At 72.5% G+C, this 57389-nt stretch carries 45 protein-coding genes (2 of these 45 cut by a window edge); 13 read left to right on the forward strand and 32 right to left on the reverse strand.

All coding sequences use genetic code 11. From position 1 onward, the window contains the following. The 8 genes from ACZ3IG_RS22005 to rimP form a co-directional block, all read right to left on the reverse strand. Positions 1–948, reverse strand: the beginning of a protein-coding gene (locus ACZ3IG_RS22005) for a trypsin-like peptidase domain-containing protein (protein WP_467434136.1). The gene continues 2964 nt to the left of window position 1, outside the view; the window shows 948 of its 3912 coding nt (coding positions 1–948); its start codon is at positions 946–948; the stop codon falls past the left edge of the window. A 416-nt stretch (positions 949–1364) separates the two neighbouring features. Further along, entirely contained in the window at positions 1365–2270 is a 906-nt protein-coding gene (truB, locus tag ACZ3IG_RS22010; protein ID WP_467434138.1) for a tRNA pseudouridine(55) synthase TruB, read from the reverse strand. Further along, a complete protein-coding gene (rbfA, locus tag ACZ3IG_RS22015; protein WP_467434139.1) occupies positions 2267–2740 on the reverse strand; it encodes a 30S ribosome-binding factor RbfA in 474 nt (157 codons plus the stop codon). Before rbfA ends, truB begins: the two co-directional genes overlap by 4 nt. A 43-nt stretch (positions 2741–2783) precedes the next feature. Continuing rightward, complete coding sequence (locus ACZ3IG_RS22020) at positions 2784–3077, reverse strand: DUF503 domain-containing protein (RefSeq protein WP_467434357.1); 294 nt, start codon at positions 3075–3077, stop codon at positions 2784–2786. 153 nt (positions 3078–3230) lie between these two features. After that, positions 3231–6359, reverse strand: coding sequence for a translation initiation factor IF-2 (infB, locus tag ACZ3IG_RS22025; RefSeq protein WP_467434140.1), 3129 nt, complete (start codon positions 6357–6359; stop codon positions 3231–3233). Between the two features lie 179 nt (positions 6360–6538). Further along, positions 6539–6820, reverse strand: a complete 282-nt coding sequence (locus ACZ3IG_RS22030; protein ID WP_467434142.1) for a YlxR family protein — start codon at positions 6818–6820, stop codon at positions 6539–6541. A 112-nt stretch (positions 6821–6932) separates the two neighbouring features. Continuing rightward, positions 6933–7922: a transcription termination factor NusA gene (gene nusA, locus ACZ3IG_RS22035; protein WP_403544356.1), complete on the reverse strand. Its 990-nt coding sequence runs from the start codon at positions 7920–7922 to the stop codon at positions 6933–6935. A 2-nt stretch (positions 7923–7924) separates the two neighbouring features. After that, positions 7925–8491 carry a ribosome maturation factor RimP gene (rimP, locus tag ACZ3IG_RS22040; protein WP_467434143.1) on the reverse strand — a complete coding sequence of 189 codons (567 nt, stop codon included), beginning with the start codon at positions 8489–8491 and terminating at the stop codon, positions 7925–7927. A gap of 215 nt (positions 8492–8706) precedes the next feature. Here rimP and ACZ3IG_RS22045 point away from each other — a divergent pair, with 215 nt between their 5' ends. Genes ACZ3IG_RS22045 through ACZ3IG_RS22055 form a run of 3 tightly spaced genes read left to right on the forward strand, consistent with a single transcriptional unit; the run spans position 8707 to position 10663 of the window. Then, positions 8707–9246, forward strand: a complete 540-nt coding sequence (locus ACZ3IG_RS22045) for a hypothetical protein (RefSeq protein ID WP_467434145.1) — start codon at positions 8707–8709, stop codon at positions 9244–9246. Then, a complete protein-coding gene (locus tag ACZ3IG_RS22050; RefSeq protein WP_467434146.1) occupies positions 9243–9722 on the forward strand; it encodes a ferritin-like domain-containing protein in 480 nt (159 codons plus the stop codon). The genes ACZ3IG_RS22045 and ACZ3IG_RS22050 overlap by 4 nt, the downstream gene beginning before the upstream one ends. A 41-nt stretch (positions 9723–9763) precedes the next feature. Beyond that, positions 9764–10663 carry an aminoglycoside phosphotransferase family protein gene (locus ACZ3IG_RS22055; protein WP_467434147.1) on the forward strand — a complete coding sequence of 300 codons (900 nt, stop codon included), beginning with the start codon at positions 9764–9766 and terminating at the stop codon, positions 10661–10663. A 299-nt stretch (positions 10664–10962) separates the two neighbouring features. On the opposite strand, the gene ACZ3IG_RS22060 is transcribed toward ACZ3IG_RS22055, so the two are convergent. The 7 genes from ACZ3IG_RS22060 to ACZ3IG_RS22090 all read right to left on the reverse strand — a co-directional run bounded on the left by ACZ3IG_RS22060 (position 10963) and on the right by ACZ3IG_RS22090 (position 20285). After that, entirely contained in the window at positions 10963–12666 is a 1704-nt protein-coding gene (locus tag ACZ3IG_RS22060) for a proline--tRNA ligase (protein ID WP_467434148.1), read from the reverse strand. Between the two features lie 75 nt (positions 12667–12741). Continuing rightward, entirely contained in the window at positions 12742–13275 is a 534-nt protein-coding gene (locus tag ACZ3IG_RS22065) for a GNAT family N-acetyltransferase (RefSeq protein ID WP_467434149.1), read from the reverse strand. 33 nt (positions 13276–13308) lie between these two features. Next, positions 13309–14157 carry a GNAT family N-acetyltransferase gene (locus tag ACZ3IG_RS22070; RefSeq protein ID WP_467434151.1) on the reverse strand — a complete coding sequence of 283 codons (849 nt, stop codon included), beginning with the start codon at positions 14155–14157 and terminating at the stop codon, positions 13309–13311. A gap of 208 nt (positions 14158–14365) precedes the next feature. Then, positions 14366–15523 (reverse strand): flavodoxin-dependent (E)-4-hydroxy-3-methylbut-2-enyl-diphosphate synthase, encoded by a 1158-nt coding sequence (gene ispG / locus ACZ3IG_RS22075; RefSeq protein ID WP_467434152.1) that lies wholly within the window; start codon positions 15521–15523, stop codon positions 14366–14368. Positions 15524–15693: 170 nt separating this feature from the next. Beyond that, complete coding sequence (locus ACZ3IG_RS22080) at positions 15694–16986, reverse strand: M50 family metallopeptidase (protein ID WP_467434358.1); 1293 nt, start codon at positions 16984–16986, stop codon at positions 15694–15696. 8 nt (positions 16987–16994) lie between these two features. Continuing rightward, positions 16995–18251 carry a 1-deoxy-D-xylulose-5-phosphate reductoisomerase gene (dxr, locus tag ACZ3IG_RS22085; RefSeq protein ID WP_467434154.1) on the reverse strand — a complete coding sequence of 419 codons (1257 nt, stop codon included), beginning with the start codon at positions 18249–18251 and terminating at the stop codon, positions 16995–16997. Between the two features lie 93 nt (positions 18252–18344). Further along, on the reverse strand, positions 18345–20285 hold the full coding sequence (locus ACZ3IG_RS22090) for an acyl-CoA dehydrogenase family protein (RefSeq protein ID WP_467434155.1): 1941 nt from the start codon (positions 20283–20285) through the stop codon (positions 18345–18347). A gap of 311 nt (positions 20286–20596) precedes the next feature. On the opposite strand from ACZ3IG_RS22090, the gene ACZ3IG_RS22095 reads away from it, so the two are divergent. Continuing rightward, on the forward strand, positions 20597–21616 hold the full coding sequence (locus ACZ3IG_RS22095; protein ID WP_467434156.1) for a LacI family DNA-binding transcriptional regulator: 1020 nt from the start codon (positions 20597–20599) through the stop codon (positions 21614–21616). A 16-nt stretch (positions 21617–21632) separates the two neighbouring features. Here ACZ3IG_RS22095 and ACZ3IG_RS22100 read toward each other — a convergent pair whose 3' ends face one another. The 6 genes from ACZ3IG_RS22100 to ACZ3IG_RS22125 are packed head-to-tail and all read right to left on the reverse strand — an operon-like array spanning position 21633 to position 30230. Continuing rightward, positions 21633–22346, reverse strand: coding sequence for a glycoside hydrolase family 12 protein (locus ACZ3IG_RS22100; RefSeq protein WP_467434158.1), 714 nt, complete (start codon positions 22344–22346; stop codon positions 21633–21635). 37 nt (positions 22347–22383) lie between these two features. Next, positions 22384–24573: a glycosyl hydrolase family 95 catalytic domain-containing protein gene (locus ACZ3IG_RS22105; protein ID WP_467434159.1), complete on the reverse strand. Its 2190-nt coding sequence runs from the start codon at positions 24571–24573 to the stop codon at positions 22384–22386. Continuing rightward, complete coding sequence (locus ACZ3IG_RS22110) at positions 24570–26543, reverse strand: beta-galactosidase (RefSeq protein ID WP_467434160.1); 1974 nt, start codon at positions 26541–26543, stop codon at positions 24570–24572. Before ACZ3IG_RS22110 ends, ACZ3IG_RS22105 begins: the two co-directional genes overlap by 4 nt. Then, a complete protein-coding gene (locus ACZ3IG_RS22115) occupies positions 26540–27472 on the reverse strand; it encodes a carbohydrate ABC transporter permease (RefSeq protein WP_467434161.1) in 933 nt (310 codons plus the stop codon). The genes ACZ3IG_RS22110 and ACZ3IG_RS22115 overlap by 4 nt, the downstream gene beginning before the upstream one ends. An 8-nt stretch (positions 27473–27480) precedes the next feature. Then, a complete protein-coding gene (locus tag ACZ3IG_RS22120) occupies positions 27481–28506 on the reverse strand; it encodes an ABC transporter permease (protein WP_467434163.1) in 1026 nt (341 codons plus the stop codon). A 29-nt stretch (positions 28507–28535) separates the two neighbouring features. Next, complete coding sequence (locus ACZ3IG_RS22125; RefSeq protein WP_467434164.1) at positions 28536–30230, reverse strand: extracellular solute-binding protein; 1695 nt, start codon at positions 30228–30230, stop codon at positions 28536–28538. Positions 30231–30597: 367 nt separating this feature from the next. Here ACZ3IG_RS22125 and ACZ3IG_RS22130 point away from each other — a divergent pair, with 367 nt between their 5' ends. Next, positions 30598–33423 carry a glycoside hydrolase family 3 C-terminal domain-containing protein gene (locus tag ACZ3IG_RS22130; RefSeq protein WP_467434165.1) on the forward strand — a complete coding sequence of 942 codons (2826 nt, stop codon included), beginning with the start codon at positions 30598–30600 and terminating at the stop codon, positions 33421–33423. A 77-nt stretch (positions 33424–33500) separates the two neighbouring features. Here ACZ3IG_RS22130 and ACZ3IG_RS22135 read toward each other — a convergent pair whose 3' ends face one another. The 3 genes from ACZ3IG_RS22135 to ACZ3IG_RS22145 all read right to left on the reverse strand — a co-directional run bounded on the left by ACZ3IG_RS22135 (position 33501) and on the right by ACZ3IG_RS22145 (position 39409). Further along, the gene (locus ACZ3IG_RS22135) at positions 33501–34946 is read right to left on the reverse strand and encodes an aldehyde dehydrogenase family protein (RefSeq protein ID WP_467434167.1); all 1446 of its coding nucleotides are present in this window, start codon (positions 34944–34946) and stop codon (positions 33501–33503) included. A gap of 238 nt (positions 34947–35184) precedes the next feature. Continuing rightward, positions 35185–36771: a PucR family transcriptional regulator gene (locus ACZ3IG_RS22140; protein WP_467434168.1), complete on the reverse strand. Its 1587-nt coding sequence runs from the start codon at positions 36769–36771 to the stop codon at positions 35185–35187. 115 nt (positions 36772–36886) lie between these two features. Next, entirely contained in the window at positions 36887–39409 is a 2523-nt protein-coding gene (locus tag ACZ3IG_RS22145) for an ATP/GTP-binding protein (RefSeq protein ID WP_467434169.1), read from the reverse strand. A 237-nt stretch (positions 39410–39646) separates the two neighbouring features. Here ACZ3IG_RS22145 and gabT point away from each other — a divergent pair, with 237 nt between their 5' ends. Beyond that, positions 39647–40981, forward strand: coding sequence for a 4-aminobutyrate--2-oxoglutarate transaminase (gene gabT / locus ACZ3IG_RS22150; RefSeq protein ID WP_467434171.1), 1335 nt, complete (start codon positions 39647–39649; stop codon positions 40979–40981). 475 nt (positions 40982–41456) lie between these two features. After that, positions 41457–41984: a phosphatase PAP2 family protein gene (locus ACZ3IG_RS22155; RefSeq protein WP_467434172.1), complete on the forward strand. Its 528-nt coding sequence runs from the start codon at positions 41457–41459 to the stop codon at positions 41982–41984. A gap of 7 nt (positions 41985–41991) precedes the next feature. On the opposite strand, the gene ACZ3IG_RS22160 is transcribed toward ACZ3IG_RS22155, so the two are convergent. From ACZ3IG_RS22160 to ACZ3IG_RS22185, 6 genes are read right to left on the reverse strand one after another with little or no spacing between them, the layout of a single operon-like run. After that, entirely contained in the window at positions 41992–43410 is a 1419-nt protein-coding gene (locus tag ACZ3IG_RS22160) for an NAD(P)/FAD-dependent oxidoreductase (protein ID WP_467434173.1), read from the reverse strand. A 20-nt stretch (positions 43411–43430) separates the two neighbouring features. Continuing rightward, entirely contained in the window at positions 43431–44234 is an 804-nt protein-coding gene (locus tag ACZ3IG_RS22165) for an ABC transporter permease (RefSeq protein WP_467434174.1), read from the reverse strand. After that, a complete protein-coding gene (locus tag ACZ3IG_RS22170; RefSeq protein ID WP_467434175.1) occupies positions 44234–45157 on the reverse strand; it encodes an ABC transporter permease in 924 nt (307 codons plus the stop codon). Before ACZ3IG_RS22170 ends, ACZ3IG_RS22165 begins: the two co-directional genes overlap by 1 nt. Continuing rightward, entirely contained in the window at positions 45154–46311 is a 1158-nt protein-coding gene (locus tag ACZ3IG_RS22175; protein WP_467434359.1) for an ABC transporter ATP-binding protein, read from the reverse strand. The genes ACZ3IG_RS22170 and ACZ3IG_RS22175 overlap by 4 nt, the downstream gene beginning before the upstream one ends. Before the next feature lie 5 nt (positions 46312–46316). Beyond that, entirely contained in the window at positions 46317–47564 is a 1248-nt protein-coding gene (locus ACZ3IG_RS22180) for a polyamine ABC transporter substrate-binding protein (RefSeq protein WP_467434176.1), read from the reverse strand. A gap of 45 nt (positions 47565–47609) precedes the next feature. Then, positions 47610–49109, reverse strand: a complete 1500-nt coding sequence (locus ACZ3IG_RS22185) for a gamma-aminobutyraldehyde dehydrogenase (protein ID WP_467434177.1) — start codon at positions 49107–49109, stop codon at positions 47610–47612. A 212-nt stretch (positions 49110–49321) separates the two neighbouring features. On the opposite strand from ACZ3IG_RS22185, the gene ACZ3IG_RS22190 reads away from it, so the two are divergent. Continuing rightward, positions 49322–49900 carry an NADAR family protein gene (locus tag ACZ3IG_RS22190; RefSeq protein WP_467434178.1) on the forward strand — a complete coding sequence of 193 codons (579 nt, stop codon included), beginning with the start codon at positions 49322–49324 and terminating at the stop codon, positions 49898–49900. Positions 49901–50402: 502 nt separating this feature from the next. Here ACZ3IG_RS22190 and ACZ3IG_RS22195 read toward each other — a convergent pair. Then, complete coding sequence (locus ACZ3IG_RS22195) at positions 50403–51272, reverse strand: DUF4190 domain-containing protein (protein ID WP_467434180.1); 870 nt, start codon at positions 51270–51272, stop codon at positions 50403–50405. Positions 51273–51541: 269 nt separating this feature from the next. Here ACZ3IG_RS22195 and ACZ3IG_RS22200 point away from each other — a divergent pair, with 269 nt between their 5' ends. The 3 genes from ACZ3IG_RS22200 (at position 51542) to ACZ3IG_RS22210 (ending at position 53833) form a co-directional block, all read left to right on the forward strand. Next, positions 51542–52567 carry an adenosine deaminase gene (locus tag ACZ3IG_RS22200; protein WP_467434361.1) on the forward strand — a complete coding sequence of 342 codons (1026 nt, stop codon included), beginning with the start codon at positions 51542–51544 and terminating at the stop codon, positions 52565–52567. A gap of 31 nt (positions 52568–52598) precedes the next feature. Continuing rightward, positions 52599–53315: a glycerophosphodiester phosphodiesterase gene (locus tag ACZ3IG_RS22205; RefSeq protein WP_467434181.1), complete on the forward strand. Its 717-nt coding sequence runs from the start codon at positions 52599–52601 to the stop codon at positions 53313–53315. Positions 53316–53467: 152 nt separating this feature from the next. Beyond that, positions 53468–53833 carry a hypothetical protein gene (locus ACZ3IG_RS22210; protein ID WP_467434182.1) on the forward strand — a complete coding sequence of 122 codons (366 nt, stop codon included), beginning with the start codon at positions 53468–53470 and terminating at the stop codon, positions 53831–53833. Positions 53834–53929: 96 nt separating this feature from the next. Here ACZ3IG_RS22210 and ACZ3IG_RS22215 read toward each other — a convergent pair whose 3' ends face one another. Next, on the reverse strand, positions 53930–55369 hold the full coding sequence (locus ACZ3IG_RS22215; RefSeq protein ID WP_467434183.1) for a gamma-aminobutyraldehyde dehydrogenase: 1440 nt from the start codon (positions 55367–55369) through the stop codon (positions 53930–53932). A gap of 166 nt (positions 55370–55535) precedes the next feature. Between ACZ3IG_RS22215 and ACZ3IG_RS22220 the strand changes: the two genes are divergently transcribed. After that, entirely contained in the window at positions 55536–56051 is a 516-nt protein-coding gene (locus ACZ3IG_RS22220; RefSeq protein ID WP_215164511.1) for an Lrp/AsnC family transcriptional regulator, read from the forward strand. A gap of 2 nt (positions 56052–56053) precedes the next feature. Beyond that, positions 56054–57389 carry the 5' portion of an aspartate aminotransferase family protein gene (locus ACZ3IG_RS22225; protein ID WP_467434184.1) on the forward strand. 38 nt of this gene lie beyond the right edge of the window, so only the first 1336 of its 1374 coding nucleotides appear in the window; its start codon is at positions 56054–56056; its stop codon lies off the right edge, out of view.

The raw sequence follows: 57389 nt of genomic DNA on the forward strand, positions 1-57389 counted from the left end.
CAGCCACAGGGTCGGGGCGGGCCGCGTACCCCGGCCGCGGCGGTCGGCGAGGGCCGCCAGCTCCGTCGTACGGCCGCTGCCGGGGGCACCGACGAGGGCGAGGACGTACGCCGGACTCTCGACGAAGGCGGCGAACTCCCGTACCGAGGACGCCCGCTCGACCGGCGGCGGCGCGAGGACAGTACCGGTCCGGCCCACCGGGAGACCTGCCGGGCGGTCCTGGCCGGCCGAGGTCGCCGTCAGTTCCAGCACGCCGGCCAGATTGAGGTCGGTGCCGTACGCCGGGACAGTCGCCGCGTTCTCGGTGAGCAGTTCGGCGAGCGGGCCGGGGACGCGGCCGGGACGCAGCGGCACGGCGAAGCCGAGGTCGCTGTGGCCGGAGCGCAGCGCGGTGCCGAGGACACCGACCACGGCCCCGGTCGTGGCGTCGAGCACCGGCCCCCCGGCCGACCCGCCGCCCAGCCGCAGCGCGTCCCGGCCGAGGGTGCCGACGGCCAGTTCCAGCGCGTCGCCGATGAAGTGGAAGCCCTCGGTGGACGTGTACGTCACGGCGGCGGTGCCGAGCACGCGTGCCTCGCGCCAGCCGTCGGCGGCGATCCGCACATAGCTCCCTACGGCGGGGCCGTCCCCCGCGGTGAGGGGCAGCGGGGCGAGACCGAGGCCCTCGGTGCGGACGAGGGCGAGGTCCAGACCGGGGAGCGGGATGACCGCGTCGGCGGTCACGGTGCAGCGCCGGTCACGGGCGCCGTGGAGGACCAGTCGGGGCAGGCCGTCGACGGCCTCGTGGCTGGTGACGACCGTGCCGTGGTGGTCGGCGACGAATCCCGTGCCGCGGGGGCGGCCGGCCAGGTCGTGGATCCGGACCAGGGCGGGTCCGGTCGGCGCCGGGGGCGGGCCGCCGGCACCCGGCGGTGCCTGCCGCACCGCGACCTCGCCCGGCGACGGCACCGCGCCACCCCTGCTCCGGTCACTGCCCGGGTCCCCGCTCCGGTCCCTCTCCCTGCCCCGGTCCCCGTCCCTGTCCCCCGACGTCACCGTCGTCAGGTCCCGCGCCGCCCTCGTCCTCCGGTGCCGCGACGTCATCGTCGAACCTCCCCCGCCGTACGCCGTGCTCTGCGTCCGACGGTAGGCGGACGATGATCAGCGGGACAGATCGCGTGGGGAACGCGCCCCCTTGTGCTCCCCCGGTTCACTCCGAGCGCCTGCCCGGACGGGTGAACACAGGGGCCCTCCTGGATAGACCCTAGGGGGTGGGGGAACCGAGGGGGGACCGTGGAGCGGCGGCGAGGACGACCCCGTGTCCGCCGCTCCACGGGCAACCGCCCTCAGCCCCCTCCTCGGCCGCATACGGCCAGGCTCTTCCCTCAGCCGAAGACGGCCAGGCTCTTCGCCTTGCCCCGCTGCTCCTCGACCAGCGCGAGCAGCCCGCCCCCGGGGCCGAAGACGGCCACCGCGCCGGCGCCGGCGTAGACCTCGGGCATCTCCAGCCGCACCCCGTTGGCGAGCAGCCGGGCGCGCCGCTCGTCCACGTCCCAGCGCGGGAAGGCGGCCCCGGCGGCCTCGGCGACCGGCATGACCTCCAGCTCCTGCTGGAGCTGGTCCAGCGTCCGCGCGGCGTCCAGCTTGTACGGCCCGACCCGGGTGCGGCGCAGCGCGGTCAGGTGACCGCCGACGCCCAGACCGGCGCCCAGGTCGCGGGCGAGCGCCCGGATGTACGTACCGGAGGAGCAGACCACCGACACCACCAGGTCCAGGACCGGGGTGCCGTCCTCGGCGACCGCGTCCCGGACGTCGTACACCTGGAAGGAGGAGACGGTGACCGGACGGGCCGGGATGTCGAACTCCTCGCCCTCGCGCGCCCGCTTGTAGGAGCGCACGCCGTTGATCTTGATGGCGCTGACCTTCGACGGCACCTGCATGATGGCGCCGGTCAGCTCGGCGATCCCCGCGTCGATGGCGTCGCGGGTGACCTTCGAGGCGTCGACCGACCCCGTGATCTCGCCCTCGGCGTCGTCGGTCAGGGTGGTCTGGCCGAGCCGGACGGTCCCCACGTACTCCTTCTCGGTGAGGGCGAGGTGCCCCAGGAGCTTGGTGGCCCGCTCCACGCCGAGGACCAGGACGCCCGTCGCCATCGGGTCGAGCGTGCCGGCGTGCCCGACGCGCCGCGTGCGGGCGATGCCGCGCATCTTGGCGACGACGTCGTGCGAAGTGAAGCCCGACGGCTTGTCGACGATGACAAGGCCGTCGGGCGTGGTGTGCTTGTCGGTCATTGAGCGGTGTCGTCCGTCCCGTCGGCCTCGTCGGCCGCGTCGTCGTCCTCGCCCGGCTTGCGGTACGGGTCCGCCTCGCCGGCGTAGCGGGCGCCCGCGGACGCCTCGCGCACCTTGGCGTCGGACTGCCGCGCCTTGTCGAGGAGGTCCTCGATGTTCTTGGCGGTGTCCGGGAGGGCGTCCATGACGAAGGCGAGGGTCGGGGTGAACTTCACCCCGGCCGCCTTGCCGACCTCGGAGCGCAGGATGCCCTTGGCGCTCTCCAGGCCCGCCGCGGCGGCCTGCCGCTCCTCGTCGTCGCCGTAGACCGTGTAGAAGACGGTCGCCTCCCGGAGGTCACCCGTGACCCGGGTGTCCGTGATGGTGACGTGGGTGCCGAGCCGCGGGTCCTTGATCCCGCGCTGCAGCTTCTGGGCCACCACTTCCCGGATGAGGTCCGCCAGCCTCTTGGCCCGCGCGTTGTCGGCCACTGGTCCGTCTCCCGTTCTTTCCTGATCAATCTCGTTCTTGGGGTCAGTCGTCGTCGCCGTGGAAGCGCCGTCGGACGGACAGCAGCTCCACCTCGGGACGGCCGGCGACCAGCCGCTCGCACCGGTCGAGCACGTCACTGAGGTGCCCCGCGTCGCCGGACACCAGGGCCAGACCGATGACGGCCCGGCGATGGAGGTTCATGTGATCCACCTCCGCCGCGCTCACCGCGTACTTCCGCTGGAGTTCGGCGACGATCGGGCGGACGACGGACCGCTTCTCCTTCAGCGAATGTACGTCGCCGAGGAGGAGGTCGAAGGACAGCGTCCCCACATACATGTGCAACCGGTTCACCCGCCGGTCCGGGATCGATGGCCCCGCCATCCGTGTGGCGGGGACATCAGAACCGTACAACGAACGGCCGGGGCCGATCGACGGATATTGCTTCCGCCGACCGGCCCCGGACCGCGCCGTCTGGAGAAGACGGGGCTGTTACACCCGCGGCTTCTCGCGCATCTCGTACGTCGCGATGACGTCGTCGACCTTGATGTCGTTGAAGTTTCCGAGGTTGATACCGCCCTCGAAGCCTTCGCGGATCTCGGTGACGTCGTCCTTGAAGCGACGCAGACCCTCGATGTTGAGGTTCTCCGCGATGACCTTGCCGTCGCGGATGAGGCGCGCCTTGGTGTTGCGCTTGACCTCGCCGGAGCGGATGAGGACACCCGCGATGTTGCCCAGCTTGGACGAGCGGAAGACCTCGCGGATCTCCGCCGTACCCAGCTCGACCTCTTCGTACTCCGGCTTGAGCATGCCCTTGAGGGCCGCCTCGATCTCCTCGATCGCCTGGTAGATGACCGAGTAGTACCGGACGTCCACACCCTCGCGCTCGGCCATCTGCGCGGCACGCCCGGCGGCGCGCACGTTGAAGCCGATCACGATGGCGTCGGAGCCCATCGCCAGGTCGATGTCGGACTCCGTGACCGCACCGACGCCGCGGTGCAGGACGCGGATGTCGACCTCTTCGCCGACGTCCAGCTGGAGCAGCGAGGACTCCAGGGCCTCGACGGAACCAGAAGCGTCACCCTTGATGATCAGGTTGAGCTGCTGGACCTCGCCGGCCTTGAGCACCTTGTCCAGGTCCTCCAGCGACACGCGGCGCGTGCGCTTGGCGAACGCGGCGTTGCGCTCACGTGCGGCGCGCTTCTCCGCGATCTGGCGGGCCGTACGGTCCTCCTCGACCACGATGAAGTTGTCGCCGGCACCCGGGACGTTGGTCAGGCCGAGGACCTGGACCGGCGTCGACGGGCCCGCCTCGGGCACGTTGTTGCCGTTGTCGTCGAGCATGGCGCGGACGCGGCCGTAGGCGTCGCCCACCACCATCGTGTCGCCGACCCGCAGCGTGCCTCGCTGCACGAGGACCGTCGCCACGGCACCGCGGCCGCGGTCGAGACGGGACTCGATCGAGATGCCCTGCGCGTCCTGGTTCGGGTTGGCCCGCAGGTCGAGCGAGGCGTCGGCCGTGAGGATCACGGCCTCCAGCAGCGAGTCGATGTGCAGACCCTGCTTGGCGGAGATGTCGACGAACATGGTGTCGCCGCCGTACTCCTCGGCCACCAGGCCGTACTCGGTCAGCTGACCGCGCACCTTGGTCGGGTCGGCACCCTCGACGTCGATCTTGTTGACCGCGACGACGATCGGGACGTCGGCCGCCTTGGCGTGGTTGAGCGCCTCGACCGTCTGCGGCATGACGCCGTCGTTGGCCGCGACGACCAGGATCGCGATGTCCGTCGACCGCGCACCACGGGCACGCATGGCGGTGAACGCCTCGTGACCCGGGGTGTCGATGAAGGTGATCTTGCGCTCTTCGTCGTTGACCTCGGTCGCGACCTGGTAGGCACCGATGTGCTGGGTGATGCCGCCGGCCTCGCCCGCGATGACGTTCGTCTTGCGGATGGCGTCGAGCAGTCGGGTCTTTCCGTGGTCGACGTGACCCATGACGGTCACGACCGGCGGACGGACGACCAGGTCCTCGTCGGACCCCTCGTCCTCGCCGAACTCCAGGTCGAAGGACTCGAGCAGCTCGCGGTCCTCCTCCTCCGGGCTGACGATCTGAACCGTGTAGTTCATCTCGTCGGCGAGGAGCTGGAGCGTCTCGTCGGAGACGGACTGCGTGGCCGTGACCATCTCGCCGAGGTTCATCATGACCGCGACGAGCGACGCCGGGTTGGCGTTGATCTTCTCCGCGAAGTCGGTGAGCGACGCACCGCGCGACAGGCGAATGGTCTCGCCGTTGCCGCGAGGCAGCATCACGCCGCCGACCGACGGGGCCTGCATGGCCTCGTACTCCTGGCGCCTCTGCCGCTTCGACTTGCGACCGCGACGCGCGGGACCGCCGGGACGGCCGAAGGCGCCCTGCGTGCCACCACGGCCACCGGGACCGCCGGGACGGCCGCCGAAGCCGGGACGGCCACCGCCGCCGCCGAAGCCGCCGCCACCACCGGGACGACCGGCGAAACCGCCGCCGCCACCACCGGGACGACCGGCACCGCCGCCGCCACCACCGGGACGGCCGGCGAAGCCGCCGCCGCCCGGACGACCGCCGCCGCCGGGACGACCGGCACCGCCGGGACCGCGACCGCCGCCGCCGGGGCCCGGACGCGGGCCGGCAGCGGGACGCTGCGGCATCATGCCGGGGTTCGGACGCGGACCGCCGCCGGGACGCGGACCCGCGGCGCCGCCCTGCGGACGGGGCATCGAGCCCGGGGTCGGACGGTTGCCGCCCGGAGCCTGGGGACGCGGACCGCCGCCCTGGCCGCCGGGGGCCTGCGGACGCGGACCGCCGCCGGCGGGACCGCCGGGGCCGGGACGCGGGCCGCCGCCCTGCGGGCGCGGGGACTGCGGACGGGCCATACCGGCGTTGCCGCCGGAGGTGAAGGGGTTGTTGCCCGGACGCGGGCCGGACGGACGGGCGCCGGGACGCGCCGCCGGGGAACCGGGACGCGGACCGCCGGAACGGCCCTGACCGCCACCCTGCTGGCCCTGGCCCTGACCGGGGCCGGAGGTCCGGCCGCCGGGACGGGGAGCGCCGGGACGCGCGCCGCCGGGCTTGGGGCCGGACGGGGCGGGTGCGGAGGGAGCCGCCGCCGCGGGCGGCGCGGTGAACTCGGGCGCGGCCGGGGCCGGACGCGGCGCGGGCTTGGGACCCGGCGTCGGACGCGGGCCCGGGGCCGACGGCGCGGGGGCCGAGGGCGCCGCGGGAGCCGAGGAGGCCGCGGGGGCCGACGGCTGCTGGGCGGCCGCGGGCTTGGGTGCGGCCGGCCGCGGGGCGGCCGGACGGTCTCCGGCCGGCTTGGCGGCGCGGGGGGTGCCACCAGGGGCTGCCTGCGCCGGCGAGGGCGCGGCGGGCCTGGGGGCGGCCTTGCGGGGCGCACCGGGCTTGCCGGCGGACCGGCCGTTCCCGCTGCCCTGCTGGAAGGCGTCTGTCAGTTTGCGTACGACGGGCGCTTCGATCGTCGAAGACGCCGAACGGACGAATTCACCGAGTTCCTGGAGCTTGGCCATGACGACCTTGCTCTCGACACCGAACTCCTTGGCGAGTTCGTAGACCCGGACCTTAGCCACTTCGCTCCTTTGAGGTCCGGGTTGCGTCCGGACCGTCGCTAGTTCATGGGCGTACTCATCGCGTACTCATCGAGTGCTCATCGCAATCTCGACCTGCTTTCGACTCGCGAGGTACCAAGCCGTACGGGGTTCCGTACGGCACGTCTTACTTGCCGTGGTTGCCCGACCAGCAATCCTGGTCAGCAACCCTCCGTCTGCTCGACGTACTGGCGCAACGCCTTTACGTCGAGCGGTCCCGGGACGCGCAGTGCCCTCGGGAACGCCCGGCGGCGTACCGCCTGGTCGAGACAGACCTGGGTGGGGTGAACGTACGCACCCCGGCCGGGCAGCGTACCGCGAGGATCGGGGGCGCAGTCGCCCTCGACCGCCACGATGCGCAGCAGTCCGGTCTTGGCCGCTCGCTCCCGGCACCCCACACAGGTGCGTTCAGGGCATGCACGAGCACGCGTCCGGCCAGACACTCCTAAGTCTACCTCCCCGCGGCGACCTCACCCCTTCGGGGCAAGAATCGAACACATACCGCCTCGGAAGCTGTCGATGATCTCAGCGTTCCGGCGGCTCGGATCTATTCCCTCACTCGGACGGCTGCTGCTCGGTGTCCGGGCGGATGTCGATGCGCCAGCCGGTGAGCCGGGCCGCGAGGCGGGCGTTCTGGCCCTCCTTGCCGATGGCCAGCGACAGCTGGTAGTCGGGCACGGTCACCCGCGCGGAGCGGGCCGCCAGGTCGACGACCTCCACCTTGGTGACACGGGCCGGCGAGAGCGCGTTGGCCACCATGTCGGCCGGGTCGTCCGACCAGTCGACGATGTCGATCTTCTCGCCGTTCAGCTCGCCCATCACATTGCGGACCCGGCCGCCCATGGGGCCGATGCAGGCGCCCTTGGCGTTGAGTCCGGAGCGGGTGGAGCGGACGGCGATCTTGGTGCGGTGGCCGGCCTCGCGGGCGATCGCGGCGATCTCGACGCTGCCGTCGGCGATCTCCGGGACCTCCAGGGCGAAGAGCTTCTTCACCAGGTTCGGGTGGGTACGGGAGAGGGTCACGGACGGGCCGCGGACGCCCTTGGCGACCCGGACGACGTACGACCGCAGGCGGGTGCCGTGCGGGTAGGTCTCGCCGGGCACCTGCTCCTGCACCGGCAGGATGGCCTCCAGCTTGCCGATGTCGACCAGCACGTTCTTCGGGTCGCGGCCCTGCTGGACCACTCCGGTGACGATGTCGCCCTCGCGGCCGGCGTACTCGCCGAGCGTGGCGTCGTCCTCGGCGTCCCGCAGCCGCTGCAGGATGACCTGCTTGGCGGTGGTGGCGGCGATCCGGCCGAAGTCCGACGGGGTGTCGTCGAACTCGCGCGCCTCCTGCCCCTCCTCCAGGTCGTCCGGGTCCTCCTTCGCCCACACGGTCACATGGCCGGTCTCCCGGTCGAGCTTCACGCGCGCGTGGCGGCGGCTTCCCTCGGTGCGGTGGTAGGCGATGAGGAGGGCCGACTCGATCGCCTCGACCAGCAGGTCGAAGGAGATCTCCTTCTCCCGCACCAAGCCCCGCAGGGCACTCATGTCGATGTCCACGGCTACGCCTCCTCCTCTTCTTCCTTCATGTCGTTCTCGTCACGCTGGTCATGCTCGTCACGCTTGTCGTGCTTGTCGCGCTTGTCGTGCTGCTCTTTGCGGTTGAACTCGACCTGGACCCGCGCCTTGGCGATCTCGTCGAAGGCGAGGGTGCGGGCGGTGGCCTTGCGGCCCTTCACGCCGGGTACTTCGAGGTCGAGTCCTTCGTCGTGCACGCCGAGGATCCGGGCGACCAGTTCGCCGCCCTCGGTGAGCTGGAACCTCACCAGGCGGTCGACGGCCCGTACGTAGTGCCGGTGTTCCGTCAGCTCGCGCTCCGCGCCCGGGGTGCCGACCTCCAGGGTGTACTCCCCCGCGCCCATCGCGTCCGTCTCGTCGAGCTTCGCCGAGAGCGCGCGGCTCACATCGGCGATCGCGTCCAGGTCCGCACCGGTGTCGGAGTCGACGACGACGCGCAGCACCCGCTTGCGTCCGACCGAGTCCACCGCGATCTCTTCCAGATCCAGACCCTGGGAGGCGACCAGCGGTTCCAGCAGTTCTCGCAGCCTCTCGCTCTGGGTGGTGCTCATCCGGGTGACTCCTCGGCCGCGTGTGCTGTTGTGGGACGGTGCGCGTGTCAGGTCAAAGGGTATCCGGTCGCGGGGGGTGTTGCCGTCCACCCGGGCTCGACGGTGCCGCTGAGTGGCGCCGGGCGGCCTGCCGGGTACGGTGATCACGGCGTGCCGCCCCGGGCGCCCGCCACCCTTCCCCCGCCTTCCGTACGAGCCTGCCGAGGACGTCTGCCGTGTCGTCGTTGCCCTCATCGTCACGCCCGCCCTCGCGACCGCGCAGAAGGAGTCTGCTCGCCACCGCCGCCGGGGCCGTGCTGCTGGCCGGCTGTACCGGTTCCTCCGGTTCCGGCGCGGACGCCGCCTCCAGGGCCGCCGACCGGGCACGCGCGCGTGCCGCGCGGGACAGCGCGGAGCTGGCGGGGCGGTACGCCGCGGTGATCGCCGCGCATCCCGGGCTGGCGGAGCGGCTGGACCCGCTGCGCGCGGAGGTGCTCCGGCACGCGGCGGCGTTCGGCGGGGCCCGCGCCGCGTCCCCGTCGGTCTCGCCCTCCGGTTCGGCACGGGCCGCGGGGCCGGACGACGGTTCCACCGCCGACGCCGTACCGGCCGCCGAAGAGGAGGCGCTCGCCCTGCTGGCCGCGGCCGAGCGGAAGCTGGCCGACCGGCGGACGGCGGCGCTGGCGGACGTGCCGGGCGAGCTGGCCCGGCTGCTGGCCTCGGTGGCGGCGGCCGGGGCGGGACACGTGTATCTGCTGACGGAGGGCGACCGGTGAGCGACGAGTCCGGGAAGAGCGAGAAGAAGCAGGAGCTGAAGGCGCTCCAGGCGGTCCTGGCGGCCGAGCACGCGGCGGTCTACGGCTACGGCGTCGTCGGCGCCCGGGTGGGCGAGGACCGGCGTACGGAAGCGCGCACGGCGTACGACGCGCACCGGGCCCGGCGGGACGCGCTGGGGCGCGAGGTGCGCGACCTCGGGGCGACGCCGGTCGCCGCCCGGGCCGGGTACGCGCTGCCCTTCCCGGTGTCCGACGCGGCCTCGGCGGTGCGGCTGGCGGCGGAGCTGGAGGAACGGGTGGCCGGGGTCTACTCGGACCTGGTGCGGGCGGCCGGCGGCGAGCGCCGGAAGGCGGCGGCCGAGGCGCTGCGGGAGGCTGCGGTCCGCGCGGTGCGCTGGCGCGGCGGGAGCGTAGCCTTCCCAGGGCTCGCCGAGCGGGCCGGTACGGCGCCGGCCTCGGCGGCACCGACCGCGTGACACGTACGGGAGCGCCCGTACGGGAAGGGAACGGCTCGCGCATGGCTTTCGAACCGCCGCGGCGTCTGGTCAGGGCGCTCGGTGAGACGGCACCGGACGGTGACGACTGGCTGGCGAGTCTGCCCGAGGCGGCTCGTCGGGCCGTCGGTCTACGCGGGTTGAGCGTCGAGCGGACGGTGGTGCCCGGCGGGCGCGGCAGCCTGGTGGTGCTGGTGCGCACCGCCGACGGGACGCCCGCGGTGCTGAAGCTGGCCCCGCCCCGGGCGCGGCCGGAGAGCGAGCGGGCGGCGCTGGCGCACTGGGACGGCCGGGGTGCCGTGCGGTTGCTGGAGCCTTCCGTGGCCGAGGGCGTCCTGCTGCTGGAGCGGCTGCACCCGGAGGTGTCGGTGCGGTCGCTGCCGGAGGCGCGGGCGCTGCTGGAGGCGGCGGGGACGCTGCGGCGGCTGTGGGTGGCGCCGCCCGCGGAGCATCCCTTCGAGACGGTGGCCGAGCGGACCGGGCGGCAGGCGGCGGCGATGCGCGCGGGGGCCGAGGCCGACCCGGCGGTGGCGCCGCTGGTGGACGCGGCCCTGGCAGTGCGCGCGGAACTGCTGGCCGGGCCCGCTCAGGAGCGGCTGCTGCACGGCACGTTCCGGCAGAGCAAGGTGCTCGCCGGGGACCGGATGCCGTGGCTGGCCGTGGGTCCCGACCCGGTGGTGGGCGAGCCGGCCTTCGACCTGGCCCGGCTGGTACGGGACCGGGTGGAGGACCTGATCGCCCAGCCGTCCGGCGCCTCCACGGTCCGGCGCCGGATCAAGCGGCTCGCGGAGTCCCTGGAGGTCGACCGGGAGCGGCTGCGCGGCTGGACCCTGTTCCGGGCCGTGGAGTCGGGCGTACGGGCGTCGCGGGTCGGCCGCCCCCAGGACGCGGAGTTGCTGCTGGAGTTCTCGGGCTGGCTGTGAGGGGGTGCCTCCGGCGGCGGTGGGCGGGCGGGATGCCTGCGGCGGCCCGTGGCCGGCCGGTGGGGGTGCGCGTAGCGCCCAGGGTGCGGTGCGTGGTCGGGGCCGGGGTGGGGGGTGTCCGTCCTCGGAACGGCGCGGAATCGGTCTCCTACGGGGGTGCGGCGGGTTGACGCGTCAGCCGCTGCGGGCGGACACCCCCCACCCCGTTTCCCCTTTCCGCCGTACGCGGCTGTCCGCCCGCGGCCGACGTCCGTCCGTGGCCGCGCCGGGGAGCTGTGGCGCCCCGGCGCGGTCGGCGGTCAGCCGGTGAGGCGGGTGAGGGCCTCTTCCACCGTTACTTCCTCGCGCTCGCCCGTGCGGCGGTCCTTGAGTTCGACGACGCCCTCGGCGGAGCGCCGGCCCGCGACCAGGATCTGCGGTACGCCGATCAGCTCCGCGTCGGTGAACTTCACGCCCGGGGAGACCCCGGCCCGGTCGTCGACCAGGACGCGGACGCCGGCGGCGGCGAGCTTCTCCGAGATGTCCAGGGCCAGCTCGGTCTGGAGGGCCTTGCCGGCGGCGACCACGTGCACGTCGGCCGGTGCGACCTCCTTGGACCAGATCAGGCCCTTGTCGTCGGCGTGCTGCTCGGCGAGGGCGGCCACCGCGCGGGAGACGCCGATGCCGTAGGAGCCCATGGTGACGCGGACGGGCTTGCCGTTCTGGCCGAGGACGTCGAGCTTGAGGGCGTCGGCGTACTTGCGGCCCAGCTGGAAGATGTGGCCGATCTCGATGGCGCGGTCCAGCTTGAGGCCGGTGCCGCACTTCGGGCAGGGGTCGCCCTCCTGCACGACGACGACGTCGACGTACGCGTCGACCTCGAAGTCACGGCCGGCGACGACGTTCCTGGCGTGGGTGTGCTCCTTGTTGGCGCCCGTGATCCACGCGGTGCCCGGCGCCACGCGGGGGTCGGCGATGTACGTCACCTTCTCGCCCAGGCCCTGCGGGCCGACGTAGCCGCGGACCAGGTCGGGGCGGCCCACGAAGTCCTCGGCGGTGACCAGTTCGACGGCGGCGGGCGCGAAGTGCGCCTCGACCTTGTCCAGGTCGACCTCGCGGTCACCGGGCACGCCCACGGCGACGATCTCACCGTCCACCTTGACCAGCAGGTTCTTCAGGGTGGCGGAGGCCGGGACGCCGAGGGAGGCGGCGAGGGTCTCGATGGTGGGGGTGTCGGGGGTGGGGATCTCCTCCAGGGCGGGCACCCCCGCGGCGTCGGCCGGCTTCAGCTCGAAGGTGATCGCCTCGGTGTTGGCGGCGTAGTCGCAGTTCGGGCAGTCGGCGAAGGTGTCCTCGCCGGCCTCGGCGGGGGCCAGGAACTCCTCCGACTTGGAGCCGCCCATCGCGCCGGCGGTGGCGGCGCAGATGCGGTAGTCCAGGCCCAGGCGCTCGAAGATGCGCTGGTAGGCGGCGCGGTGCAGGGCGTAGGACTCGGCGAGGCCCTCGTCGGCGGTGTCGAAGGAGTAGGAGTCCTTCATCAGGAACTCGCGGCCGCGCAGGATGCCGGCCCGGGGGCGGGCCTCGTCACGGTACTTGTTGGCGATCTGGTAGAGGATGACGGGCAGGTCCTTGTAGGAGGACGCCTGGTCCTTCACCAGCAGGGTGAAGATCTCCTCGTGGGTGGGGCCGAGCAGGTAGTCGCCGCCCTTGCGGTCCTGGAGGCGGAAGAGTTCGGGGCCGTACTCCTCCCAGCGGCCGGTGGCCTCGTAGGGCTCGCGGGGCAGCAGTGAGGGGAGGGTCACCTCCTGGGCGCCGATGGCGTCCATCTCCTCGCGGACGACGCGCTCCACGTTGGCCAGGACCTTCTTGCCGAGCGGCAGCCAGCTCCACAGGCCGGCGGCGGTGCGGCGGACGTAGCCGGCGCGGACCAGCAGCTTGTGGCTGAGGACCTCGGCGTCGGCCGGGTCGTCGCGCAGCGTCTTCGCCAATACCTTCGACATGCGCTGGACCGGTGCGTTCGCCATGGTTCTCGTGTCTCCTGCGAAGTAAGGGTGATGACGAACGAGGTTAGCCGGGCGGTCCGGGGTGGTGGAAATCGGTTATCGCCGCAGCAACGGGAGGGGGGCGCCCATCACGGCGTACGGCTTGGGGGCGCTGGGGAAGAGGACCTGGCGGGCGAGGTCCCGGTAGCCGAGGGAGCGGTACAGGCCGCGGGCGGGGCTCTCGGTGTCGATCGCGGAGAGGATCGAGCGGGGTTCGGCGGCGCCGTCGGTGATGGCGGTGATCAGGGCGCGGCCCACACCGAGGTTCTGGTGCGCGGGGTGCACGTGGAGTTCGGTGATGACGAAGGAGTCGTCCAGCCAGGCGTCGTTGCCCTGGGCGCGCAGGTACGGCTCGACGATCGTGGACCACCAGTGGGCGCGGTCGTTGGGCATGCCGTAGACGAAGCCGGCCAGGCGCCCTTCGGGGGTGGTCGCGCCGAGGGCGCGGGCCCCGGGGTGGGTCATGTGGCGCAGGACGATCTGGCGGCGGACGGCCACCTCGTCGGGGCCCAGGCCGAAGGCGGCGGCTTGGACCGCGAGGGCTTCGTCGACGTGGGCGGCGAGGTCCAGGGGGCCGATCACTGCGTCCATGCGCGGAGCCTACAGGGGGCCTCGGGACGCGTTTCAGAACAGGACGCTCATGAAGGCGCCGACCTCTTCGAAGCCGACGCGGCGGTACGTCCTTCTGGCCGCCGTGTTGAAGTCGTTGACGTAGAGGCTGGCGACCGGGGCGATGTCCGCCAGGGCGTAGCGCAGGACCGCGGCCATGCCGGGGGCGGCGAGGCCCCGGCCGCGGTGTTCGGGGGCCACCCAGACGCCCTGGATCTGGCAGGCGCGGTCGGTGGCGGCGCCGATCTCGGCCTTGAAGACGACCTTGCCTTCGGTGTCGAAGCGGGCGAAGGAGCGGCCGGCGCCGACGAGTTCGGCGACTCTGGCCTGGTAGAGCAGGCCGCCGTCGCCGGCCAGCGGGGAGATGCCGACCTCCTCGGTGAACATCGCCACGCAGGCCGGCATGAGGGCGTCCATCTCGTCCTTGCGGACGCGGCGGACGTGCGGGTCGGGGGCGATGCGGGCGGGCATGCGGTCGGTGACCATGAGGGGCTGGCGGCGCCGGACCTCGCGGGCCGGGCCCCAGGTGGGTTCGAGCAGCCGCCACAGCTGGGTGGTGGGGTCGGCGGGGCCGACGATGGAGGAGCAGCGGCGGCCGGCCCGGCGGGCGCGGTCGGCGAAGGCGCGGACGGCGCGCGGGGTGGCGCAGATGGGGACGAGGTTGGCGCCCGCGTAGCACAGGGACGTCAGCATGCCGTCCTCGTACCAGCCCCACATCTCGCCGCCGAGCCGCCACGGGTCGAGGCCGGCGACCCGTACCCGGGACGTCACGAAGGCGTTCGCGACCGGCTCGCGGTCGAGGACGGCGAGCGCGGCGTTCAGGTCGCTCGGTTCGAGGACCCGGGAGGTGGTCTGCGTCAACACGTGCGGGGCCCTCACCCTTGGGTCTGCTGATCTCCGCACTGTACCCGCGGAGGCTTGGTGGCGTCGCCCCGTGTTCCCATTGCCGTTGCCCTGCCGGTGGCTGCCGGCTGCCGGGCCGTGCGGGGGCCGCCGCCCCCGCGCCCCCGCGGCCGGCCCTGAACGGGCCTCGTCCTCGATCGCCGGACGGGCCGTTCACGGCCGGCCAGCGTCAACCGGCGACCGCCACCGACGGCTCGCCCGACTCGACGCCGTCCGCCTGCATCTGCTCGGCGATCTTCAGCGCTTCCTCGATGAGGGTCTCGACGATCTTGGACTCGGGGACGGTCTTGATGACCTCGCCCTTGACGAAGATCTGCCCCTTGCCGTTGCCGGAGGCGACGCCGAGGTCGGCCTCGCGGGCCTCGCCGGGGCCGTTGACCACGCAGCCCATGACGGCGACGCGCAGCGGGACCTCCATGCCCTCCAGACCGGCGGTGACCTCCTCGGCCAGCTTGTAGACGTCGACCTGGGCGCGGCCGCAGGACGGGCAGGAGACGATCTCCAGGCCGCGCTGGCGGAGGTTGAGCGACTCCAGGATCTGGATGCCGACCTTGATCTCCTCGACCGGCGGGGCGGACAGGGAGACCCGGATCGTGTCGCCGATGCCCTGGGAGAGCAGGGCGCCGAAGGCCACGGCCGACTTGATCGTGCCCTGGAAGGCGGGGCCGGCCTCGGTGACACCGAGGTGCAGCGGGTAGTCGCACTGGGCGGCGAGCTGCCGGTAGGCCTCGACCATGACGACCGGGTCGTTGTGCTTGACGGAGATCTTGATGTCCCGGAAGCCGTGCTCCTCGAAGAGCGACGCCTCCCACAGCGCGGACTCGGCGAGCGCCTCGGGCGTCGCCTTGCCGTACTTCTGGAGCAGGCGGCGGTCCAGGGAGCCCGCGTTGACACCGATGCGGATCGGGGTGCCGTGGTCCCTGGCGGCCTGGGCGATCTCCTTGACCTTGTCGTCGAACTGCTTGATGTTGCCCGGGTTGACCCGGACCGCGGCGCAGCCGGCCTCGATGGCGGCGAAGACGTACTTGGGCTGGAAGTGGATGTCGGCGATGACCGGGATCTGCGACTTGCGCGCGATGACGGGCAGCGCGTCGGCGTCGTCCTGCGTCGGGCAGGCCACCCGCACGATCTGGCAGCCGGACGCGGTCAGCTCGGCGATCTGCTGGAGGGTGGCGCCGATGTCCGAGGTGCGCGTCGTGGTCATCGACTGCACCGACACGGGCGCGTCGCCGCCCACGGCCACCGAGCCGACCTGGATCTGCCGGCTCTTCCGGCGCTCGGCGAGCCTGGTCGGAACGGACGGCATGCCGAGAGAAATCGCAGTCATCTGCTGTGCAACCCCAAGTCGTGGATCAAGGTCCGGTCCCGTCAGCGGCGGGCTCCGATCCCCGAGATTACGGCACCGGGCTGGGGCCGGGCACATCCTGCCGTCGTAAACGCACTCGAAGGAAGGCGGCCCGGCACACGCGTGCCGGGCCGCCTTCGAAGCGGGAGTGACTAGGAGATTCTCACGGGGTTGACGACGTCCGCGATGAGTACGAGGAGCGTGAAGCAGACGAAGACGCCCGCCACCACGTAGGCCACCGGCATGAGCTTCGCCACGTCGAACGGGCCGGGGTCGGGGCGGCGCAGGACCTTGGCGAGGTTGCGGCGCAGGGACTCCCACAGGGCGCCCGCGATGTGGCCGCCGTCGAGCGGCAGCAGCGGGAGCATGTTGAACAGGAAGAGGGAGAGGTTGAAGCCGGCCACCAGCATCACGGCCATCGCCAGTTGCTGGGTGGGCGGGATGTCCAGGGTGAAGATCTCGCCGCCGACCCGGGCGGCGCCGACCACGCCCATCGGGGAGTCGGGCTCGCGCGGGCCGTCGCCGAACGCGGCGTCCCACAGCGCGGGGATCTTGCTGGGCAGGGCGGCGAGGGAGTCGACGGCGTCGCCGATCCGGTCGCCCATCCAGACCACGGAGTCCCCGAAGTCCTGCTTGACGATGCCGGTGGCGGCGCTGAAGCCGAGGAAGCCGGCGGTGACGTACTCGCCCTGGACGTAGCCGCCGCTGCCGTCCTTCTTGGCGACCTTGTTGGTGGCGATCTCGGCGTGCAGGGTGACGTCCTCGCCGCCGCGCTCGACGACGATCGGGACGGTCTCGCCGGGGTTGGCGCGGATCAGGTCGGACAGCTCGTCCCACTTGTCGGTGGCCACGCCATCGAAGGAGAGGATCTTGTCGCCGGCCTTGAGCCCGGCCGCGGCGGCCGGGGAGGGCGCGTCGGCGTCGGTGCACTTGTCCCGGTTCTCGGACTGGGAGATCACGCACTGGGAGACCGAGCTGACCGTGGTGGTCTGCTGGGAGATGCCGAAGCCCATCAGGACGATGAGGAACAGCGCCACCGCGAGGACCAGGTTCATGAACGGGCCGCCGAACATGACGATGACCCGCTTCCACGGCTTGCGCGTGTAGAAGAGGCGGTTCTCGTCGCCGGGCCGGAGCTCCTCGAAGGCGGCCGAGCGGGCGTCCTCGATCATGCCGCGCCACGGTGAGGTGGAGCGGGCCTCCAGCTTGCCGTCGGGGCCGGGCGGGAACATGCCGATCATGCGGATGTAGCCGCCGAACGGGATGGCCTTGATGCCGTACTCGGTCTCGCCCTTCTTGCGGGAGAAGAGCGTGGGGCCGAAGCCGACCATGTACTGGGGCACACGGATGCCGAAGAGCTTCGCCCAGGACAGGTGGCCCAGCTCGTGCCAGGCGATGGAGAACAGCAGGCCGACCGCGAAGACGACTATGCCGAGGATGAACATCAGGGTCGTCATGCACGGGCCTCCGCCGCTTGTGCCGCCAGTTCCCGGGCCCGGGTGCGCGCCCAGGTCTCCGCTTCGAGGACGTCCGCGACGGTCAGCGAAGTTCCCGTGGACGGTGTGCCGTGTTCGTCGACCACCCGTGTGACGGTCTCGATGATGCCGAGGTACGACAGCGCCCCGGAGCGGAACGCCTCGACGCACTCCTCGTTGGCGGCATTGAACACCGCCGGGGCGGTTCCCGCGAGCTCTCCGACGCGGCGGGCCAGGTTCACCGAGGGGAACGCCTCGTTGTCGAGGGGGAAGAACTCCCAGGTGGACGCCTTGCTCCAGTCGAAGGCGGGGGCGGCGTCGGGCACCCGCTCGGGCCAGCCGAGGCCGATGGCGATGGGGCCGCGCATGTCGGGGGGCGTGGCCTGGGCGAGCGTGGAGCCGTCGGTGAACTCGACCATCGAGTGGACGTAGGACTGGGGGTGGACGACGACCTCGATGCGGTCGAAGGGGATGTCGTAGAGGAGGTGGGCCTCGATGACCTCCAGGCCCTTGTTGACGAGGGTCGCGGAGTTGATGGTGATGACCGGGCCCATGGCCCAGGTGGGGTGGGCGAGGGCGTCCTCGACGGTGACGGCGGCGAGCTGCTCCCTGGTACGTCCCCGGAAGGGGCCGCCGGAGGCGGTGACGACGAGCTTGCGGACGTCGGCGCGGGTGCCGGCGGCGACGGCCTGGAAGAGGGCGGCGTGCTCGGAGTCGACGGGGATGATCTGGCCGGGCTTGGCGAGGGCCTTGACCAGCGGGCCGCCCACGATGAGCGACTCCTTGTTGGCGAGCGCGAGGGTGCGGCCCGCCTCCAGGGCGGCGAGGGTGGGGGCGAGGCCGATGGAACCGGTGATGCCGTTGAGGACGGTGTGGCAGTCGGAGGCGGCGAGCTGGGTGGCGGCGTCCGGGCCGGCGAGGATCTCGGGAAGCGGCTCCCCCGTGCCGTACCGCGCCCGCAGGGCCTCGCGCAGCTCCGGTACGACGTCCTCGCGGGCGACGGCGACGGTGCGGACCCGCAGCCGGTGGGCCTGCTCGGCGAGGAGGGCGACCCGGCCGCCGTTGGCGGACAGGCCGGTGACCCGGAAGCGGTCCGGGTTGCGCAGGACGAGATCGATGGCCTGGGTCCCGATCGACCCGGTGGAGCCGAGGATCACCACGTCCTTCGCGCCGTCTCCCGCCACGGGGTCGTAGACGAGGTGCGGGTCGGCGAGGGGGGCAGGGCTGTCGGTCATCCCCCCATTGTTGCCTCAACCGCCCACCGGCAGGACAGCGCGTCCCTCGGGCGGGTGGCGGGGCCGCCGCCCGGGGGCGCGCTGAGGCGCGTCTCACCTGATGGGACGGTGGACGTTCGGTTTCGTACTGGCCCCGGGCGTCGCGTCGGCGATCCACGGACCCTCGCCCGAGGGGTCGACGACGCCGTGCTCCAGCCACTCGTAGGTGCCGGACAGGACACCCGTGACGACCTTGCGGTCAAGGTCGTCGGTGTTGGTCCACAGCCGGCCGAAGAGTTCCTCGACGCGGATGCGGGCCTGGCGGCAGAAGACGTCGGCGAGCTGGTACGCCTCGCGGCCGTGGTCGTCGCGGGAGCGGAGCAGCTCGGCGCGGACGCAGGCGGCGGACATGGCGAAGAGTTCGGCGCCGATGTCGACGATCCGGCCGAGGAAGCCCTGCTTGGTCTCCATCCGGCCCTGCCAGCGGGACATCGCCCAGAAGGTGGAGCGGGCGAGTTTGCGGGCGGTGCGCTCGACGTAGCGCAGGTGTCCCGACAGGTCGACCTCGTGTTTGAAGTCGCTGTACGAGGTGGGGAGCTGGCCCGGTCCGGTCAGCAGTCTCGGGAGCCATCCGGCGTAGAAGGCGCCCGCCCGCGCGCCCGCCCGCGCCTTGTCGGACAGGGACTTGTCCGGGTCGATCAGGTCGCCCGCGACGGAGAGGTGGGCGTCGACCGCCTCGCGCGCGATCAGCAGGTGCATGATCTCGGTGGAGCCCTCGAAGATGCGGTTGATGCGCAGGTCGCGCAGCATCTGCTCGGCGGGGACCGCGCGTTCGCCGCGGGCGGCGAGGGAGGCGGCGGTCTCGAAGCCGCGTCCGCCGCGGATCTGGACGAGTTCGTCGGCCATCAGGCAGGCCGCCTCGGAGCCGTAGAGCTTGGCGAGGGCGGCTTCGATGCGGATGTCGTTGCGGTTCTCGTCGGCCATCTGCGAGGAGAGGTCGACCACGGCCTCCAGGGCGAAGGTGGTGGCCGCGATGAAGGAGATCTTCGCGCCGACCGCCTCGTGCAGCGCGACCGGCTTGCCCCACTGCTCGCGGACCCCGGACCACTCACGGGCGATCTTCAGGCACCATTTGCCGGCGCCGACGCACATCGCGGGCAGGGAGAGGCGGCCGGTGTTGAGGGTGGTCAGGGCGATCTTGAGGCCGGCGCCCTCGGGGCCGATGCGGTGCGCCGCCGGGACGCGGACCCGGTGGAAGCGGGTGACGCCGTTCTCCAGGCCGCGCAGGCCCATGAAGGCGTTGCGGTGTTCGACGGTGACGCCCTCGGAGGCGGTCTCCACGACGAAGGCGGTGATGCCGCCCCGGTGGCCCTCGGACTTCGGGACGCGGGCCATGACGACGAGGAGATCGGCGACGACCCCGTTGGTGGTCCACAGCTTCACGCCGTCCAGTACGTAATCGTCCCCGTCCGGTACGGCCGTGGTGGCGAGGCGGGCCGGGTCGGAGCCGACGTCGGGCTCGGTCAGCAGGAAGGCGGAGATGTCGGTGCGGGCGCAGCGCGGCAGGAACTTCTCCTTCTGCTCCTCGGTGCCGAACTGCTTCAGCGGCTGCGGTACGCCGATCGACTGGTGGGCGGAGAGCAGGGCGCCGACCGAGGCGTTGGCGGTACCCACCAGGGCGAGGGCCTTGTTGTAGTACACCTGGGTCAGGCCCAGGCCGCCGTACTTGGTGTCGATCTTCATGCCGAAGGCGCCCAGTTCCTTCAGCCCGGCGATGACCTCGTCGGGGATGCGGGCGTCCCGCTCGATGACGGCGCCGTCGATCCGCGTCTCGCAGAAGTCGCGCAGCTCGGCGAGGAACTTCTCGCCGCGGCGGACGGCTTCGCCGTCCGGGAGCGGGTGGGGGTGGATGAGGTCGAGGCGGAGGCGGCCGAGGAACAGCTCCTTGGCGAAGCTGGGCTTGCGCCAGTCCTGGTCGCGGGCCGCCTCCGCGACCTGGCGGGCCTCGCGTTCGGTGACGGTGGGTCGGGAGGATGGGGTGGTCGGTGCGGACATGAGGCACCTCGCCGCGTCTCGGCACGTAGGGGGGATGTACGTTACTGATCGGTGCTACCCGTTCGTATGTACCCGATTACGGACGTCCCGGCCACCCCGCGTGCGGCCGTTCGGACGATGACCGGACGGGAGCGCGCCCCGCGACGAGCCGTTGCCCGCCCTCCGCCGACAGGAGTGTGTTGAAGCGCTTCGACGCGCGCGACGACGTATGGACACCCCACTGTTCCTGGGGCTAGTGTCGGATCACCCTCGCCCCACCCTGATCCGTTACACGCGCTTGTCGAAGCGCTTCACCACGCTTGGAGAGCCGGATGGTCACCCTCGCCGAGGTCGCCCAGCACGCCGGAGTCTCGGCGAGCACGGTGAGTTATGTCCTCAGCGGCAAGCGGTCCATCTCCAGCACCACCCGGCAGCGGGTCGAGGAGAGCATCCGGGAGCTGGGCTACCACCCGAACGCCGGCGCCCGCGCCCTGGCCAGCAGCCGGTCGAACATCATCGCGCTGATGATCCCGCTGCGCACCGACATGTACGTACCGGTGATGATGGAGATCGCCATCGCGGTGGCGACCGCCGCGCGCGCCCACGGGTACGACGTGCTGCTGCTCACCGGCGAGGAGGGGCCCGACGCGGTGCGCCGCGTCACCGGCAGCGGGCTGGCCGAGGCGATGATCGTCATGGACGTCGAACTCGACGACGAGCGGCTGCCGTTGCTGCGCGCCACCCACCAGCCGTCGGTGCTGATCGGACTGCCCGCCGACACCTCCGGACTGACCTGCGTCGACCTCGACTTCCGGGCGACCGGCGCGCTGTGCGTCGAGCACCTGGCGTCGCTGGGCCACCGGGACGTCGCCGTCATCGGCGAGGCGCCGGGGGTCTACGAGCGGCACACCGGGTTCGCCGAGCGAACTCTGGAGGGGCTGCGCGCGCGGGCCCGGGAGCTGGGGCTGCGGCTGCTGCACCGGCCGTTCGAGGGCGGGTACGACGCGATGGCCCTGACCCTCTCCCGGATCTTCGACGAGCGCCCCGGCACCACGGGGTTCGTCGTGCAGAACGAGGCGGCGGTGGAACCGCTGCTCGCGCTGCTGCGGCAGCGGGGGCGGGCGGTGCCGGAGGACGTGTCGGTGGTGGCGGTCTGCCCCGAGCAGGTCGCCGTGCAGGCGTCGGTGCGGCTGACGTCGGTCGCCGTGCCCGCCCAGGAGATGGGCCGGCATGCCGTGGAGCAGCTGGTGGCCAAGCTCGGCGGGCGCGGCAGCGACGAGGTGGTGCTGCTGCCGCCGGAGCTGACGGTGCGCGCGAGTTCGGGGCCGGCCCCCGGCTGGACCGGCCCCTGACCCGGGGTGCGGTGGATCAACCGCCGCTGACCGTCAGGTTGTTGGTGACGAAGTCGAGGCCGCCGGCCGACGAGGTGATCTCGTAGCCGAACTGCACGTCGCCGATGGTCTCGTTCCCTATCCAGCCCTTGGTGTCCTTGATCCACTTCAGCACCGGGAGGATGTTCACGGTCCCGGCGGTGGAGTCGGAGGTGCGCAGGAACGAGTAGACCGCGTTGGCGCCGTTGTCGCCCTTGTACACGTTCCAGGTGTGGCCGCCGAGGGTGACGGTCCCCTGGGAGGTGCCGAGCGGGCCGACGGCGCCGTTGTGGTTGACCCAGAGCATGATCTCGTGGTCGTAGTCGGTGTCCCAGATGTCGTACGAGGTGTTGTACGCGCCGGAGGACGGGACCGTGACGTTGTAGCTGCTGGTGAGGGAGGTCAGGGAGGTGATCGGCTTGTTGATCACCTTCTTGCTGTTGGGGTACGACTTGATGCCGCCGGTGTTGGGGTGGTCGGCCCAGACGCCCCAGTTGGTGCCGGAGTTGGCCCACACGCACTGGCTGCCGGCGCCGGAGCCCCAGATGTTGTTGTAGAGGATGTAGCCGTTCAGCGTGGTGTTGCCCCACTGGTCGCAGGAGTTCCAGACGGCGGCCTCCGCGGGGGCGGCGGCGAGGCCGACGGTGGCGCCGAGGGCGAGCGCCGGGGCCAGCAGCGCCTTGGGGAGTCCGAGCGGTGTGCGTCGTGCCATGGTCGTTCCCTTCCATGGGTGGGGGGGGACGGTGCGGTCACCGCGTCCTCAGGTGGAGGACGCGGTCTTCTCCGGCGGTGAGGTCGAGCGGCTCGGTGCCGGAGGAAGTCCTCAGTTCGACGCGTACGGTCCGGCCGGGCCGGACGACGGCGGTGGTGGCCTCGGGGGTCCAGGTGAGGTCGAGCGTGGCGCCGAACCGGGTGCGGACGCCACGCAGTCCGCCCGCCGGGAGGGCGGCGGGCAGGGCGGGCAGCAGGACCAGGCGGGTGGGGGTGGACTGCACCAGCATGTCGATGAGCACGGCGGGCAGGGTGTGCGCCGCGTCGGCGTTGTAGACGTCCCGGCGCGGGTAGTGCGCGCTCATCAGGGAGGTGTGGAAGTAGTCGCCCTCCAGCACCGCGCCCAGGGCGTGCGCGACCCGCTCGCCGTCGCGCAGGCGGGCCGCGACCAGCGCGTGGTGGAGGTGGCCGTGGGCCGAGTCGTTCTCGGCGCCGCGCAGTTCCAGGGCGCGGTGGGCCGCCGCCGCCAGCTCCGGGGTGTCGTACGGGGTGATCTCCTCCAGCGGCCAGACGCCGTAGAGGTGGCTGAGGTGGCGGTGGTCGTAGGTGTCGTCGAGGCCCTCCCGGGCCCACTCGGCGAGGGCGCCGTCGGCGTTGATCCGGTGCGGCGGCAGCCGGTCGGCCAGCGCGCGCCAGCGGGCGGCGTGCTCGGGGTGGTAGTCGGCGGCGGCCAGCAGGGCGTGCCGGGCCGCCGAGAGGTCCATCGCCGCGTCGATGGTCCCCCAGCTCGCGTTGGCGGGGCGGTTCTCCGGCGAGTAGGACGGGACGACCGTCACGTGCCCCTCCTCGGTCTCCGTGAGGAAGTCCTCGTAGAACTGGGCGACTTCGGCGAGCGCCTCGGCGGTGCGGGGGTCGCGGGTGCCGTGGGTCTCGTCGTGGTCGACGAGGGGCTTGAGCAGCCAGTCGGCGCCGGCCGTCCACAGGTGCAGGGGGTACTCGCGGCTGAAGTGGTACGCGTGCCCGTTCTCGCCGTCGGTGTGGGACGGCGCGACGATGCCCCGGGCGCCGAAGAGCGCGCGGGCGTTCTCCCGCCAGTGCCCCCGTTGCCGGTGGACCAGGGCGGCGTGCGCCTCGGTGACCTCGGGGAGGGCGGCAGCGGCGGCGGAGGCGGTCTGGAGGTTGAGGTTGGCGTTGGTGGTGAACGCGCCGGACCAGGCGGTGTCCCAGTCGCCGGTCCACAGGCCGGTGAGGCGGGGCGGGAGCAGGCCGGAGGCGGAGAGCTGGTGGTAGCGGCCGGCGGCGAAGAGGCGCTCCAGGAGCGCCGGGCTGCCGGGGCGGCCGAGGAGTGCGGAGCCGGGCAGCGCGCGGTCGGCGGGGGCGGCGGCGAGGTCCAGGGTGACGCGCTCGTAGGCGGTGCGGTGGTGCGGCAGGTGGCGGTCGAGGAGGTCCTCGTAGGTGCGGCCGGTCATCAGGTCGCCGAGGGCGCGGGACTCGGCGTGCACGTCGAGTTCCCCGGTGTGCCGGCGCACCCGGGTCAGGAGCAGCAGCGACTCGGCGCGCTCGACGAGCAGGCCCGGCGGGACCAGCGCGGTGCTGCCGCCGGTGACGGCGGCCACGGTGACGCCGGTGTACGCGCGGTCGCTGTCCGGGTAGCGGGCGCGCAGGCTCAGGACGGCGCCCTCGCGGGTGCGGACGGCGCCGTGGCCGACGCCGAGTGCGGCGGGCACCCCGGGCAGGCGGTGGTCCAGGGCGAGGTCGAGGGTGAGGTGCGGGGCGGTGACCTGCTGGACGATGACGTCGTCGGCACGGGAGACGAAGACGCGGCTGGTCCAGCCGCCGGCGGTGGCGGTGGTCTCGCCGGTGGCGAAGTCGACGGTGCGGCGGTAGGCGTGGTCGGCGCCGGGCGGGCGGCGCAGGCGGAGCTGGAAGGCGGGGTGGAAGGGCTGCACCCACTGGAGGGGGCGGCCGTCGGTGAACTCCTCGGCGGCGGTGACGTCACCGGCCAGCAGCCGCCGCCGCAGCGCGGGCAGGGCGGCGGCCAGCTCCGGGGGCCGGGCGTGCTCCCCGCCATTGGGGCGGACGAGGGTGTGGTGGGTGACGATCACCCGGTCGTCGTACGGATCGCCGAGGACCAGGGCGCCGTGGTGGCCGTTGCCGGTGAGGAAGGCGTCCTCCCAGCGGGCGGCGGGGGCGGGTTCCCAGGTGCCGTGGACGGGGGCGGCGGTCATGGGGCGAGCACCCGCACTCCGTACCGGTCCAGCTCCGCCCGGTCCGTGACCGCCTCGTCGGTGAGCAGGTCGCGGTGGGTGCCGGGGACGTCGACGGTCACCGGATCGCGGCCGTGGTTGAGCAGGAACAGCAGGCCGCCGCGGCGGACCGCCTCGACGCCCGCCGGGACGCGGTCCAGGACCGGGCGGACGCCGGCGTCGGCGGCGATGCCCGCGAGCAGGCCGCGCAGCGCCTCGGGTTCCGGGAGGGTGGAGACGTACCAGGCGCGGCCCTTGTTCAGGACGGCGGGCAGTCCGTCGAGTTCGCCGCCCCGGTAGGGGACGGTCTCGTCGGCGGTGCCGTCGGGTTCCAGTTCCTCCGACCACAGGGTGCCGCGGAAGCCGTCGCAGCCGACGGTCTCGCCCTCGGCCAGGGGCCACCACTCGTGCAGGACGCGGATGCCGAAGAGGTCGCGCAGGCGGGCGTCCATCGCGCCGGGGCGTACCCGGTCGTCCTGGTCGGCGACGCCGGTGAGGAAGCCGCAGACGAGGGTGCCGCCGCCGTGCACGTACGCGACGAGGTTGTCGACCGCGGTGTCGGTGAGGAGGTAGAGCTGGGGGACGACGACCAGGCGGTAGCGGCTCAGGTCGTGCTCGGGGTGGGCGAGGTCGGTGGTGAGGTGGGCCTCCCACAGGGCGCGGTGCCAGGCGCGCAGGACCACGGGCAGGTCGGCCCGCTCGAAGGGGCGGGCCTGCTGGCTGCCGGCCCACCAGGAGTGCCAGTCGTGCAGGACGGCGGCGCCGGCGGTGACGCGGGTGCCGCAGACGTGGGGGGCGAGCCGGGCCAGGTCGGCGCCGAGCCGGCGGACCTCCTGGAAGGCCCGGCCGCGTGGGCCGGCGTGGCCGACCATCGCGGAGTGGAACTTCTCGGCGCCCTGCCGGGACTGCCGCCACTGGAAGTAGCAGACGGCGTCCGCGCCCCGGGCGACCGCCTGGAGCGACCACAGGCGGTTCAGGCCGCGCGGCTTGGGCTGGTCGACGTCGCGCCAGCCGACCGCGCCCGTCGCCTGTTCCATGACCATCCAGGGGCCGCCCCGGGCCTGGGACCGGGTGAGGTCCTGGATCAGGGCGCCCTCCTGCGCGCCCAGCGGGTCGCGCGGGTCGGGGTAGAGGTCGACGGAGACGACGTCCTCCTCCTCGGCCCAGCGCCAGCCGTCCTGGCCGAAGAAGAGCGGCATGAAGTTGGTGGTGACCGGGAGGTGCGGGGTGTGCCGGCGGACGATGTCGCGCTCGGCGGTGCAGCACTCCAGGAGCATGTCGGAGGTGAAGCGCCGGAAGTCCAGCACCTGGGTGGGGTTCTTGAGGTAGTGGGTGCGGCGCGGGGGCAGGACCTCCTGCCAGTCGCCGTAGCCCTGGCTCCAGAACGCGGTGCCCCAGGCGGTGTTGAGGGCGTCGAGGGTGCCGTACCGGCGCCGGAGCCAGGCGCGGAAGCGGGCGGCGGCCTCGTCGCCGTGGTCGTAGGTGCAGTACTCGTTGTTGATGTGCCACATCGTGAGGGCGGGGTGGCCGGCGTAGCGGGCGGCCAGGGCCTCGGTGACGGCGGCGGCGTGGTGGCGGTAGACGGCGCTGGAGTGCGAGAAGTGCTGGCGTCCGCCCCAGTGCTCGGTGCGGCCGTCCTCGTCCACGGGGAGGGTCTCCGGGTGCAGGTGCCCGAGCCACGGCGGGGGCGAGGCGGTGGGGGTGGCGAGGACGACGCCGACTCCGTGCGCGTGCAGCAGGTCCATGACCCGGTCCAGCCACCCGAACTCGTAGGTGCCGGGGCGGGGTTCGAGCCGGGCCCAGGAGAAGACGCCGACGGTGACGGAGTTGACGCCGGCCTCCCGCATGAGGCGTACGTCCTCCTGCCAGGTCTCCTCCGGCCACTGCTCGGGGTTGTAGTCGCCGCCGAACAGGAGGCGGCCGCGGGTCACCGCGGCGAGGTCCGGGCTCACCCCTTCACCGCCCCGGTCAGCATGCCCTTCTTGAAGTGCCGCTGGACGAACGGGGAGAGGACCGCGACCGGCAGCAGTGCCATGACCATCACGGCCATCTGCACGGCCAGGCCGGACAGCTCGCCCGTCTTGATGGCCTGGCCGAGGCCGACCGGCGCCTCCTGCTTCTGCACGAGCTGGATCATGACGTTCTGCAGCGGCATCATGTCCTGGTCGTTCAGGTACAGGGAGGCGTTGAACCAGGCGCTCCAGTAGCCGACGGCGTAGAACAGGGTGATCACCGCGAGGACCGCGCGGGAGAGCGGCATGACGATCTTCCACAGGATGCGGAGGTCACCGGCGCCGTCGATGCGGGCGCTGTCGATCAGCTCCTGGGAGATGCCCATGAAGAAGCCGCGCAGCACCAGGATGTTGAAGACGCTGATCGCGCTCGGCAGGATCAGCGCGAGGTAGGTGTCGGTCAGGCCGAGGGACTGCACCAGCAGGTACGTCGGGATGAGGCCGGCGCTGAAGAACATGGTGGCCAGCAGGACCATCAGGATCCAGCGGTGGCCGAGCGAGCCGGTGCGGGACAGGCCGTAGGCGCACAGCACGGAGACCGTCATGGAGAACGCCGTGCCGACCAGGGTGATCAGGATGCTGATGACGGCGGCGCGGGTGACCTGGCCGCCGCTGAGCAGCTCCTGGTAGGCGACGAAGGTGACCTCCTTGGGGACCATGACCAGGCCGCCGGCCTCGTCGATGGTCTTCCTCGACGACAGGCTGGTGACGATCACGATCCACAGCGGGAAGAGGATGGCCAGGCAGGCCAGCGTCAGGGCGAGACCCTTGCCCGCCACCCCGGCCGGACCGGGCTTCTCCTCCCAGGCCGGCCGGGGCGGGGCCGACCAGCGGTGCCGCGGGGCCGTCTGCTGGGTCGTCTGCTCCATGAGGGCGGTCACTTCTTGTACACCCCTTGCTCGCCCATGAGATGGGCCACCTTGTTCGCGGCGAGGACCAGACCGAGGCTGACCACGCCCTTGACGAGTCCGGCGGCCGCCGCGTACCCGAAGTCCTGGTTGCGTACGCCGTTCCACCACACGAAGGTGTCCAGCACCTCGGCCGCGCCCGGCCCGACCATGTCGCGTTGGAGCAGGATCTGTTCGAAGCCGACGGTGAGCGCGTCGCCGACGCGGAGCACCAGCAGCAGGGCGATCACCGGGCGCAGCGCGGGCAGGGTGACGTGCCACATGCGGCGCCAGCGGCCCGCGCCGTCCATCGCGGCGGCCTCGTACAGGTCGGGGCTGACCGAGGCGAGCGCGGCGAGGAAGACGATGATCCCCCAGCCGGCGTCCTTCCAGACGCTCTGCGCGGTGATCAGCACCGCGAAGGTGTCCGGGTCGGTCATGAAGTCCAGGCCGTCGTAGCCGTGCTCGCGCAGCAGCTGGGAGAAGATGCCGGCGCCACCGAAGAGCTGCTGGAAGACGGCGACGACCAGCACCCAGGAGAAGAAGTGCGGCAGGTAGAGGATGGCCTGGGAGACCGCCCGGACCCGGGGCCGGACCACGCTGTTGATGAGCAGCGCGAGCAGGATCGGGATCGGGAAGAAGAGGACGAGCTGGAAGAAGAAGAGGATCAGCGTGTTCTGTACGGCGTTCCAGAAGTCGGAGTCCGCGAAGATCCGCTCGAAGTTCTCCAGGCCCACCCAGGGGCTGTGCAGGATGGAGACGATCCCGTTGTCGCTGATGTAGGGGTCGTACTCCTGGAAGGCGACGACGTTGCCGAGGATCGGCAGGTAGTTGAAGACCAGGAGCAGCAGAAGGGCCGGCAGCACCATCAGCAGCAGGACGCGGTCGCGTCTGAAGCGCAGGCGCAGGCTCACTTTCCCGGAGGGGGTCTTCTCGGGGCCGGTGGTGCCGTCGGGCGCCGCCGGGGACTTCTTCTGGGCCTCGGTCCCGCTCCGAGGCACCGTGCTGTTCGACACGGCCGTTCTCCTCGCCTCGCCCGCGCCGGTCAGCTCGCCGCCGAGCCGTTCTCGTCCAGCAGCTTCTTGTACCAGTCGCGGAGCTTGTCGCCGCCCTTGCTGCGCCACTCCGAGACGGCCTGCTGGACCTCGCTCATCTTCTTGCGGCCCCGGACGAAGTCGTCCTCCATCTGTTCGAAGTCGCTGGAGAGGTTGGTGTACCGGGAGGGCTCGGTGACCTGCATGCCGTAGAAGGAGGACTTCTTGGTGAAGGCGCCCATCCGCTGCTGCCACTCGACCTGGCCCCTGGCGACCTCGGGGAAGTCGGGGTGGGCGACGGTCGGGGCGGGGCCGGCCAGCATGACGTAGGCGTTCATCACGTCGATGTTGCCCTGGTCGGTCTTGGTGGGGACGCCGTCCTCGACGGTGTAGTGGGTGCCCTCGACGCCGTAGTTGGTGGCCATGTACTCCTTGGTGCCGTACGGCGCCGCCGTGACGTTGGCCGCGGCCAGCACGTCCTTGATCACCGACTCGGACGCCTTCTTGTTCACGAAGGCCCAGATGCCGGCGGGCTGCTCGGCCCAGAGCACCGGGTCGCCGCCGTCGTGGCCCCAGATGTCCATGCCCCAGATCTTGAATTCCGGGTTCTGGGCGGCCTGTTCGGCGGTGCGGCTCCACCACTGGCTCATGTTCTGGACGTAGACGAGGAACTCGCCCTTGGCGAACTTGGGCCCAGGGTCGGTGGCCTGGCTCTTGCCGAGTTCGGCGTCGGGGTGGACGACACCGGCGGCGAAGAGCTTGCGGGTCCACTCCAGTGCTTCGAGGTACTCGTCGGTCTCGAAGCGGCAGACCATCTTGCCGTCGACCAGGTTCCAGCCGAGCGGCTTCTCGTTGGCGGAGAGCACGCCGAACGCCTGGAAGGCGGTCCACTTCATGTCCAGGCAGGCCCAGCGCTTGGCCCTGGCGTTGGTGGCGTCCTTGGCCCACGCCATGAACTCGGCGCAGGAGGTGGGGACTTCGTACCCCTCCTTCTCGAAGACGTCCTGCCGGTAGAGGGGGACGAGTCCGGTGACGTACGGCTGGGGCTGGGGCAGGCCGCGCAGCTTGCCGCCGAAGATCGAGCGCTGCCAGGCGTCGGTGGGGATGGCGGCGAGGTTTGGGTAGTCCTTGACGGCGTCGCCGGACAGGTACGGGCCGAGGTCGGCGAACTTGGAGATGATGGCGCTGGGGATCTTGCCGTTGAGGTTCCAGCTGGGGACGACGACCACGTCCGGTACGTCGCTGGAGGCGAGGACCGCGCCGAGCTTCTGCTCGTAGGTGTTGCCGTCCTGGTTCTGCCACTTGATGTCGACGCCGATCATGTCGTTCATCGCCTTGTAGTAGGCGTTGTCCGACTTCGGCGGGGAGCCCCAGAACGGGGACATGACGGTGACCTGGCCGCCCTTGCCGAGCTTCTCCGGCACCGAGGTCTTCAGGCCGGAGACGGAGAGCTTGCTGGTGAAGCCGATCGCCGAGCCGTTCTTGGACGGGATGTCGGGGCTCACCACGGTGCCGGCCACATAGGCCGGCAGCAGCTTCTTGGCGTCCTTGCCCGCGGTCGTGCCCTCGCGCGAGCCGCTGTCCGTGCCGCCGCAGGCGCTGAGCAGGGGCATCCCGCCCGCCACCGCGGCGGCGGCGACCGCCGAGGAGGCGAGGAAACTTCTCCGGCTCGGCGCGGAGGCGGCGGAGGCGGCGTTCGGCGTCATTGCGTCAACCCTTCATGGCGCACCAGGACACCCGGCGGTGGCCGTCGGCTGCGGTGTCTCGAGTGGAACTCGCTGAGCTGGGGGTGGAGCGGGCGGGGCGGGAGGCGCCCACCGGGCCCTCACCGTCGAAGCGCTTCGATGTTGCAGCGAGGTTAAGTGAACACGAGGGTGGGCACAAGAGTCGTTCCCAAGATTCCTCGGAGGTGTGCGGGGCCGCTCGGACAAGCCCAGGGCCCTCTGGGCTGGCTGTGAAGGTGGACGGAACGGCCCGCTGCGTCTTGACACCCAGCCTTTGCCGACTGAGCATCGAAGCGCTTCGAAAGCCGCTTCGGAAGCGCATCGCCGCACATCGCAAGGGGAATCCCACGTGACCGCACCCACGCCGCCCACACCGCCTTTCCGCGATCCGCGCACGCCGGTCGCGGAGCGCGTCGACGACCTGCTGTCGCGGCTCACGCTCGACGAGAAGATCGGATTTCTGCACCAGTTCGCGCCGGGCGTGGACCGTCTGGGCGTCGCCCCCTTCCGCACCGGCCAGGAGGCGCTGCACGGCGTGGCCTGGATGGGCCCGGCCACGGTGTTCCCGCAGGCCGTCGGTCTCGGCGCCACCTGGAACGAGGAGCTGGTCCGCCGGGTCGGCGAGGCCGTCTCCGCGGAGGTCCGCGCGATGCGCGCCCGCGACGAGCGGGTCGGCCTCAACGTCTGGGCCCCGGTCGTCAACCTGCTGCGCCACCCCCTGTGGGGCCGCAACGAGGAGGGCTACTCCGAGGACCCGAGGCTGACCTCGGCGATCGCCACCGCCTACACCCGCGGCCTGCGCGGCAGTCATCCGGCCTACTGGCGCACCGCCCCCGTGCTGAAGCACTGGCTCGCCCACAACAACGAGACCGACCGCGACACCGCCTCCTCCTCGGTCCGCCCCCGCGTCCTGCACGAGTACGACCTGCGCGCCTTCCGGGAGACGGTCGAGGCGGGCGCGGTGGCCGGGGTGATGCCGGCCTACAACCTGGTCAACGGCCGCCCCAACCACGTCTCCCCCTACCTGGCCGAGCACCTGCGCGTCTGGACCGACGAGGAGCTGCTGGTCTGCTCGGACGCGGGCGCCCCCTCCAACCTGGTCGACTCCGAGCACTACTTCGACACCCACGAGGAGGCGACGGCCGCCGCGCTGAAGGCCGGGGTCGACAGCTTCACCGACCACGGCACCGACTCGACGAAGATCACCGCGCGGGTGCGCGGCGCGCTGGAGCGGTCCCTGCTGACCGAGGCCGGCATCGACACGGCGGTGCGCCGGCAGCTCTCGGTCCGCTTCCGCCTCGGCGAGTTCGACGGCCACCAGGAGGCGGGCGCCTTCGACACCCCGGAACACCGGGCGCTGGCCCAGGAGGCGGCCGAGCAGGCGGTCGTCCTGCTGAAGAACGAGGGCGGCCTGCTGCCGCTGGCCCCCGGCAGCCGCCTCGCGGTCGTCGGACTCCTCGCCGACGAGTGCAAGCTCGACTGGTACAGCGGCACCCTGCTCCACCGCTCCACCCCGCTGGAGGGCCTGTACGAGCGGTTCGGCGCCGGACAGGTCGAGTTCGCGGAGGGCGTGGACCGGGTCCGGCTGCGCACCTCGGCCGGTACGTTCCTGTACGTCCCGCCGGCCGGCGACGACGCCCCCGCCCCGGCGGCCGAGGGCGCCCTCGACCCCGCGCTGCTGGCCGGCCGCACCGATCTGCCGCCGCTCACCACCGACGCCACCGGCACCGAACTCGCCCTGGTCGACTGGGGCGAGGGCGTGCTGACCCTGCGCGCGCCGGACGGGCGGTACCTGTCGGTGGCCGAGGACGGGTACCTGCGCGCCTCGGCCGACCAGCCGGGCGGCTGGGTGGTGCGGGAGACGTTCCGGCTGGAACCGCACGGCGACGGCCACCTCCTCAGGCACACGGGAACGGGGCACCACGTAGCGGTGACCGCGGACGGCGTGAAGGTTGCCGCGTCCGGCGGGGAGGTCTTCGCGCTGGAGGCCGTCGAGCGCGGCGAGGAGGCGGTGGCGCGGGCCGCCGCGCGGGCCGACGTGGTGCTGGTGGTGGCGGGCAACGACCCGCACATCAACGGCCGCGAGACCGAGGACCGCACGACGCTGCGGCTCCCCGCCCACCAGGAACGGCTGCTGCGCGCCGCCCGGGACGCCAACCCGCGCACCGTGCTGGCGCTGGTCTCCTCCTACCCGTACGCCGTCGACACCGAGCCGCTCCCGGCGGTGCTGTGGACCGCGCACGGCGGCCAGGCGGCCGGCACCGCCCTGGCCCGCGTACTGGCCGGTGACGTCTCCCCCGCCGGACGCCTGCCGCAGACCTGGTACGCCGACGACCGGGACCTGCCCGGCCTGCTCGACTACGACATCGTCGGCTCCCGGCAGACGTACCTGTACTTCGAGGGGACGCCGCTGTTCCCGTTCGGGCACGGGCTGTCGTACGCGTCGTTCGGCTACGGCGACCTGCGCGCGGAGGCCGGTGACGGCTCGGTGCGGGTCTCCTGCACGGTGACCAACACCGGTGACGTCACCGCCGACGAGGTGGCCCAGCTGTACGCGCGGGCCGAGCAGCCGTCGGTGCCGCGTCCGCGCCGGGAACTGCTCGCCCACCGCCGCGTCACCCTCGCGCCGGGTGCCTGTGCCGAGGTCTCCTTCACCGTTCCGCTGTCCGCCTTCGCGTACTGGGACGTGGCGCACGGCCGGTGGCGGCTGGAGCCCGGCCCGTACGCGCTGCTGGTGGGCGCTTCCAGCGAGGACGTCCGGCTGCGGACGACGCTCACCCTGGACGGGGAGCCGGCCGCGCCGCGCCCGGTGTGCGAACGGGGCCTGCCGGCGGCCGACTTCGACGAGCAGAGCGGTACGGAGATCGTGGACCGGACCAAGGAGTCGGGCGACGCGGTGACGCCGACGGCCGACAAGTCCGGCGAACTCCTCTACCGCGCCTGCGACTTCGGCACGGGGGTGACCTCGGTGACGGTCGAGGTGGCGGGCGAGGGCGTGGTCGAACTGTCCCTGGACGGCGGCCCGGTGGGGGCCGTGCTGTCGACGGACACGCCGACCTCGGGACCGTACGACTACGTCTCCCTGACCGCCGGTCTGACCGCCGAGGGCGTGCACGATGTGCGGGTCGGGCTGCGGGGGCCGGTGCGGCTGGCGGGGATCGGGTTCTCGGCCTGATCAGGGTCTTCGCCCGATGACCGGCGCGACGGCGACGGCGGGGGTGCGGGTCCGCACCCCCGCCGTCGTCCGTGTGGTCAGAGCGCGAGGCCGGTGAGCACCATCACCCGTTCGTAGGTGTAGTCCTCCATCGCGAACCGCACGCCCTCGCGGCCCACCCCGGACTGCTTGACGCCGCCGTACGGCATCTGGTCGGCGCGGTAGGAGGGGACGTCGCCGATGACGACGCCGCCGACCTCCAGGGCGCGGTGGGCGCGGAAGGCGGCCTGGAGGTCGTGGGTGAAGACGCCCGCCTGGAGGCCGTACTTGGAGTCGTTGACGGCGGCGAACGCCTCCGCCTCGCCGTTCACCTTCCGCACGCTGAGGACCGGGCCGAAGACCTCCTCGCGGGCGAGGGTGGTGCCGGCCGGCAGGTCGGTGAGGACGGTCGGCGCGTAGGAGGCGCCGTCGCGCTGCCCGCCGGTGGCGAGCGTGGCGCCGTCCGCCACGGCCTCCCGCACCCACGCCTCGACCCGCCGCGCCGCGGCCTCGCTGACCAGCGGGCCGACGTCGGTCTTGTCGTCGGACGGGTCGCCGGTCACCTGGGCCTCGACGGCGGCGACGATGCGCGGCAGCAGCCGGTCGTACACGGCGGCGTCGGCGATGACCCGCTGCACGGAGATGCAGGACTGGCCGCCCTGGTAGTTGGAGAAGGCCGCGATCCGCTGCGCGGCCCGGTCCAGGTCCTCGTCGCTGGACCAGTCGGCCAGCACGACGGCCGCGCCGTTGCCGCCCAGCTCCAGGGTGCAGTGCTTGCGCGGCACCGAGTCCATGATCGCGTAACCGACCTGCTCGGAGCCGGTGAAGGAGATCACCGGCAGCCGCTCGTCCTGGACCAGGGCGGGCATCCGGTCGTTGGGGACCGGCAGCACGCTCCAGGAGCCGGCGGGCAGCTCGGTCTCGGCGAGCAGTTCGCCGAGGAGCAGGGCGGAGAGGGGGGTGGCCGGGGCCGGCTTGAGGATGATGGGGGCGCCGGCGGCGATCGCGGGGGCGACCTTGTGGGCGCACAGGTTCAGCGGGAAGTTGAACGGCGCGATGCCGAGCACGACGCCCTTGGGGAAGCGGCGGGTGAGGGCGAGCCGGCCCTGGCCGCCCGCGTCGGTGTCCAGGCGCTGGGCCTCGCCGCCGTTGAACCGACGGGCCTCCTCGGTGGCGAACCGGAAGACGGAGACCGCCCGCCCGACCTCGCCCCGGGCCCACTTGACGGGCTTGCCGTTCTCGGCGGAGATGAGCCGCGCGACCTCCTCGGCGCGCTCCGCCAGGCGCCGGGCGACGTGGTCGAGGGCGGCGGCCCGGACGTGGGCCGGGGTGGCGGCGAACTCGTCCCGTACGGCGTGGGCGGCGGCCACCGCCTCCTCGACCTGCGCCCCGCTCGGGACGCTCACGGCGCCGACGAGGCGGCCGTCCCACGGGGAGGTGACGTCGAAGCTGTCCTCGCCGGTGGCCTGGCGGCCGGCGAGCCAGAAGGCGTGGGTGGAGGTCATGTCGGGTTCCGGCCCTTCCCGTCGGGGGTGTGTACGTGTGGAGCTGTGGTGCTGGGTCCACGGTAGGGGCGGGGCGGCAGGGGGGCGCTTGTCCGGTCTGTAGTGGTGGGGCGGGACGATGCGCCGCAATGGCCACACCGCGTCGTGCCGGAACGGCCGCACCCTGGCGTACCGGAAGGCCGCGCCCGGCGTCGGCGACCGGTGCGGCGGGGCGCCGCACCGCATCGGCGCCCCGGCGTCAGTGGGCCGCCGTCGCCTTCAGCGCCAGCCAGAGTTCCATCCGTACGTCCGGGTCGTCGAGGGAGCGGCCGAGGATCTCCTCGACGCGCCGCATCCGGTAGCGCAGGGTGTGCCGGTGGACGCCGAGGTCGGCGGCGGCCGCGTCCCACTGGCCGTGCCTCGACAGCCAGGCCCGCAGCGAGGCGACCAGGTCGCCGCGGCCGGTCGCGTCGTGGTCGCGCAGGGCGCGCAGCAGTCCGTCGGCGAAGGCGCGCACGGCGTCGTCCGCGAGCAGCGGCAGCACCGAGCCGGCCGCGAGCCGCTCGTGCTCGACGCAGATCCGGCCGCGCCGCCGGGCCACCGACAGCGCCTGTTCGGCCTGCTTGTACGCGGCCGAGGCGCCGATCGGCCCGGACGGCGCCGACAGTCCGGCGACCCATGCCTCCTCGTCGCCGCCGGCCGGGGCGTCCGGGACCGTCCGCCCCGCCTCCAGCGCCGCCGCGTACTCCGTACAGGCGGCGACCGCCGCTCCCCCGTCGGCGGCCAGCACCACCAGCCGTTCGCCCTGCGGCACCACCAGCACCGCTTCGCCGGCCCGGGCCGCGGCGGCCTCGACGACCTCGGCGAGGGCACCGGGCGGCTCGCCGCCGGCCGGCACCGGTTCGGCGACGACCAGCCGGAAGGGCGCGTCGAGCAGTGCGCCGTAGAGGTCGCCGGCGACGGTCCGGGCGTGGTCGGGTTCGCCGGCCAGCAGCATGCCGAGGACGGCCGTGCCGATGCGCTGCTCGGCGGCGTGCAGGGAGCGGGAGCGTTCCGTGGTCAGGGTCAGCAGCGCGACGGCCGAGTGCAGGGCGTAGCGCTCGGCGGTGCCGAGGGGGGCGGCGGTGCCGACGGCGAGGGCGGCGCGGGGGTGGCGGGAGGTGCCGATGGAGTGCAGCTCGACCCGGTCGGTGTCGCCGCCGGGTTCGGTGCCGCCGACGACCGCGGAGGCGGGGGCGGGGCGCTCCCGCAGGCGCCGTACGTCCGCGGTGAGCCGGGCGGCGCGGCGGCCGGCCCACTCGGGTGCCGCGGCCACCACCTCGCCGGAGGCGTCGTACAGCGCCGCCCAGCCGTCGACCTGGGCGGCCAGCGCGGCCAGCAGCCCGTCCGGGCCGTCGGCGAGGGCCCGTCTGGTCAGCTCCCGCTGGGCGGCGAAGCCGTCGGTCACCGCCCGGTACTGGTCGGCGGCGATCGCGGCGGAGACGGCCTTGCTGATGGCGAGGAACGGGGTGCGGCGCGGCACCTCCAGCAGGGGCAGCCCCTCCTGCTCGGCCGCGTCGACGAGTGCGGCCGGAACGTCCTCGTAATGCACCCCGACGGCGAACCCGAGCCCGACCACACCCGCGCCGGCCAGCCGCTTCACATAGCGCCGCATCGCCTCGGGGTCCTCGGCGTCCAGCTTCAGCGCGGTGATCAGCAGCAGTTCCCCGCCCTCCATGTAGGGCACGGGGTCGGCCAGCTCGCTGGCGTGGGCCCAGCGCACGGGCACGTCCAGGCGGTCCCGGCCCGCCCGCACGGTCAGCTTCAGCGCGGAGTGGTGGACCAGCGAGGCGAGGGTCGGGGGCATGGGTCCGGCAACTCCGCGTCGGTGGTGTGCGACCAGTGAAGTCTTGGCCGCGGCGTATGAACGGCCTGTGTCGATTCTGCCTCACTGTACGGTCCCGGCGCGGCGGCCGGGACGGTCAGCCCCGCAGATCCACCAGCAGGGGCGGCGCGTGCTCCCCCTTGACGGTCGTCAACGACAGCACGGCATGCCCGGGCGGCACGGCGTGCGCCAGCTCGGAGGCGGACCAGCGTTCGCGTTCGACCTGCTTCACGGTGACCGCGTCCGTCGTGACCGCCTTGCCCGTCACCAGCTTGCGCAGGGCGTGGAAGGCCCGGGTCATCGGCTGGTCGGCGAAGACGGTGTGCTGGGCGACCTCGGTGGTCTCCACCCACTCGGTGCCCCAGGCCTGCGCGAACCGGCTGCCGTCCCAGGTGGTGACGCCGCAGAAGGCCATCCGGCAGCCGACCGCGCCGTAGAGCGGTCCGTGCAGGGCCTCGGGGACGTCGGCGATGGTGCGCAGCGCGAGCAGCACGCCCGCGTTCTGTCCGCGCAGCCGCTGGATGCGGCGCACCGACTCGGCGGTGACGGTGCCCGTGGCGTCGTCCAGCACCAGGCCGGCGAAGTGGGTGCGTCCGCTCTCCCTGACGACGGCGTGGAACTGGGCGAGGACCAGCCGGGTGATCAGCCGGCCGGCCTCCTCGTGGCCGCGCTCGGGAAGGTCGATCCGTACCCGCAGCGGGTGGTGGGCGACGGCGCGCAGGGAGAAGGGCCGGCCCGGTCCGCCCCCGCCGAAGAAGTCGGCGAACACCGGCCGGTTCAGCAGTCCCAGCCGGTCGGCCAGGGCCCGGCCCGCGTCGCCCGGCGTGCCGGTCTGCCGCAGCCGCGCGTCGAGTTCGCGGACCATGACGTCGTTCCCGGCGGCGACGAGTGCCTCGCGCAGCCCGGTCAGCGCCTCGTCGCCGCCTTCCAGCAGTTCCCGCAGTTCCGGCAGGGCGGGGAAGCGGCCGTGCACCGCCCGGAAGGGGCCGAGGAGCTGGGCCAGTACGGTGGCGGCGCCCTGGGAGCCCGCCGGTTCCAGGTCGCCGGCCAGGGCCTCGGCGAGCAGGGCGGCCGCCTCGTCCGGGTCGTCGGACTCGGCGTAGGGGTCGAGGTCGTAGGCGGAGGACGGGTCACCGATCCGCACGATCACGTCGAAGGCGTCGTCCGCGCCGAGCGGGCTGCCCGCGGCGGAGACGGCGACGACGGCGCAGCGTCCGGTGAGCGCCTGGAGGGCGAGGGCCTCGGTCACCGGTTCGACGAGGGTGCGGGTCTTGCCGGAGCCGGAGGGGCCGATGGCCAGCAGGGAGGTGCCGAGCACGTCGGGGCCGAGGGCGGCGCCGGCGTCGTGGTAGGGGCGCGGGGTGCGTTCGGCCGGCGCCCAGCGGCCGATGCGCACCTGGCCGGCGAGCAGGTCGTGGCGGGCGGCGCGGCGGGGCAGGTCGCGGGCGCCGGACGGGTGGGTCCAGGCGGCGCCGCCCTGGCGCAGCACGGTGTCGCGGAAGGCGTCGAGGCCGGCGCCGCGCCGGGCGAGGTGGAAGGCGTGCTCGACGCGGGTGCAGTCGACGTCGTTCATCCGGCCCCCGGCGACCTCGGCGGTGAGCAGCTCGGCGGCCTCGTGCTGGCCGGTGTCGCGCAGGGCGGGCCACTGGGAGCGGGGTCGCTCGGCCACGGGGGCGGCGCTGGGGACGCGGGTGGCCCGGCGGGCGGCGAGCAGGCTCCGGGCGTACGGCCACCAGCCGCCGAGGCGGGCGAACGGCCACACCACGAGCGCGGTGACGACCGCGTACAGCGTGTCCGTGTAGAGGACGGAGGCCATCAGCTCGTAGCTGCCCGTGACCAGCACGGTCAGGGACAGCAGCGGGCCCACGACCGGCACCGGGTCCCATCCGGCGCCCGGGAACGCCTCGGGGAAGACGAGGCTGAGGGCGATCAGGGCGAGGCCGGCGGCGATCAGGGCGCGGACCGGCTGGCGCCGGTGGCCCGTGTAGTGGCGGGCGATGGCGGGCCAGCTGCCCAGCGCGGCCACCGCGAGGACGAGGACGACGAAGAAGAGGCCGTCGTAGACGAGCGCGGCGTGCGCCCCCGGCATCGTCACCGCCTCGCCCTCGACCGGCTTGGGCGTGGCCTTGGTGCCGCCCCACCACCAGTCGTTCGGCGTGAACATCCGCAACAGGACGAACTGGTACGGCACGACACCGCGCCGCCAGAACGACCACACCCCGATCGCCAGCACCAGCGGAACGAGCATGCCGACGACCGTGACCGGGGCGAGCTTCTCCGTCGCCTCCTTGAGCGGGCGGTAGCCCTGCCGCCAGATCCCGGGCCGGGCCTCCGGCCGGTCCGCGTCGAGCCAGGCGGCGACGGTGGAGGCGGACCGGGGGAGCTGCTGGGGCACGGGCGGTGTGCCCGGTGCCGGGGGCGTACCCGGCGCCTGGGCCGTGCCCGGGGGCGCCTGGACCGTGCCCGGTGGCGTACCCGGCGACGGGGGCATGCCCGGTGCCGGAGGCGTACCCGGCGCTCGGGCCGGCCGGGGCGGCACCGCGGGCCGCGTCGGCGGCATCGGAGGCGGCACGGGATTCACCCGCGCCCCCCGCACGTCCCGCTTCCCGTCGCTGTCCATCGCCCCTGCCCCCTGAGCAGCCGTTCCGTCCACCATCGCCAGTCAATCTAACGCCCTTGCACGGGCGTTCACCGCTTACGCGGCCGGGTGGGAGTCGCCGGCCCCGGGGACGTCTCTGTCCACCGCGGACAATCCGGCCGGCCGACACCGCCCACATGGAGCATGCCCACCCCTGTCCGCCACGCCTAGCCTGCGGGAAAAGAACGTAAGCGTCCGTAAAACCACCAGGAGCCCCGCATGACCGCACTTCCGCAGGAGCGCCGTCTCGTCACCGCCATCCCGGGTCCGAAGTCGCAGGAGCTGCAGGCCCGCCGCACGGCCGCGGTCGCGCAGGGCGTGGGTTCCGTGCTGCCGGTGTTCACCGCGCGGGCGGGCGGCGGCATCGTCGAGGACGTCGACGGCAACCGGCTGATCGACTTCGGCTCCGGCATCGCCGTGACCTCGGTCGGCGCCTCCGCCGAGGCCGTCGTCCGCCGGGCCACCGCCCAGCTCGCCGACTTCACCCACACCTGTTTCATGGTCACGCCGTACGAGGGGTACGTCGCCGTCGCCGAGGCGCTGGCCGAGCTGACCCCGGGCGACCACGCCAAGAAGTCCGCGCTGTTCAACAGCGGCGCCGAGGCCGTCGAGAACGCCGTCAAGATCGCCCGCGCGTACACCAAGCGGCAGGCGGTGGTCGTCTTCGACCACGGCTACCACGGCCGTACCAACCTCACCATGGCGCTGACCGCGAAGAACATGCCGTACAAGCAGGGCTTCGGGCCGTTCGCGCCCGAGGTGTACCGGGTCCCGGTGGCGTACGGCTACCGCTGGCCGACGGGTGCCGGGAACGCCGGGCCCGAGGCCGCCGCGCAGGCCATCGACCAGATCACCAAGCAGGTCGGCGCGGAGAACGTGGCCGCGGTCATCATCGAGCCGGTGCTCGGCGAGGGCGGCTTCATCGAGCCGGCCAAGGGGTTCCTGCCGGCGATCCGGCGGTTCGCCGCCGACCACGGCATCGTCTTCGTCGCCGACGAGATCCAGTCCGGCTTCTGCCGCACCGGCCAGTGGTTCGCCTGCGAGGACGAGGGGATCGTCCCCGACCTGATCACCACCGCCAAGGGCATCGCGGGCGGGCTGCCGCTGGCCGCCGTCACCGGCCGCGCCGAGATCATGGACGCCGCGCACTCCGGCGGTCTCGGCGGCACCTACGGCGGCAACCCGGTGGCCTGCGCGGGCGCGCTCGGCGCCATCGAGACCATGAAGGAGCTGGACCTCAACGCCAAGGCGAAGAACATCGAGGCGATCATGAAGTCCCGCCTCACCGCCATGGCCGAGAAGTTCGACGTCATCGGCGACGTCCGGGGCCGCGGCGCCATGATCGCCATCGAGCTGGTCGAGGACCGCGCCACCAAGGAGCCGGCCCCGGCGGCGACCGCCGCGCTCGCCAAGGCCTGCCACGCCGAGGGGCTGCTGGTCCTGACCTGTGGCACCTACGGCAACGTCCTGCGCTTCCTGCCGCCGCTGGTGATCGGCGAGGAGCTGCTGAACGAGGGGCTGGACATCATCGAGCAGGCCCTCGGCCGCATCTGAGCCCCCGCCTCTCGCACCCCTCCCACGCGCATCCGAGCCGCCGCCCGCTCGGCTGGTTCCGTGAACGGCAGAGCGTGTGAAGAAGGTGTGCGGGGTGGATGGCAGGTCGCGGATGCCCCTGTCTTCGGGCCCGTCCCCTGTCGTAGGTTCTACGCAGATGAGAGATACACCCCGCCCACAGGGAACTGTGGGTGACTCCAGGCCGGGGCCTCCCCAGCTGCGGCCTGGTCGTGCCCTCGCGCACACAAACGGAGCCTCCGGCTTCGGATCTCCTCACCGATCGGACGGTCGCTCGCCCCAGACCCCCCGGGGCGCGCGACGTTCCGGTCCGTTCGGCCGCCTCGGAACCACCCCCCCTGTTCCGGGGCGGCCGACCCCCCGCTCCCCCCTCCTCCTTCTCGGGGGCGCCGGGCTGCCCGCCCTGCTCTTCGCGCTGATCACCTGGCAGGTCGTCGCGGACGGTCCGCTGATCCGGGTGGACGAGCGGCTGAGCAGGGCGTTGGTCCGCCCGGACCGGTTCTCCGAACTCCTCGCCGACCTCGGCAACACCCAGGTCGCGCTGCCCGTGCTGGTGGCCGCGCTGGGGTACGCGGCCTGGCGCGGGCGGTCCACTGGTACAGACCAATGGTGGCTGCCGCCCCTCGCCGGGGCGCTGCTGATGGCACTGGTGCCGGCGCTGGTCGTCCCCCTCAAGATGTGGACCGACCGGCCCGGCACCCCGGCGGTGGAACCGGGCACCGGCTACTACCCCTCCGGCCACACGGCCACCGCCGTCGTCGCCTACGGCGCGGCGGTGCTGGTACTGCTGCCCCTGCTGCGCTCGGCGGCCGTCCGCCGGTGGCTGTGCCTGGCCGGCACGGTCCTCGTCCTCGCCGCCTCCTACGGACTGGTCCGCCGGGGCTACCACTGGCCGCTGGACGTGGTGGCCGGCTGGTGCCTGTTCGGCATGCTGCTGTTCTGCCTGCGGCTGCTGGTGGGCCGCCGCCGGACCGGCGGTTCCTGACCGCGCCCTAGCTGTCGAAGCCCAGCCCGAGCCGGTCCAGCGTGCGCAGCCAGAGGTTGCGGCGGCCGTCGTGCGCGTCCGCGCGGGCCAGCGACCACTTGGTCAGCGCGATGCCGGTCCAGGCGAAGGGCTCGGGCGGGAACGGCAGCGGCTTCCTGCGGACCATCTCCAGCGCGGTCCGCTCGGTCCGCTCCCCCGCCAGCAGGTCCAGCATCACCTCCGCGCCGAACCGCGTGGCGCCGACCCCGAGGCCGGTGTACCCGGCGGCGTAGGCGACCCGCCCCTGGTGGGCGGTGCCGAAGAACGCCGAGAAGCGGGAGCAGGTGTCGATGGCCCCGCCCCAGGCGTGCGTGAAGCGGACGCCCTCCAGCTGCGGGAAGCAGGTGAAGAAGTGCCCGGCCAGCTTGGCGTGGGTCTCGGGCCGGTCGTCGTACTCGGCGCGCACCCGGCCGCCGTAGTGGTGGACCGCGTCGTAGCCGCCCCACAGGATCCGGTTGTCGGCGGAGAGCCGGAAGTAGTGGAACCGGTTGCCGCTGTCGGCCAGCCCCTGGCGGCCCCGCCAGCCGATGGAGGCGAGCTGCCCGGAGGTGAGCGGCTCGGTCATCAGGGCGTAGTCGTAGACCGGGACGGTGTAGGAGCGGACCCGGCGCAGGAGGCTGGGGAAGACGTTGGTGCCCAGGGCCACGGTGCGGGCGCGGACCAGGCCGTAGGGGGTGCGTACGGCCATGCCGGTGCCGTACGGCGTGAGGGTGAGCGCGGGGGTGTGCTCGTGGACGCGGACGCCGAGGGCGAGGCAGGCCCGTTTCAGGCCCCAGGCGAGCTTGGCGGGGTTGAGCAGGGCGACGCCCCGGCGGTCGTGGAGGCCGGCCCGGAAGGTGGGCGAGTCGACCTGTTCCCGTACGGCGTCGGCGTCGAGGTACTCGACGTGCTCGGCGAGGCCCGCGCGCCGGATCTGTTCGTACCAGCCCCGCAGCTCCCGCGCCTGGTAGGGCTCGGTGGCGAGGTCGATCTCGCCGGTGCGCTCGAAGTCGCAGTCCAGGGCGTGCCGGGTGACGGCGTCCTCGATGGCGTCGAGGTTGCGGGCACCGAGTTCCTCCAGCCGGTGGATCTCGTCGGGCCAGCGGGCGAGGCCGTTGGCCAGGCCGTGGGTGAGGGAGGCGGCGCAGAAACCGCCGTTGCGGCCGGAGGCCGCCCAGCCCACCTCGCGGCCCTCCACCAGGACGACGTCCCGGCCGGGGTCGCGTTCCTTGGCGAGCAGCGCGGTCCACAGCCCGCTGTAGCCGCCGCCGACGACCAGCAGATCGCAGGTCTCGGCGCCGGTGAGGGCGGACTCGGGGCGGGGGCGGCCGGGGTCGTCCAGCCAGTACGGCACCGGCTGGGCGTCGGAAAGAGACCTGGTCCAACGGGTCATGGCGCTCGGGGCCATGATGTCAACTCCCTACGGAATCATGCTTTCGGTCGGGTCCGGCGACGGCCGACGGCCATCGAGACGAGGACGAGCAGGACGGCGACGGCGAACATGGCCGTCCCGATGACATTGATCTGCACGGGCGTTCCGCGCTGCGCCGAGCCCCAGACGAACATGGGGAAGGTGACGGTCGAGCCCGCGTTGAAATTGGTGATGATGAAATCGTCGAAGGAGAGCGCGAAGGCGAGCAGCGCGCCGGCCGCTATTCCGGGGGCGGCGATGGGGAGCGTGACCCGCAGGAAGGTCTGGAAGGGGCCGGCGTAGAGGTCCTGGGCGGCCTGTTCCAGATGGGGGTCCATCGACATGACGCGGGCCTTCACGGCTGTCACGACGAAACTCAGGCAGAACATGATGTGGGCGATGAGGATCGTCCAGAAACCGAGTCGCGCGCCCATGTTCAGGAAGAGCGTGAGGAGCGAGGCGGCCATCACCACCTCGGGCATCGCCATCGGCAGGAAGATGAGCGTGTTCACGGCGGAGCGGGCGCGGAAGCGGTAGCGGACGAGCGCGAAGGCGATCGCCGTGCCGAGCGCGGTCGCGCCGAGCGTGGCCCAGAACGCGATCTGGAGGCTGAGGGTGAGCGAGCCGCACAGACCGGCGACGCCGCACGGGTCCTGCCAGGCGTCCGTCGAGAATTCCCGCCATTCGTAATTGAACCGGCCGGCGGGTTCGTTGAAGGAGAAGACCGTGACGACGACGTTCGGCAGCAGGAGATAGGCGAGCGTCAGCAGTCCGGCGAGGACGACCAGATTGCGCTTGAGCCAGGTGACGAAGGGCGTCATCACACCAGGTCCTCCGTCCCGGACGTACGGATGTAGAACGTGACCATGATGAGGATCGCGGCCATGAGGATGAAGGAGAGCGCGGCGGCCGTCGGATAGTCCAGGACGCGCAGGAACTGGGTCTGGATGACGTTGCCGGCCATGCGGGTGTCGGTGGAGCCGAGCAGGTCGGCGTTGACGTAGTCGCCGGTGGCGGGGATGAAGGTGAGCAGGGTGCCGGAGACGACGCCCGGCAGGGAGAGCGGGAGGGTGACCTTGCGGAAGGTGGTGAAGGGGCGGGCGTACAGGTCGCCGGCCGCCTCGTGCAGCCTGCCGTCGATGCGTTCCAGCGAGGTGTAGAGCGGCAGGATCATGAACGGGAGGAAGTTGTACGTCAGTCCGCAGACCACCGCGAGCGGGGTGGCGAGCACCCGGTCGCCGGCCGTCCAGCCGAGCCAGCCGGTGACGTCCAGGACGTGCAGGGTGTTCAGCGCGCCGACGACCGGGCCACCGTCCGCGAGGATCGTCTTCCAGGCGAGGGTGCGGATGAGGAAGCTGGTGAAGAACGGGGCGATCACCAGGACCATGATCAGGTTCCGCCAGCGGCCCGCGCGGAACGCGATCAGGTAGGCCAGCGGGTAGCCGAGCAGCAGGCACAGCGCGGTCGCGGCGGCGGCGTAGGCGACCGAGCGCAGGAACTGCGGCCAGTAGGCGGACAGCGCGTCCCAGTAGGTGGCGAAGTGCCAGGTGACCTTGTAGCCCTCCTCCAGCGAGCCGGTCTGCACGGAGGTGGACGCCTGGTAGACCATCGGCAGCGCGAAGAAGACGAGCAGCCAGAGGATGCCGGGGAGCAGCAGCCAGTACGGGGTGAGGCGGCCGCGGCGGCGCGGGGGTGCGCCGTCCGGCGGCGCGGCCGGGGACGCCTCGGTGAGGGTGGCGGTCATCGGGCGGCCTCTTCCACGCCCGCGGCCTCCGTACCGTCCTGGGCGGACTGCGCGGCGTCCAGGCCGAAGGTGTGGGCCGGGCTCCAGTGCACGACGACCTCGGCGCCGGCGACGAGACGCGGGTCGCGGTCGATGTTCTGGACGTAGACCGCGAAGTCGCGGCAGACGGGGCTGTCGACGACGTACTGGGTGGAGACGCCGAGGAAGCTCGCGTCGGCGATGGTGCCGGTGACGCGGTTGCGGCCCTCGGGGACCGTGCCGGCGTCGGCGGCGGGGACGAGGGCGGCCTTCTCCGGGCGGACGCCGACCAGTACCTTGCCGCCGGCCGCCGTGGCGGCGCCGCACCGGTCGGCGGGGAGGGCCAGCGTGCCGCCGCCCGCCTTCACCACGAGGTCCGCGCCGCTGCGGCCGTCCACCTCGGCCTCGATGAAGTTGGAGGTGCCGAGGAAGTTGGCGACGAAGGTGGTGCGCGGGTTCTCGTACAGGCCGGCGGGGGTGCCGAGCTGCTCGACGCGGCCGGCGTTCATCACGGCGACCTGGTCGGCCATGGTCATGGCCTCCTCCTGGTCGTGGGTGACGTGCACGAAGGTGATGCCGACCTCGGTCTGGATGCGTTTCAGCTCCAGCTGCATCTGGCGGCGGAGTTTCAGGTCGAGGGCTCCGAGCGGCTCGTCGAGGAGGAGGACGCGGGGGCGGTTGATCAGGGCGCGGGCGACCGCGACGCGCTGCTGCTGGCCGCCGGAGAGCTGGTGCGGCTTCTTGCGGGCCTGCTCGCCGAGCTGGACCAGGTCGAGCATCTCGCCGACCTGCTTCCTGACGGACTTGATGCCGCGCCGGCGCAGGCCGAAGGCGACGTTCTCGAAGACGTCGAGGTGCGGGAAGAGAGCGTAGGACTGGAAGACGGTGTTCACCGGGCGCTTGTACGGCGGCAGGTGCGTGACGTCCTGGTCGCCGAGGTGCACGGTCCCGCAGGAAGGTTCCTCCAGGCCGGCGATCATGCGCAGGGTGGTGGTCTTGCCGCAGCCGGAGGCGCCGAGCAGGGCGAAGAACGAGCCCTCGGGGACGGTCAGGTCCAGCGGGTGTACGGCGGTGAAGGAGCCGTAGGTCTTGCCGGTGCCGGTGAGGCGGACGTCGCCGCCCTTGTCGTTGATCATGTGGGTCACGCCCCCGTGAGCTTCGCGAACTTGGCCTCGTACTCGGTCTCTTCCTTCGGACTGAGCGAACGGAAGGCACGGGACTTGGCCTGCATGGCCTGGTCAGGAAGGATCAGCGGATTCTCCGCCGCGTCCGGGTCGATCTTCGCCAGTTCGTCCTTCACTCCGTCGACGGGGCAGACGTAGTTGATGTAGGCGGCGAGTTCGGCGGCGGCCCGCGGCTCGTAGTAGTAGTCGATGAGCCGTTCGGCGTTGGTCTTGTGCCGGGCCTTGCTGGGGACCAGCAGGTTGTCGCTGGAGGTGAGGTAGCCGCTGTCGGGGACGAGGAAGTCGATGTCCGGGTTGTCCGCCTTGAGCTGGACGACGTCACCGGCCCAGGCGAGACAGGCGGCGAAGTCGCCCTTGCTGAGGTCGGAGGTGTAGTCGTTGCCGGTGAAACGGCGGATCTGACCGGAGTCGACGGCCTTCTGGAGGCGGGCGACGGCCGCGTCGTAGTCGTCGTCGGTGAAGCGGCCCGGGTCCTTGTCCAGGTCGAGCAGGGCCATGCCCACGGTGTCGCGCATCTCGGTGAGCAGGCCGACGCGGCCCTTGAGCTTCGGGTTGTCGAGGAGGTCGGAGAGGGTCTTCACCTCGATGCCGTCCAGCGCCTTCTTGTTGTAGGCGATGACGGTGGAGATGCCCTGCCAGGGGTAGGAGTAGGCGCGGCCCGGGTCCCAGTCGGGGGTGCGGAACTGGGGCGAGAGGTTGGCGAAGGCGTGCGGCAGGTTGGCCGGGTCGAGCTTCTGCGCCCAGCCGAGGCGGATGAGGCGGGCGGCCAGCCAGTCGGTGAGGACGATCAGGTCCCGGCCGGTGTCCTGACCGGCGGCGAGCTGCGGCTTGATCTTGCCGAAGAACTCGTTGTTGTCGTTGATGTCCTCGGTGTACTTGACGGCGATACCGGTGCGCTCGGTGAAGGTGTCGAGGGTCGGGTGCGTCCTGCCGCTGTCGTCGACGTCCATGTACTCGGTCCAGTTGGAGAAGGCGACCTCCTTCTCCTTCGCCGAGTGGTCCGCCGCGGAGGTGCCGCCGCCGGCGGTGCCGGCCGCGGGGATGCCGCAGGCGCTCAGCGCGGCGGCACCGCCGGCCGTGAGCGCGCCGGTGGCGGAGGCGCGCAGCAGCGAGCGGCGGGTCAGGGCGGCCCTGCCGTCGCGCAGACTGCGCCGCATGGCGGCCACTTGGGCCGGGGAGAGACGGTCCGGCTCGTACTGCTCCATGCGCGTGGTGCCCTTTCGGCTGCGGTCGGCGGCTTGCGGGTTTTCTCAGCGGTCCCCGAAGACGGTGCGGTGCCAGTCCTTCGCGGCGACCGCGGTGTTGTCGAACATGACGTGTTTGAGCTGGGTGTACTCCTCGAAGGAGTAAGCGGACATGTCCTTGCCGTAGCCGGACGCCTTGTACCCGCCGTGCGGCATCTCGCTGATGATCGGGATGTGATCGTTGATCCAGACGCACCCGGCCTTGATCTCGCGGGTGACGCGGTTCGCGCGGTACACGTCGCGGGTCCAGGCGGAGGCGGCGAGGCCGTACGGGGTGTCGTTGGCGAGCCGGACGGCCTCCTCGTCGGTGTCGAACGGCAGGACGACGAGGACCGGGCCGAAGATCTCGCCCTGGACGGCCTCGCTGTCCTGGGGGGCGTCGACGATGAGGGTGGGCCGGTAGTAGGCGCCGTCCTTCAGGGCGTCGTCCTGGGGGGCCGCTCCGCCGGTCACCACGCGCGCGTAGTCGCGCGCCCGGTCGACGAAGCCCGCGACGCGGTCGCGCTGCGCGTGGCTGACCAGGGGGCCGAGGTCGGTTCCGGGGGCGAAGGGGTCGCCGAGGCGGACGGTCTCCATGAGGGCGGCGGTGCGTGCCACGAACGCGTCGTACAGGGGGCGTTGGACGTACGCGCGCGTGGCGGCGGTGCAGTCCTGGCCGGTGTTGATGAGGGCGGCGGCCACCGCGCCGTGCGCCGCCGCCTCCAGGTCGGCGTCGTCGAAGACGAGGAAGGGGGCCTTGCCGCCGAGTTCGAGGTGGAGACGCTTGAGGGTGGTGGTCGCGATCTCGGCGACGCGTCTGCCCACGGCGGTGGAGCCGGTGAAGGAGGTCATGGCGACGTCGGGGTGGGCCACGAGGTGTTCGCCGGACTCGGGGCCTGTGCCGGTGACGACGTTGAGCACGCCGTCGGGGAGGCCCGCCTCGGTGGCAGCCTGGGCGAACATCAGGGAGGTGAGGGGGGTTGTTTCGGCGGGTTTGAGGACGATGGTGTTGCCCGCGGCGATGGCCGGGAGGACCTTCCAGGCGGCCATCTGGAGCGGGTAGTTCCAAGGGGCGATGGAGCCGACGACGCCGATGGGTTCGCGGCGTACGTAGGAGGTGTGGTCGCCGGAGTACTCGCCGGCCGACTGGCCCTGGAGGTGGCGGGCGGCGCCGGCGAAGAAGGCGGCGTTGTCGATGGTGCCGGGCACGTCGAACTCTCGGGTGAGCTTGAGCGGTTTGCCACACTGGAGGGACTCGGCGCGGGCGAGGTCCTCGGCCCGGCCGGCGAGGACGGCGGCGAACCGGTGCAGGGTGTCGGAGCGTTCGGCCGGGGTGGCGGCCGCCCAGGCGGGGAACGCGGCACGGGCGGCGGCGACGGCCGCGTCGACGTCGGCCGGGCCGGCCAGGCGGTAGGTGAGGACCGGGGTGCCGGTGGCCGGGTCGACGACGGTGTGCGTGCGGGCGGAGGTGCCGTGGGTGAGGCGGCCCGCGATGTACTGGGCGCCGTCCGCGAAGCGGTCGTGCATGTCGGCTCTCCTCGGTGTCCCCGTGGCGGGGTCCGGTGTGGCTCGGACTCGATGTGAGTGCCGATCCTGACAGAGGGGTGGACCTCCAACAAGTGATTCCGTTGTTGCCATTTGGTTACGCGACGGAATCTGTCGACTGGGTACGGCCGGGGGTCGAGCAGCCGCGGAAAAGGGGGGACGGGGTGTCAGCGGCGCGTGCGACAGTGGCGGGCATGGGAGAGGTCACGCGGGTGTCGGACAGTCGGGAAGCACTGGTCGGGGCGGTGCGGGCCGGGGCGCGGGTCAAGTACCTGTACTTCTGGGGGCACCGGCCGGGTCCGGGCGGGCGGGTCGGGGCGGGCTGTCTGAGTCAGTGGTGGCCGTCGCCGTTCACGGTGGACGGGGTGGAGTACGCGACCGCCGAGCACTGGATGATGGCCGGCAAGGCCCGGCTGTTCCGGGACGCGGAGGCGGAACGCCGGGTGCTGGCGGCGGGGCATCCCGCCGAGGCGAAGAAGGCGGGGCGGCTGGTGCGGGGCTTCGACGAGGCGATATGGGAACGGGAGCGGTTCGGGATCGTCGTCGAGGGCAGCGTGCACAAGTTCGCCACGGACACCCCGCTGCGGGAGTTCCTGCTGCGTACGGGGGACCGGGTGCTGGTGGAGGCCAGTCCCGTGGACCGCGTCTGGGGCATCGGCCTCGCCGCTACGGAGGAGGGGGTGGGCGATCCGGAGCGGTGGCGGGGCGCGAATCTGCTGGGGTTCGCGTTGATGGAGGCGCGGGGGAGGCTGCGGCGGGGCGTCAGGTCGTAGGGCGGGTGCGGGGTCGTGGGTGGGGATGCCTGCGGCGCCTGTGCGGGTTCGGTGGGGGTGCGCGTAGCGCCTTCGGTGCGGTGTGTGGGTCGGGGCCGGGGTGGGGGGTGTCCGTCCTCGGAACGGCGCGGAGTCGGTCTCCTACGGGGGTGAAGCGCGTTGACGCGCCAACCGCTGCGGGCGGACACCCCCCACCCCGTCCCCTTCCCGCCGTACGCGAGTGCGGGTACGTCCCCATGCCGCCGTACGCGAGTGCGGGTACGTCCCCATGCCGTCGGCGCGGCATCGGGGACCCGCTCACTCGCGCGGGACGCGGGGCCGCTCACTCGCGCGGGCTGCGCAGGCCGCGTAACCGCGGGCGATCGTGCCGCCTGGGGCGGCACGGGTGGGCGCGGCGGCACCCCGTCAGCGCCGGGCCGCGCAACCCACCCCACGTCAACCACCACGCCGGACACCGGACAGCACCGGACCAGTCACGCCAACCCGCCCGCCGCCGGCAGGCCTACGCGCTGGTGAAGATGAGGACCGCGAACCCGATCCCCAGAGCGATACCGAACGCCCCGCAGATGATGCCGGCCAGCGCCTGGCCGGAGTTGGTCGCCTCGCCCTTGCGCGCCTTCGCCCGCCCGACCACACCGAAGATCACGCCCAGGACGCCCAGCAGGATGGCGACCGGCCACAGGCAGAAACCCACGGCCGCGATGATCCCGAGGACGAGACCGGCCGTGCCCATCCCGTTCCTCGGCGGCAGCGGCCCCATGCCCTGCCAGCCGTAGTAGCCCTGCGGAACGCCGCCGTAACCGGGGCCGTGGCCCGGATATCCGTAGGCGCCGGGATAGCCGTAGGGGGCCTGGCCCGGTCCGTCGGGGGCGATCGGGGGCGGGGGGACGACGGGAGTACGGGCCTGGCCGTGCGGCGGGGTGGACGCGGGCGCCGCGAAGGGGTTGGCCGCGTCCTGCGACAGGCCGGGAGACGCGGGCGCGGGTGCCGCGTGGGCCGGTGGAACGAACGCGGCGTCGTGGGGCGGCGTGCCGGACGGGGTCGCCCACGGCTGGGGCGGCGGTGTCGGGGCCGCCTCGGCGGGCTGGTCGCCCAGGGTGGGTATGGACGTGACCGTCTGGTGGTCCGACCCGGGCGCGGACGGGGCCGGCCACGGCGTCGAGCCGCCCGGCACGGGGACCGGCGGGCCGGAGCCGCCGGAGGCGTCCGGGGAGTCGTTGACCGGCGGCGGCCACACCTTGCCGCCGCCCCCCGGCCCGGCCGCGGAACGGTCCGCCGGCGCCTGCCCGGTCACCGCGTCTCCTCGCCCCGCACCGGGCGGCACCGTCGGTCCGTGCGCGTCGGCTTCCGGCGTCTGCGCGTCGTCGGACATGCGCGGGTCCCCTCTGTTCGAACGTGCCGTCATGCTACGGCGCGTACCCTCCCGGCGGGCCCTCGGCCTACGATGATCCCGAGTCACGATCAGCCGATCACCCGCGTCCCGCCGGGCACCCACCCGCCGCAGGACGCCCCGTTCCGGGGAGGAACCCCTTGACCGAGCACACCGAGCGCACCGGGCAGACCGAGCGGACCGAGCAGACGCGGGGTCCCGGGGCGGGCCCGCGCCCCGAGCACCTCGTCACCCCCGAGGTCCCGCGCGATCTGCGTGCCTTCATCGCCGGCCTGCCCAAGGCCGAGCTGCACGTCCACCACGTCGGCTCCGCCTCTCCCCGGATCGTCGCCGAACTCGCCGCCCGGCACCGCGACTCGCAGGTCCCCGCCGATCCCGAGGCGTTGGCCGAGTACTTCACGTTCACGGACTTCGCCCACTTCGTCAAGGTCTATCTGTCGGTGGTCGACCTCATCCGCACCCCCGAGGACGTCCGGCTGCTGACGTACGAGGTGGCCCGCGAACTGGCCCGGCAGCAGGTCCGGTACGCCGAGCTGACCCTCACCCCCTTCTCCTCCGTCCGGCGCGGTATCGACGAGCGCGGCTTCATGGACGCGATCGAGGACGCCCGCAAGGCGGCCGAGGCCGAGTTCGGGACCGTACTGCGCTGGTGCTTCGACATTCCGGGCGAGGCCGGTCTGGAGTCCGCCGAAGTGACGACCCGGCTGGCCACCGACGACCGGGTACGGCCGGAGGGGCTGGTGTCCTTCGGGCTCGGCGGGCCGGAGATCGGTGTGCCCCGGCCGCAGTTCAAGCCGTACTTCGACCGGGCCATCGCCGCCGGGCTGCACTCGGTGCCGCACGCCGGGGAGACCACGGGGCCGCAGACGGTCTGGGACGCGCTGACGTATCTGCGCGCCGAGCGGATCGGACACGGCACCAGTTCCGCGCGGGACCCGAAGCTGCTCGCGCACCTCGCCGAGCACCGGATCCCGCTGGAGGTGTGCCCGACGTCGAACATCGCCACCCGCGCGGTGCGCACCCTGGACGAACACCCGATCAAGGAGTTCACGCGCGCCGGAGTGCTGGTGACCGTCAACTCCGACGACCCGCCGATGTTCGGCACCGACCTGAACAACGAGTACGCCGTCGCCGCCCGCCTGCTCGACCTGGACGAGCGCGGGCTCGCCGAGCTGGCGAAGAACGCGGTGGACGTCTCCTTCCTCGACGCGGCCGGCAAGGCCCGGCTCGGGGCGGAGATCGACTCCTACACGGCGGCCTGGCTCCGCGAGTCCTGACCCGTCCACGCCCTACCGGAGATCCACTGCCATGACCGACGTGTCCACCCCGGCCGCCGTGGCGCACCGCGGCGATCCCTACCGCTCGCGCGAGAACACGGTCGGTTCACTGCGTTCGGCGCTGCGCCGCGGCGCGGACGCGGTGGAGATCGACGTACGGCTGACCCGGGACGGCGTGCCCGTGCTGCTGCACGACGAGACGCTGACGCGGTTGTGGGAGCGGGACCGGCCGCTGTCCGCGCTCTCGGCCGGTGAGGTACGGGAGTTGACGGACGGGCGGGTGCCCACGCTGGCCGAGGCCCTCGCGGCGGCCGACGGGCACCGGGTGATGGTGGATCTGCCCGGCACGCCCGGCGAACGGGCGGTCCGGCGGATCGTGGACGTGGTGCGCGAGTGCGGCGCGGGCGACCGGGTGTACTACTGCGCGGGGGCCGCCGCCATGCTCGCCGTGCGCGCGGCCGACCCGGCCGCCGAGATCGCGCTGACCTGGACGACCCTGGCGCCGCCCCGGCCCGCCCTGCTGGACGCCGTCCGGCCGCGCTGGCTCAACTACCGCTGGACGCTGGTGGACCGGGCGCTGGCCGAGCGGGTGCACCGCGAGGGCTACCTGCTCTCCGTCTGGACGCCGGACACCCGCCGTGCCATGCGCCGGCTGATCGGGCTGGGCGTCGACTCGGTCACCACCAACCGGGTCGACGTGCTGTGTGCCCTGCGCGAGCGGGCAGCGGGCGGGACGCGCGGTGCGTGAGTGCATAGCTCACGTCGCCCGACAAGGCCCGGCTTGCGCGGGCGACACGCCAGAGGTTCACTCGCCCGAGTGATTGTTACTTTGTGAATACGGCTGGACACTCGACGTATTCGGGGAGGTCATGAGGCTTCTCCGACGCGAGAGGAGCCGTCATGGCCGCAGCAGAATCATCCACTTCGCAGGCGCCGCAGATCGCGAGCAGCTCGCAGACCGCCGAACAGGACCAGGGCGCCACGACGGCGATCGGCGGCAACGTCGGTGCCATCTGGCGAGCGTGGTGGACATGGAGTCCGGGCAACGGGACCCACAATCTCCAGCTCCCCTGGAACGTCATCGGGCCCGACTCGACGGTCGTCGTCACCGCCTCCGAGATCGACGGCAACGGGAACCGGTTCGTCGGCGGGGCGCCCTTCCAGGTGTCGAGCATCGCCCCCGGCAACGGAGTGGTGACGTTCAAGATCAGCATCGGCTGGAACAGCCCGCTGGCGATGCGCACCGACGTCCTGGTCTTCAACTGAGCCCCGCCCTCCGGCCGCGCGGGCCGGAGGGCGGTGACGACCGGCACGACCGCCCGTGACGGCTCCGGGTCCGCCCGGGCCGTCAGGGGGCGCCCGTCACACCTCCAGCGACGTCATCACGTGCTTGATCCGCGTGTAGTCGTCGAACCCGTAGGCCGACAGGTCCTTGCCGTACCCGGACTTCTTGAACCCGCCGTGCGGCATCTCCGCGACCAGCGGGATGTGCGTGTTGATCCACACGCACCCGAAGTCCAGCCGCCGGGACATCCGCATCGCCCGCCCGTGGTCCTTGGTCCACACCGAGGAGGCCAGCGCGTAGTCGACGCCGTTGGCCCACTCCACCGCCTGCTCCTCGTCGCGGAACGCCTGCACGGTGATGACCGGTCCGAAGACCTCGTGCTGCACGATCTCGTCGTCCTGCTTCAGACCGGAGACGACGGTCGGGGCGTAGAAGTAGCCCTTCTCGCCGACCCGGTGGCCGCCCGCCTCGACCTTGGCGTGGGCGGGCAGCCGCTCGATGAACCCGGCGACCTGCTTGAGCTGGTTGGGGTTGTTGAGCGGCCCGTACAGCACGTCCTCGTCGTCCGGCTGACCGGTCTTGGTCTCGGCGGCGGCCTTCGCCAGCGCGCTCACGAACTCGTCGTGGATCGACTCGTGCACCAGCACCCGCGTCGCCGCCGTACAGTCCTGCCCGGCGTTGAAGAAGCCCGCCGTGGAGATGTCCTCGACGGCCTTGGGGATGTCGGTGTCCTCGAAGACGACGACCGGCGCCTTGCCGCCCAGTTCCAGGTGGACCCGCTTCAGGTCCCGGGACGCCGACTCGGCGACCGACATGCCGGCCCGTACGGACCCGGTGATGGAGGCCATCGCCGGGGTGGGGTGCTCGACCATCAGCCGGCCGGTGTCGCGGTCGCCGCAGATGACGTTGAAGACGCCCTTGGGCAGCACCGAGCCGATGATCTCGGCGATCAGGACGGTGGAGGCCGGCGTGGTGTCGGAGGGCTTCAGGACGACCGTGTTGCCCGCGGCCAGCGCCGGCGCGAACTTCCAGACGGCCATCATCATCGGGTAGTTCCACGGCGCGACCTGCGCGCAGACCCCGATCGGCTCCCGGCGCACGAAGGAGGTCAGTCCCTCCATGTACTCGCCCGCGCCGCGCCCCTCCAGCATCCGCGCCGCGCCCGCGAAGAAGCGGATCTGGTCGACCATCGGCGGGATCTCCTCGGTACGGGTCAGCCCGATGGGCTTGCCCGTGTTCTCCACCTCCGCCGCGATCAGTTCCTCGGCCCGCTCCTCGAACGCGTCCGCGATCTTGAGGAGGGCCTTCTGCCGCTCGGCCGGCGTGGTGTCCCGCCACGCCGGGAAGGCCGCCGCGGCGGCGGCCATGGCCGCGTCCACGTCCGCCCGCCCGGACAGCGGCGCGGTCGCGTACGCCTCGCCCGTGGCGGGGTTGACCACCTCGGTGGTCCGTCCGTCGGCGGCGTCCCGGAACTCACCGTCGATGAAATTGCGCAGACGACGCAGCTCGGTGCTCACTGCCGGCCCTCCAAGTCGTGGATGTCCAATGGCTGAGACACCCACACTAATCGGAGCACCGACGTTTTCAACACCCCCACTCCCCCGCGCGTTGCGAAATCCGCACCGTGGGTGCATTTGAACAACGGATTTCATCGGTCTGGCCTTGCGGAACCGACGAGACGTCGTGCACAGTGAAGCCGTGGCCAGTCGAAGCGCAGACCAGAGGGGCTCCCGCGAGTCCCGGCACGGCAGTCCCCAGCTGGACGCCGTCTCCCTCGCGATCATCGAGCAGCTCCAGGAGGACGGCCGCCGGCCGTACGCCGCCATCGGCAAGGCCGTCGGCCTGTCCGAGGCGGCCGTGCGCCAGCGCGTGCAGAAGCTGCTCGACCAGGGCGTGATGCAGATCGTCGCCGTCACGGACCCGCTCACCGTGGGCTTCCGCCGCCAGGCGATGGTCGGCGTCAACGTGGAGGGTGACGTGGAGTCGGTCGCCGACGCGCTGGCCGCGATGTCCGAGTGCGAGTACGTCGTGATGACCGCCGGCTCCTTCGACCTGATGGTGGAGATCGTCTGCGAGGACGACGACCACCTCCTGGAGGTCATCAACCAACGCATCCGCGCCGTCCCCGGCGTGCGCTCCACCGAGAGCTTCGTCTACCTCAAGCTCAAGAAGCAGACCTACATGTGGGGAACCCGATAACCGTGAGCACCGACAGCCCCAAGGACCTCAGCAAGGCCGCGTACGACCACCTGTGGATGCACTTCACCCGCATGTCGTCGTACGAGAACGCGCCCGTCCCCACCATCGTCCGTGGCGAGGGCACCCACATCTACGACGACCGGGGCAAGCGCTACCTCGACGGCCTCGCCGGCCTGTTCGTGGTCCAGGCCGGGCACGGCCGGCAGGAGCTGGCGGAGACCGCCATGAAGCAGGCGCGGGAGCTGGCCTTCTTCCCGGTGTGGTCCTACGCCCACCCCAAGGCCGTCGAGCTGGCCGAGCGGCTGGCGCACGAGGCCCCCGGCGACCTGAACAAGGTCTTCTTCACCACCGGCGGCGGCGAGGCGGTCGAGACCGCCTGGAAGCTCGCCAAGCAGTACTTCAAGCTGACCGGCAAGCCCACCAAGTACAAGGTGATCTCCCGCGCGGTCGCCTACCACGGCACCCCGCAGGGCGCCCTGTCCATCACCGGCCTGCCCGCCCTGAAGGCCCCCTTCGAGCCACTGGTGCCGGGCGCGCACAAGGTGCCGAACACCAACATCTACCGCGCCCCGCTCCACGGCGACGACCCCGAGGCCTTCGGCCGCTGGGCCGCCGACCAGATCGAGCAGCAGATCCTCTTCGAGGGCCCGGACACGGTCGCCGCCGTCTTCCTGGAGCCGGTGCAGAACGCGGGCGGCTGCTTCCCGCCCCCGCCCGGCTACTTCCAGCGGGTGCGCGAGATCTGCGACCAGTACGACGTGCTGCTCGTCTCGGACGAGGTCATCTGCGCCTTCGGCCGGCTGGGCACGACGTTCGCCTGCGACAAGTTCGGCTACGTGCCGGACATGATCACCTGCGCCAAGGGCATGACCTCGGGCTACTCCCCGATCGGCGCCTGCATCGTCTCCGACCGCCTGGCCGAGCCGTTCTACAAGGGCGACAACACCTTCCTGCACGGCTACACCTTCGGCGGCCACCCGGTCTCCGCCGCCGTCGGCCTCGCCAACCTCGACCTGTTCCAGCGCGAGGGCCTCAACCAGCACGTCCTCGACAACGAGGGCGCCTTCCGCGCCACCCTGGAGAAGCTCCTCGACCTGCCGATCGTCGGCGACGTCCGCGGCAACGGCTTCTTCTACGGCATCGAGCTGGTGAAGGACAAGAACACCAAGGAGAGCTTCGACGAGGAGGAGACCGAGCGCGTCCTGTACGGCTTCCTGTCCAAGGCCCTCTTCGACAACGGCCTGTACTGCCGGGCCGACGACCGCGGCGACCCGGTCGTCCAGCTCGCCCCGCCGCTGATCTCGAACCAGGAGACGTTCGACGAGATCGAGCAGATCC

The sequence above is a fragment of the Streptomyces sp. NPDC016677 genome, from assembly GCF_055562815.1.

What these genes read in the sequence shown, in the direction of transcription:
- truB (WP_467434138.1), bottom strand. Translation starts at nt 2,270, where the DNA reads ATGACCGACAAGCACACCACGCCCGACGGCCTTGTCATCGTCGACAAG.
- ACZ3IG_RS22020 (WP_467434357.1), bottom strand. Translation starts at nt 3,077, where the DNA reads ATGTATGTGGGGACGCTGTCCTTCGACCTCCTCCTCGGCGACGTACAT.
- rimP (WP_467434143.1), bottom strand. Translation starts at nt 8,491, where the DNA reads ATGAGCACCACCCAGAGCGAGAGGCTGCGAGAACTGCTGGAACCGCTG.
- ACZ3IG_RS22055 (WP_467434147.1), top strand. Translation starts at nt 9,764, where the DNA reads ATGGCTTTCGAACCGCCGCGGCGTCTGGTCAGGGCGCTCGGTGAGACG.
- ACZ3IG_RS22060 (WP_467434148.1), bottom strand. Translation starts at nt 12,666, where the DNA reads ATGGCGAACGCACCGGTCCAGCGCATGTCGAAGGTATTGGCGAAGACG.
- ACZ3IG_RS22065 (WP_467434149.1), bottom strand. Translation starts at nt 13,275, where the DNA reads ATGGACGCAGTGATCGGCCCCCTGGACCTCGCCGCCCACGTCGACGAA.
- ispG (WP_467434152.1), bottom strand. Translation starts at nt 15,523, where the DNA reads ATGACTGCGATTTCTCTCGGCATGCCGTCCGTTCCGACCAGGCTCGCC.
- ACZ3IG_RS22080 (WP_467434358.1), bottom strand. Translation starts at nt 16,986, where the DNA reads ATGTTCATCCTCGGCATAGTCGTCTTCGCGGTCGGCCTGCTGTTCTCC.
- dxr (WP_467434154.1), bottom strand. Translation starts at nt 18,251, where the DNA reads ATGACCGACAGCCCTGCCCCCCTCGCCGACCCGCACCTCGTCTACGAC.
- ACZ3IG_RS22090 (WP_467434155.1), bottom strand. Translation starts at nt 20,285, where the DNA reads ATGTCCGCACCGACCACCCCATCCTCCCGACCCACCGTCACCGAACGC.
- ACZ3IG_RS22095 (WP_467434156.1), top strand. Translation starts at nt 20,597, where the DNA reads ATGGTCACCCTCGCCGAGGTCGCCCAGCACGCCGGAGTCTCGGCGAGC.
- ACZ3IG_RS22100 (WP_467434158.1), bottom strand. Translation starts at nt 22,346, where the DNA reads ATGGCACGACGCACACCGCTCGGACTCCCCAAGGCGCTGCTGGCCCCG.
- ACZ3IG_RS22105 (WP_467434159.1), bottom strand. Translation starts at nt 24,573, where the DNA reads ATGACCGCCGCCCCCGTCCACGGCACCTGGGAACCCGCCCCCGCCGCC.
- ACZ3IG_RS22115 (WP_467434161.1), bottom strand. Translation starts at nt 27,472, where the DNA reads ATGGAGCAGACGACCCAGCAGACGGCCCCGCGGCACCGCTGGTCGGCC.
- ACZ3IG_RS22125 (WP_467434164.1), bottom strand. Translation starts at nt 30,230, where the DNA reads ATGACGCCGAACGCCGCCTCCGCCGCCTCCGCGCCGAGCCGGAGAAGT.
- ACZ3IG_RS22135 (WP_467434167.1), bottom strand. Translation starts at nt 34,946, where the DNA reads ATGACCTCCACCCACGCCTTCTGGCTCGCCGGCCGCCAGGCCACCGGC.
- ACZ3IG_RS22140 (WP_467434168.1), bottom strand. Translation starts at nt 36,771, where the DNA reads ATGCCCCCGACCCTCGCCTCGCTGGTCCACCACTCCGCGCTGAAGCTG.
- ACZ3IG_RS22145 (WP_467434169.1), bottom strand. Translation starts at nt 39,409, where the DNA reads ATGGACAGCGACGGGAAGCGGGACGTGCGGGGGGCGCGGGTGAATCCC.
- gabT (WP_467434171.1), top strand. Translation starts at nt 39,647, where the DNA reads ATGACCGCACTTCCGCAGGAGCGCCGTCTCGTCACCGCCATCCCGGGT.
- ACZ3IG_RS22160 (WP_467434173.1), bottom strand. Translation starts at nt 43,410, where the DNA reads ATGGCCCCGAGCGCCATGACCCGTTGGACCAGGTCTCTTTCCGACGCC.
- ACZ3IG_RS22165 (WP_467434174.1), bottom strand. Translation starts at nt 44,234, where the DNA reads ATGACGCCCTTCGTCACCTGGCTCAAGCGCAATCTGGTCGTCCTCGCC.
- ACZ3IG_RS22170 (WP_467434175.1), bottom strand. Translation starts at nt 45,157, where the DNA reads ATGACCGCCACCCTCACCGAGGCGTCCCCGGCCGCGCCGCCGGACGGC.
- ACZ3IG_RS22175 (WP_467434359.1), bottom strand. Translation starts at nt 46,311, where the DNA reads ATGATCAACGACAAGGGCGGCGACGTCCGCCTCACCGGCACCGGCAAG.
- ACZ3IG_RS22180 (WP_467434176.1), bottom strand. Translation starts at nt 47,564, where the DNA reads ATGGAGCAGTACGAGCCGGACCGTCTCTCCCCGGCCCAAGTGGCCGCC.
- ACZ3IG_RS22185 (WP_467434177.1), bottom strand. Translation starts at nt 49,109, where the DNA reads ATGCACGACCGCTTCGCGGACGGCGCCCAGTACATCGCGGGCCGCCTC.
- ACZ3IG_RS22190 (WP_467434178.1), top strand. Translation starts at nt 49,322, where the DNA reads ATGGGAGAGGTCACGCGGGTGTCGGACAGTCGGGAAGCACTGGTCGGG.
- ACZ3IG_RS22195 (WP_467434180.1), bottom strand. Translation starts at nt 51,272, where the DNA reads ATGTCCGACGACGCGCAGACGCCGGAAGCCGACGCGCACGGACCGACG.
- ACZ3IG_RS22205 (WP_467434181.1), top strand. Translation starts at nt 52,599, where the DNA reads ATGACCGACGTGTCCACCCCGGCCGCCGTGGCGCACCGCGGCGATCCC.
- ACZ3IG_RS22210 (WP_467434182.1), top strand. Translation starts at nt 53,468, where the DNA reads ATGGCCGCAGCAGAATCATCCACTTCGCAGGCGCCGCAGATCGCGAGC.